50 protein-coding genes (2 of these 50 running past the window's edge) are annotated in these 57,671 nt (G+C 41.5%); 22 read left to right on the forward strand and 28 right to left on the reverse strand.

Annotation, left to right across the window (positions count from 1 at the left end):
* Nucleotides 1–650: the end of a ComEC/Rec2 family competence protein gene (locus NPE20_RS05760; protein ID WP_256537656.1), read on the forward strand. It extends 1,444 nt beyond the left edge of the window; the window shows 650 of its 2,094 coding nt (coding positions 1,445–2,094); its start codon lies off the left edge, out of view; the stop codon is at nt 648–650.
* Nucleotides 651–723: 73 nt separating this feature from the next.
* Nucleotides 724–1,371, forward strand: coding sequence for a DUF4412 domain-containing protein (locus NPE20_RS05765; protein WP_256537657.1), 648 nt, complete (start codon nt 724–726; stop codon nt 1,369–1,371).
* A gap of 57 nt (nt 1,372–1,428) precedes the next feature.
* Here the strand turns inward: NPE20_RS05765 and NPE20_RS05770 are convergent, their stop codons facing one another.
* From NPE20_RS05770 to NPE20_RS05785, 4 genes are read right to left on the reverse strand one after another with little or no spacing between them, the layout of a single operon-like run.
* On the reverse strand, nt 1,429–2,034 hold the full coding sequence (locus tag NPE20_RS05770) for a hypothetical protein (protein WP_256537658.1): 606 nt from the start codon (nt 2,032–2,034) through the stop codon (nt 1,429–1,431).
* A gap of 3 nt (nt 2,035–2,037) precedes the next feature.
* Nucleotides 2,038–3,303 carry an adenosylmethionine--8-amino-7-oxononanoate transaminase gene (gene bioA, locus NPE20_RS05775; protein ID WP_256537659.1) on the reverse strand — a complete coding sequence of 422 codons (1,266 nt, stop codon included), beginning with the start codon at nt 3,301–3,303 and terminating at the stop codon, nt 2,038–2,040.
* Nucleotides 3,300–3,746: an NUDIX domain-containing protein gene (locus NPE20_RS05780; RefSeq protein WP_256537660.1), complete on the reverse strand. Its 447-nt coding sequence runs from the start codon at nt 3,744–3,746 to the stop codon at nt 3,300–3,302. The genes bioA and NPE20_RS05780 overlap by 4 nt, the downstream gene beginning before the upstream one ends.
* Nucleotides 3,739–4,713 (reverse strand): cation diffusion facilitator family transporter, encoded by a 975-nt coding sequence (locus NPE20_RS05785; RefSeq protein ID WP_256537661.1) that lies wholly within the window; start codon nt 4,711–4,713, stop codon nt 3,739–3,741. Before NPE20_RS05785 ends, NPE20_RS05780 begins: the two co-directional genes overlap by 8 nt.
* A 301-nt stretch (nt 4,714–5,014) precedes the next feature.
* Between NPE20_RS05785 and NPE20_RS05790 the strand changes: the two genes are divergently transcribed.
* Nucleotides 5,015–6,208 carry a pyridoxal phosphate-dependent aminotransferase gene (locus NPE20_RS05790; RefSeq protein WP_256537662.1) on the forward strand — a complete coding sequence of 398 codons (1,194 nt, stop codon included), beginning with the start codon at nt 5,015–5,017 and terminating at the stop codon, nt 6,206–6,208.
* Nucleotides 6,209–6,348: 140 nt separating this feature from the next.
* On the opposite strand, the gene NPE20_RS05795 is transcribed toward NPE20_RS05790, so the two are convergent.
* From NPE20_RS05795 to NPE20_RS05810, 4 genes are all read right to left on the reverse strand, one after another.
* Nucleotides 6,349–6,906, reverse strand: a complete 558-nt coding sequence (locus NPE20_RS05795; protein ID WP_256537663.1) for a hypothetical protein — start codon at nt 6,904–6,906, stop codon at nt 6,349–6,351.
* 372 nt (nt 6,907–7,278) lie between these two features.
* The gene (locus NPE20_RS05800; protein WP_256537664.1) at nt 7,279–10,458 is read right to left on the reverse strand and encodes an efflux RND transporter permease subunit; all 3,180 of its coding nucleotides are present in this window, start codon (nt 10,456–10,458) and stop codon (nt 7,279–7,281) included.
* Between the two features lie 81 nt (nt 10,459–10,539).
* Nucleotides 10,540–11,658, reverse strand: a complete 1,119-nt coding sequence (locus tag NPE20_RS05805) for an efflux RND transporter periplasmic adaptor subunit (RefSeq protein ID WP_256537665.1) — start codon at nt 11,656–11,658, stop codon at nt 10,540–10,542.
* Between the two features lie 73 nt (nt 11,659–11,731).
* Nucleotides 11,732–13,087 carry a TolC family protein gene (locus tag NPE20_RS05810; RefSeq protein ID WP_256537666.1) on the reverse strand — a complete coding sequence of 452 codons (1,356 nt, stop codon included), beginning with the start codon at nt 13,085–13,087 and terminating at the stop codon, nt 11,732–11,734.
* A gap of 361 nt (nt 13,088–13,448) precedes the next feature.
* On the opposite strand from NPE20_RS05810, the gene spt reads away from it, so the two are divergent.
* From spt to NPE20_RS05865, 11 genes are all read left to right on the forward strand, one after another.
* Nucleotides 13,449–14,666, forward strand: a complete 1,218-nt coding sequence (spt, locus tag NPE20_RS05815; RefSeq protein ID WP_256537667.1) for a serine palmitoyltransferase — start codon at nt 13,449–13,451, stop codon at nt 14,664–14,666.
* Between the two features lie 53 nt (nt 14,667–14,719).
* On the forward strand, nt 14,720–15,838 hold the full coding sequence (locus tag NPE20_RS05820) for a GNAT family N-acetyltransferase (RefSeq protein ID WP_256537668.1): 1,119 nt from the start codon (nt 14,720–14,722) through the stop codon (nt 15,836–15,838).
* A 230-nt stretch (nt 15,839–16,068) separates the two neighbouring features.
* Nucleotides 16,069–17,391: an inositol-3-phosphate synthase gene (locus NPE20_RS05825; RefSeq protein ID WP_256537669.1), complete on the forward strand. Its 1,323-nt coding sequence runs from the start codon at nt 16,069–16,071 to the stop codon at nt 17,389–17,391.
* 274 nt (nt 17,392–17,665) lie between these two features.
* The gene (locus NPE20_RS05830) at nt 17,666–18,037 is read left to right on the forward strand and encodes a GtrA family protein (RefSeq protein WP_256537670.1); all 372 of its coding nucleotides are present in this window, start codon (nt 17,666–17,668) and stop codon (nt 18,035–18,037) included.
* Between the two features lie 13 nt (nt 18,038–18,050).
* Complete coding sequence (locus tag NPE20_RS05835; RefSeq protein ID WP_256537671.1) at nt 18,051–20,600, forward strand: DUF5686 and carboxypeptidase-like regulatory domain-containing protein; 2,550 nt, start codon at nt 18,051–18,053, stop codon at nt 20,598–20,600.
* A 27-nt stretch (nt 20,601–20,627) separates the two neighbouring features.
* The gene (locus NPE20_RS05840) at nt 20,628–21,341 is read left to right on the forward strand and encodes a CDP-alcohol phosphatidyltransferase family protein (protein WP_256537672.1); all 714 of its coding nucleotides are present in this window, start codon (nt 20,628–20,630) and stop codon (nt 21,339–21,341) included.
* A gap of 14 nt (nt 21,342–21,355) precedes the next feature.
* A complete protein-coding gene (locus NPE20_RS05845; protein ID WP_256537673.1) occupies nt 21,356–21,940 on the forward strand; it encodes a DUF4833 domain-containing protein in 585 nt (194 codons plus the stop codon).
* Between the two features lie 5 nt (nt 21,941–21,945).
* Nucleotides 21,946–22,572 carry a sterol desaturase family protein gene (locus NPE20_RS05850; protein ID WP_256537674.1) on the forward strand — a complete coding sequence of 209 codons (627 nt, stop codon included), beginning with the start codon at nt 21,946–21,948 and terminating at the stop codon, nt 22,570–22,572.
* On the forward strand, nt 22,565–23,503 hold the full coding sequence (locus NPE20_RS05855) for a phosphatase PAP2 family protein (protein ID WP_256537675.1): 939 nt from the start codon (nt 22,565–22,567) through the stop codon (nt 23,501–23,503). Before NPE20_RS05850 ends, NPE20_RS05855 begins: the two co-directional genes overlap by 8 nt.
* A gap of 231 nt (nt 23,504–23,734) precedes the next feature.
* Complete coding sequence (locus NPE20_RS05860; RefSeq protein ID WP_256537676.1) at nt 23,735–24,511, forward strand: hypothetical protein; 777 nt, start codon at nt 23,735–23,737, stop codon at nt 24,509–24,511.
* A gap of 83 nt (nt 24,512–24,594) precedes the next feature.
* On the forward strand, nt 24,595–25,167 hold the full coding sequence (locus NPE20_RS05865; RefSeq protein WP_256537677.1) for a CAP domain-containing protein: 573 nt from the start codon (nt 24,595–24,597) through the stop codon (nt 25,165–25,167).
* On the opposite strand, the gene NPE20_RS05870 is transcribed toward NPE20_RS05865, so the two are convergent.
* From NPE20_RS05870 to NPE20_RS05880, 3 genes are all read right to left on the reverse strand, one after another.
* Nucleotides 25,168–25,410 carry a DUF1456 family protein gene (locus NPE20_RS05870; protein WP_256537678.1) on the reverse strand — a complete coding sequence of 81 codons (243 nt, stop codon included), beginning with the start codon at nt 25,408–25,410 and terminating at the stop codon, nt 25,168–25,170.
* Nucleotides 25,411–25,653: 243 nt separating this feature from the next.
* Entirely contained in the window at nt 25,654–26,340 is a 687-nt protein-coding gene (locus tag NPE20_RS05875; protein WP_256537679.1) for a pseudouridine synthase, read from the reverse strand.
* A gap of 4 nt (nt 26,341–26,344) precedes the next feature.
* A complete protein-coding gene (locus NPE20_RS05880) occupies nt 26,345–27,178 on the reverse strand; it encodes an MBL fold metallo-hydrolase (RefSeq protein ID WP_256537680.1) in 834 nt (277 codons plus the stop codon).
* A 234-nt stretch (nt 27,179–27,412) separates the two neighbouring features.
* Here NPE20_RS05880 and NPE20_RS05885 point away from each other — a divergent pair, with 234 nt between their 5' ends.
* Nucleotides 27,413–28,555: a putative sensor domain DACNV-containing protein gene (locus tag NPE20_RS05885; protein WP_256537681.1), complete on the forward strand. Its 1,143-nt coding sequence runs from the start codon at nt 27,413–27,415 to the stop codon at nt 28,553–28,555.
* Here the strand turns inward: NPE20_RS05885 and NPE20_RS05890 are convergent.
* The 7 genes from NPE20_RS05890 to fabF all read right to left on the reverse strand — a co-directional run bounded on the left by NPE20_RS05890 (nt 28,552) and on the right by fabF (nt 33,731).
* Nucleotides 28,552–28,905, reverse strand: coding sequence for a cupin domain-containing protein (locus NPE20_RS05890; protein WP_256537682.1), 354 nt, complete (start codon nt 28,903–28,905; stop codon nt 28,552–28,554). The genes NPE20_RS05885 and NPE20_RS05890 overlap by 4 nt on opposite strands.
* A 2-nt stretch (nt 28,906–28,907) precedes the next feature.
* A complete protein-coding gene (locus NPE20_RS05895) occupies nt 28,908–29,192 on the reverse strand; it encodes a GNAT family N-acetyltransferase (protein ID WP_256537683.1) in 285 nt (94 codons plus the stop codon).
* 61 nt (nt 29,193–29,253) lie between these two features.
* Complete coding sequence (locus NPE20_RS05900; RefSeq protein WP_256537684.1) at nt 29,254–29,877, reverse strand: alpha/beta hydrolase; 624 nt, start codon at nt 29,875–29,877, stop codon at nt 29,254–29,256.
* A gap of 3 nt (nt 29,878–29,880) precedes the next feature.
* Entirely contained in the window at nt 29,881–30,816 is a 936-nt protein-coding gene (locus NPE20_RS05905) for a ring-cleaving dioxygenase (RefSeq protein WP_256537685.1), read from the reverse strand.
* Between the two features lie 34 nt (nt 30,817–30,850).
* Nucleotides 30,851–31,705, reverse strand: coding sequence for a pirin family protein (locus tag NPE20_RS05910; RefSeq protein WP_256537686.1), 855 nt, complete (start codon nt 31,703–31,705; stop codon nt 30,851–30,853).
* 160 nt (nt 31,706–31,865) lie between these two features.
* The gene (locus NPE20_RS05915; protein WP_256537687.1) at nt 31,866–32,447 is read right to left on the reverse strand and encodes a Crp/Fnr family transcriptional regulator; all 582 of its coding nucleotides are present in this window, start codon (nt 32,445–32,447) and stop codon (nt 31,866–31,868) included.
* Between the two features lie 45 nt (nt 32,448–32,492).
* Complete coding sequence (gene fabF / locus NPE20_RS05920; protein ID WP_256537688.1) at nt 32,493–33,731, reverse strand: beta-ketoacyl-ACP synthase II; 1,239 nt, start codon at nt 33,729–33,731, stop codon at nt 32,493–32,495.
* Between the two features lie 180 nt (nt 33,732–33,911).
* Here fabF and NPE20_RS05925 point away from each other — a divergent pair, with 180 nt between their 5' ends.
* The 3 genes from NPE20_RS05925 to NPE20_RS05935 are packed head-to-tail and all read left to right on the forward strand — an operon-like array spanning nt 33,912 to nt 36,029.
* Nucleotides 33,912–34,169 carry a hypothetical protein gene (locus NPE20_RS05925; protein ID WP_256537689.1) on the forward strand — a complete coding sequence of 86 codons (258 nt, stop codon included), beginning with the start codon at nt 33,912–33,914 and terminating at the stop codon, nt 34,167–34,169.
* Between the two features lie 37 nt (nt 34,170–34,206).
* Nucleotides 34,207–34,998 (forward strand): NIPSNAP family protein, encoded by a 792-nt coding sequence (locus tag NPE20_RS05930; protein WP_256537690.1) that lies wholly within the window; start codon nt 34,207–34,209, stop codon nt 34,996–34,998.
* A gap of 50 nt (nt 34,999–35,048) precedes the next feature.
* Nucleotides 35,049–36,029: an SDR family oxidoreductase gene (locus NPE20_RS05935; protein WP_256537691.1), complete on the forward strand. Its 981-nt coding sequence runs from the start codon at nt 35,049–35,051 to the stop codon at nt 36,027–36,029.
* Here NPE20_RS05935 and NPE20_RS05940 read toward each other — a convergent pair whose 3' ends face one another.
* Nucleotides 36,030–36,218 carry a DUF2188 domain-containing protein gene (locus tag NPE20_RS05940; RefSeq protein ID WP_256537692.1) on the reverse strand — a complete coding sequence of 63 codons (189 nt, stop codon included), beginning with the start codon at nt 36,216–36,218 and terminating at the stop codon, nt 36,030–36,032.
* Nucleotides 36,219–36,410: 192 nt separating this feature from the next.
* Here NPE20_RS05940 and NPE20_RS05945 point away from each other — a divergent pair, with 192 nt between their 5' ends.
* A complete protein-coding gene (locus tag NPE20_RS05945) occupies nt 36,411–40,073 on the forward strand; it encodes a CheR family methyltransferase (protein WP_256537693.1) in 3,663 nt (1,220 codons plus the stop codon).
* Nucleotides 40,074–40,455: 382 nt separating this feature from the next.
* Here NPE20_RS05945 and NPE20_RS05950 read toward each other — a convergent pair whose 3' ends face one another.
* Nucleotides 40,456–41,508, reverse strand: a complete 1,053-nt coding sequence (locus NPE20_RS05950) for a UDP-glucose--hexose-1-phosphate uridylyltransferase (RefSeq protein WP_256537694.1) — start codon at nt 41,506–41,508, stop codon at nt 40,456–40,458.
* Nucleotides 41,509–41,697: 189 nt separating this feature from the next.
* On the opposite strand from NPE20_RS05950, the gene NPE20_RS05955 reads away from it, so the two are divergent.
* Complete coding sequence (locus NPE20_RS05955; RefSeq protein WP_256537695.1) at nt 41,698–42,618, forward strand: heme-binding protein; 921 nt, start codon at nt 41,698–41,700, stop codon at nt 42,616–42,618.
* Nucleotides 42,619–42,667: 49 nt separating this feature from the next.
* On the opposite strand, the gene NPE20_RS05960 is transcribed toward NPE20_RS05955, so the two are convergent.
* A complete protein-coding gene (locus NPE20_RS05960; protein ID WP_256537696.1) occupies nt 42,668–43,318 on the reverse strand; it encodes an HD domain-containing protein in 651 nt (216 codons plus the stop codon).
* A gap of 63 nt (nt 43,319–43,381) precedes the next feature.
* Nucleotides 43,382–44,236 (reverse strand): helix-turn-helix domain-containing protein, encoded by an 855-nt coding sequence (locus NPE20_RS05965; RefSeq protein WP_256537697.1) that lies wholly within the window; start codon nt 44,234–44,236, stop codon nt 43,382–43,384.
* Nucleotides 44,237–44,282: 46 nt separating this feature from the next.
* Here NPE20_RS05965 and NPE20_RS05970 point away from each other — a divergent pair, with 46 nt between their 5' ends.
* Both NPE20_RS05970 and NPE20_RS05975 read left to right on the forward strand, forming a co-directional pair.
* Nucleotides 44,283–45,962: a Na+/H+ antiporter gene (locus tag NPE20_RS05970; RefSeq protein WP_354003219.1), complete on the forward strand. Its 1,680-nt coding sequence runs from the start codon at nt 44,283–44,285 to the stop codon at nt 45,960–45,962.
* A gap of 82 nt (nt 45,963–46,044) precedes the next feature.
* Nucleotides 46,045–46,248: a KTSC domain-containing protein gene (locus NPE20_RS05975; RefSeq protein ID WP_256537698.1), complete on the forward strand. Its 204-nt coding sequence runs from the start codon at nt 46,045–46,047 to the stop codon at nt 46,246–46,248.
* 56 nt (nt 46,249–46,304) lie between these two features.
* On the opposite strand, the gene NPE20_RS05980 is transcribed toward NPE20_RS05975, so the two are convergent.
* The 6 genes from NPE20_RS05980 to NPE20_RS06005 all read right to left on the reverse strand — a co-directional run.
* On the reverse strand, nt 46,305–47,426 hold the full coding sequence (locus NPE20_RS05980; protein WP_256537699.1) for a glycoside hydrolase family 76 protein: 1,122 nt from the start codon (nt 47,424–47,426) through the stop codon (nt 46,305–46,307).
* Between the two features lie 14 nt (nt 47,427–47,440).
* Nucleotides 47,441–49,717: a GH92 family glycosyl hydrolase gene (locus tag NPE20_RS05985; RefSeq protein ID WP_256537700.1), complete on the reverse strand. Its 2,277-nt coding sequence runs from the start codon at nt 49,715–49,717 to the stop codon at nt 47,441–47,443.
* A gap of 105 nt (nt 49,718–49,822) precedes the next feature.
* Nucleotides 49,823–52,003 (reverse strand): type 1 glutamine amidotransferase family protein, encoded by a 2,181-nt coding sequence (locus tag NPE20_RS05990; RefSeq protein WP_256537701.1) that lies wholly within the window; start codon nt 52,001–52,003, stop codon nt 49,823–49,825.
* Nucleotides 52,004–52,068: 65 nt separating this feature from the next.
* Nucleotides 52,069–52,827 (reverse strand): DUF3823 domain-containing protein, encoded by a 759-nt coding sequence (locus tag NPE20_RS05995; protein WP_256537702.1) that lies wholly within the window; start codon nt 52,825–52,827, stop codon nt 52,069–52,071.
* A gap of 10 nt (nt 52,828–52,837) precedes the next feature.
* A complete protein-coding gene (locus NPE20_RS06000; RefSeq protein ID WP_256537703.1) occupies nt 52,838–54,751 on the reverse strand; it encodes a RagB/SusD family nutrient uptake outer membrane protein in 1,914 nt (637 codons plus the stop codon).
* Nucleotides 54,752–54,762: 11 nt separating this feature from the next.
* Nucleotides 54,763–57,671 carry the 3' portion of a SusC/RagA family TonB-linked outer membrane protein gene (locus tag NPE20_RS06005; protein WP_256537704.1) on the reverse strand. 133 nt of this gene lie beyond the right edge of the window, so 2,909 of the gene's 3,042 nt are visible here — the last part of the coding sequence; its start codon lies off the right edge, out of view; the stop codon is at nt 54,763–54,765.

Genomic DNA, 57,671 nt, shown 5'->3' on the forward strand with positions numbered 1-57,671 from the left:
TCGGCAAAATATGGCTTAACACTGTTGAGTATTTATTGCTTTACGCGATCATCATCCTGCTTTTTTATTTTCTGTACGACAAAAAGAAATGGCTGATCAGCGCTACCCTTGCTTGCATGTTAGTATTCAGCGTTAGCATCAGCCTGAAACAATACAGGGTAAACGATACCCAATCCCTAACTTTTTTAAATCTGCGTAAACACGCCGGCATTGTTTTTAAAGATGGCAACCAGGGCGTTGTGTTAACTGATTTGCCCGAAACCGATAAGAACTTCAAATACTCCATACAACCGGGTTTGGATAGTAGTATGATAACTGATTATAAGGTATATTCATTAAATAAAAACATACATCTACCCTACCTGTTGAAGCAGGGTAACCTGGTGGCTTTTCAAAATAAAAAGTTGTTACTGTTAAACGATAGCTCGCAAATACAGTCTATTCCGCAGCAAGCAGCTATTAATTATTTGTATATAAGTGATGATGCTTTTGTTGATACAAACATTATTAAAAACAAAACGCTTATTATTGCCGCCAGTAATTCTGATAAATATATTGCCGGATTTAAAGAAAACATTAAAAATACACCGGTAAATTACAAAATATTAAAACGTAACAAATCGTTCATTATAACATCTAATCGGTACTAACAATTAAAAATATCTTAAAAAAACTTGCACACGAGTTAATTACACACTAAATTGTATCCATCAAATTAAAACTATGAAGAACAAATTGTTTACTGTTGCCCTGGGTATGGCCCTTACCGCAACAGCTATTAGTGCAAGTGCACAAAAAGCTTACAAAGAGGGCGTTATTACTATTGGCACTACAATGCAGGGCCAGGCAGTAGAAACCAAAAGTTATTTCAGGGCTGATTCTGCTGCTCTTGTATTTTCGGCAGGCCCGGCAAATATTAAGATCTTAACTGATGCAAAAGGCCAGTCGCTTGCTATTTTGGTTGATGTAGCCGTTGCTTCCATTAAAAAGGCAGCTATAGCTTCGCCTGCCGAAGTTGAAGAAGCTATGGCAAAACTGCCAACTTTCACTTTCACACCCGGCACCGAAACCAAAGTAATATCTGGTTTTAATTGCAAAAAGGTGGTAGCGAAAGATGCCAAGAGCGGCAAAAGCTATGATATATGGATCACCAACGATGTTTCGATCCCACAAACAGGTATAGCAAAATATTATGCTACAATTGGTGGTTTCCCTGTACAATACTATAATTTCCAGGACACCCAGTCGGTAGAGGTTACTGTTAAAAGTATAGCTGAGCAAAAAGCACCTGCAGGTACCTTTGGCATACCATCTGATTTTGAGAAGATCAGTTTAGATGATTTAAAAGCAATGAGCGGCGGCGGTAACTAAGCCAATCCGTTTTATAGTATTAAAGCCCGGTAGTTATTAATTACCGGGCTTTGTTTTTTAGTTTAATTCTGCGGATAAACTGTTTACCCAGTCCTTAAATAGCCGCGTTTCCATATCAACAGATTTTTGCGCGTGGCTTTCCCAATCGGGCGAAAATTGTTTTAACTGGTTTATCATTTCTTCCAGGTGGCCCTCTTCTTCTAATATGATAGATTTTACATTCACCTTGCTTCCCGCCTCGTCAAGCGCGTCCTGGTAAATCGGGTACAATTCATCGGCACGAACTTCTATTGCATAGGTTACCAGCAGGTAAGCCGCAAAGCGCAGTTCGGCACCTGTTAAATGCAATTCTTTTTTTAGGTAACGGCAAACATCGATATCTAACTGATTCAAATAATATTTGCTAAACGCCGGTGCTATCAGGTATTGCGAAGAATACGTTGGCAATTCCTTTCCTGTTTTTTCTATTTGTTTTTTAAGATAGAAAGCATGGCGATGCTCTTCGGCAGCATGCTTTAAAATAATATAGGTAACTGTTGCCGGGTCTTCACTGGCCGATATCTTGCGGGCGCCCGTATTTTCCATTAACGATAGCGTATTTAACCAGCGCGCGTGCAGCTGGTTATCGGCAATTATTTTAGGTAATATTGTGTTTAGTTCCATAGTTCAGATCTCATTGAGGGCTTGCTCAATAGTAGCGTAAATGTAGTCGAGTTCGTGGTCAGTAATGCAATATGGGGGTAAAATGTAAATAATGTTACCCAAAGGCCTTAAAATGATGCCGGCATTTAAAAAGTAATGGTAAAGTTTATCGCGTAAGCAGCTAAAATAGGAAGTATTGTTACCCGTTTCCCATTCCAGGGCCAGTATAGTTCCGGTTTGGCGGGTTGCTTTTAAGGATCTGTGCCCTTTAACTTTCTTTGCAAATGCTGCATGTTTGGCAACAATACGATCTATATTTTGTTGGGTAGATGCTTCCAGGAACAAGTCCAGACTTGCCAATGCTGCAGCGCAGGCTACCGGGTTAGCGGTATAAGAGTGGCCATGGAACAGGGTCTTCATTTTATCGTCAGATAAAAAAGCATCGTAAATATCCTGGGTACAGGTAGTAAGCCCGAAGGCCATGGTGCCACCTGTTAAGCCTTTAGAGAAGCACATAATATCCGGCTGGGTTTCTACATGGTTGCAGGCAAATGCTTTACCTGTACGCCCGAAACCGGTAAATACTTCATCGGCAATAAGTAGTACCCCCTCGGTACGGCAATGTGCCATAAGCTCGTCTAAATATCTGGCTTCGTACATGATCATCCCTGCCGAACCCTGAACCAAAGGCTCAAATATAAATGACGAGATCTGAGATTTGAGACCTGAGATCTGAGACTTTAATGCCTCTATATTATTAGCATTAGGCAGATCAATAAACTCAACCTCAAATAATAAACTATCAAAAGCCGCTGTAAAAGCACTTCTGCCGCTTACCGACATGGCCCCGAAAGTATCACCGTGATAGGCGTTCTTAAATGCTATTATTTTGGTACGCTGCTCACCTTTGTTATGCCAGTATTGCAGGCACATTTTTATAGCAACCTCTACCGCGGTTGAACCATTGTCGGAATAAAAGGCTTTGGCTTGATTAGACGGAAGTATAGCCAATAAACGTTCGGCCAGCTCAACGGCGCCAGGATGCGTAAAACCCGCGAATATGGCATGCTCTAATTGTAATAGCTGTTCCGCAATTTTTTTAGCAATGTATGGATGCGAGTGCCCGTGGATATTAACCCACCATGAAGAAATGGCATCTATATATTTTTTTCCATCCTCAGCATATAAACAAGTGCCTTCGCCCCTAACTATAGGTATTGGCGGCTGGGCCGTTTTCATTTGTGTGTAAGGGTGCCATATTACCTGTAAATCGCGTTCAACTAAGCTCATATTGTTTTAAGTAAAAGGTCAGCAACATATTGGTCTGTAGGAAAGGTAAAAGCATCTACAGTAAGTTCACTTAAGTTTACCCAACGGAAAGATTGTAAAACATTACCCTCGCCATCAAAATCAAACACAATGGTTTTGGTAGTGAACCGCAGATCAGATACCGCTTTTACCAGGTAATAAACGCTGATGATCTGCGAATCGTTAAAGGCCGATTTAACAAAGAAATCTGTGGTGTAAAAATGGCTTATTACTTCAACTTCGGTATTGCATTCCTCTACAAACTCGCGCTTAAGCCCTTCAATTAATCCTTCGCCATATTCTAAACCACCACCGGGGAACTTAGTGAATTGAATACCATACTCTTGCTCATCGCTGATCAACACTTCATTTTTATCGTTTATCAGCAAGCCATAAACACGTACGTTGAAAAACTTTTTACTCATAATGTTTTTTATTGCGCATTACCTTATCCATCGTCCACGGAATATCCTCTCTTTTTGCCTCACTCCTGATGGGGCAGTTAGGCATGCTGCAGTAGTGGCAGCAATACGGCAGGCATGGGTCTGTATGGATAAAAAATTCGGTTACTATTCCCGCGTTTTTATTTACCAGTTTTTCAACCAGTTTTACTTCTTCATGTACCCGGTTAAGATCGAAATAGTTGGGCAGCGTAAGGTGGCAATCAATATGTAATTCGTTACCATACTTTTGCGCGCGCAGGTTATGAATATCTATCCATTCGTCGCGGCGTTGTTCCCCTAAAACTTTTACCACGTTACTAATAATGATAAAATCGGTTTCATCCATTAATCCGGCCACCGAACGGCGGATCAGCTTGTAACCGGTATATAAAATGTACAAACCTACCAATATAGATAGTGCGCTATCCAGCCATAATATTTTGGTGAAATGTATGAGCAGCAAACCAATAACCAGCCCGCAGCTGGTAATCATATCGGTGAGCAAATGCCTGCCATCGGCTTCAATGGTGATAGATGGCAATATTTTGCCTTTATTGATCATGTAAAAGCCCAGCAATCCGTTTATTACACCCGTTGTACCAATAATAACCGCTCCCAGCAGCAGGTCATGAATAACCTCGGGATAGAAAATGCTGTAGGTTGATTTAATGATGATAATAAAACCGGCAATCCCTATCAGCGCCCCTTCTATAAACACCGAGAAATACTCTACCTTACCGTGCCCATACGGATGGTTCTCATCCCGCGGTTGCGATGCCAGATAGATGCTAAAGAACGCAAAGGAGCTGGCAACCACGTTAACAATACTTTCGGCAGCATCGGTCAGTACAAAATTGGAGTTGGTTAAAAAATAGGCGCCAAATTTCATTACCATCAGCACAGCGCCGGTAATTAGCGATATCAGTATTATCCTTTTTTGTTCCTTCAAAACCAACCCTTTTAGAGAGGCCAAACTTACGGAAATTTAGCTTTGGCATTTTGTAAAAAGTATAACATATCGCTCTGGGTATAGTTGTAAACCCGCGTTAGGAATTGAAGCGGATACCGGCCTGTGATTAATGCCTGCGCAGTATGAGCGTAAAGCCCGGCCGCAGGCAACGCCCATTGCAACACTTTTATTAATCTATTGTCAATTATTAAGCATTGATTTATAGATTCTTCCTTTTCAACATAATGACCAAATCTGTGCAAACAAATTTTCTATATTTGCCGCAATAAGACAACAATATATGAGCGCATTAAGTAACAGGATAAATAACCTGTCAGAATCCCAGACCATTAAGATGGCTAAAATGGGCCGCGAATTGGCTGCTAAAGGTGTAGATGTAATAAGCCTTAGCTTTGGCGAGCCCGATTTTCATACCCCTGAACATATTAAGGAGGCCGCTAAAACGGCCATGGATAAAAACTTTACTTACTATACCCCTGTTGCCGGCTACCCAGACCTGCGCAAGGCTGTTGTAGGTAAACTAAAGACAGAAAACAACCTGGATTATACTGATAGCCAAATTGTGGTTTCTACCGGCGCTAAACAAGCTATTGCTAACGCGGTATTATGTTTGGTAAATCCGGGCGAAGAAGTTATTATCCCTACCCCTTACTGGGTTTCGTACTCTGAAGTGGTGAAGCTTGCCGAAGGCGTAAGTGTTTTCATCGACACTACTGTTGAAAATAACTTTAAAATTACTGCCGAACAATTAGAAGCAGCCATTACGCCTAAAACTAAATTGTTCATGTTCTCATCGCCGTGTAACCCTACAGGCAGTGTTTACAGCAAAGAAGAATTGGAAAGCCTGGCTAAGGTTTTTGAAAAATATCCAAATATTTATATCCTGAGCGATGAGATCTATGAACACATTAACTTTATAGGCGGACACGAATCTATCGCTCAGTTTGACAGCATTAAGGACCGTGTGGTTATCATCAACGGATGGTCGAAGGCTTTTGCCATGACCGGCTGGAGAATTGGTTACACCGCATCTAACAGCGAAATTGCCGCTGCTTGCGATAAAATGCAGGGACAAATAACTTCCGGTACTTGCTCTATTACCCAAAAAGCGGGTGTTGCCGCTTATACGGGTGGTTTAGAAACGGTATTGCAAATGCGCGACCAGTTCCAGAAACGCCGCGACCTTGTTTACGGCTTATTAAAAGATATCCCGGGCATTACAGTGAATCTTCCTGATGGCGCGTTCTATTTCTTCCCTAATGTTACTTCGTTCTTCGGTAAAAGCTATAATGGTAAAACCATTAACGACTCTGACGAGCTAAGCATTTTCTTACTGGAAGAAGCGCATGTTGCCACGGTTGGCGGTGATTCTTTCGGTGATAAAAAATCAATTCGCATATCATATGCTGCTGCCGAAGATAAATTGGTAGAAGCTATGAAAAGGATCAAAGCTGCGCTTGGCAAATTAGTATAATACCAAGTAGTCATCCTGAGCCTGTCGAAGGGTAGTTCGCTAATGGTTCGACAAGCTCACCATGACAGCATAAAACATAAAAAAGCCCCTTGTCAAAATTGACAAGGGGCTTTTTGTTAAGTAAAATTTTGGTCTATAAATTACAATCCGAAACCGTAAGCTAAACGTAAACCTACTGCACCAAAGTTATTGCTTTGACCTGAGTAGTTTTCATAACGCACACCTACATCCCATGATTGATTAGCCCAACCTATACCTGGTGATGCCAATAGTTTGGTGTTAGTATGGAAATCTGGTCCGTCTTTTACTTCACCAAAGCCTGAAGTTTCGAAAGCAGCACCTATTTCACCACTTACATAAACGTTTTGGCCCAGGAAAGCTTTAATACCTGCTTTAACCGGAACCATACCATAAGATTTGGTTTTTACACCTGAGTTACCTAATTCTTTACCAAAATAATTTAAGTAACCCGATGTTAAAGTAAGGCCAATGTTATCTGCTACACCAAACTGTAACCGTGGTGTGATACCCACGCCTACATTAGATATGTCGTGCAGGTTACCTGTTGGTAACAAACCTTCTACTCCTATTCCAAAGCGTACACCTTTACCACTTATAGTTTGTGCGTTTACATTAGTTCCTACGAATATAGCGGCTGCTGTAAATGCTGCGGCTACTAATTTTGTCATTCTTTTCATTGTTGTGTTTTTAGTAATACAAATATTAATTGTAATACACCCCACTAATCAAATACTTTGCCACAGCGGTGTATTCTGTACAAATAATAGTAACAAAATGAAAAAAAATGTGTGTTTTATAACCGTTAAAGCCATTTATACACTGATAATCAATATGGTCGCTGCATTATTTGTAAATGAGTAATTGGTTTAATTTAATATATCGTTATAATCGGCATCAGCTGATTTACGTGTTTGATTAACTACAAAAGTGTATGGTGTTATATATATAACAGTTGTTGTAACAGTTAAATTTTCATGTGTATTTCATGCCACTATAGCCTGTATAACTGTATTAAAACAAAAAAGCCCCTTAAAAAGGAGCTTTTCATATTATACTTCCGGATCAATTTCCGGGTCGGGTTTATAATTTTTCTCCATTTCGGCAAGTTTAGCTTCACCGAAGGAGTATTTTGTAATTATATAGTAGAGCACCGGCACTATAAATATGGCCAGCGATGTTGCTGCAAGCATACCGCCGAACACTGTCCAGCCAATTGTTTGCCTTGCTTTGGCACCTGCACCCGATGCTATTACCAATGGTAACACACCTAATATAAATGCCATCGACGTCATGATGATTGGCCTTAAACGAAGCCTTACGGCTTCGAGTGTAGCTTTTTCCAGGTTCATACCCCTATCCACACGTTCTTTGGCAAACTCCACTATCAAAATGGCGTTCTTAGCGGCCAAACCGATCAGGGTTATCAAACCAATTTGCGCGTATACGTTATTGGTTAAGCCGGGTTTAAACGTTAGGAACAGTATCGCACCAAATGCACCAAGCGGTACAGCTAACAATACAGAGAACGGCACCGACCAGCTTTCGTATAAAGCTGCCAGGAACAGGAATACAAACCCTATTGATAAAGCAAATATGTAAACCGTTTTCGAACCCGATAACAACTCCTCGCGGCTTAAGCCCGAAAACTCGTAACCATAACCTTGCGGCAGGGTTTCGGCGGCAACCTCTTTTAGGGCGGTTATAGCGTCGCCGCTACTGTAACCCGGTTTGGTGCTACCGTTAATTTCTGCCGAACGGAACAAGTTATAGTGCGATATTAATGGCGCGTTCTCTATAACTTTATAACTGGTAAGCGTACTAAGCGGTACCATGGCACCGGCTTCGTTACGTACAAAATACTGCCCTATGTTTTGGATATTGGTACGGTAGTTTGTATCAGCCTGTGCTACTACCCTAAAGTTACGGCCGTAAACAGTAAAGTCGTTTATATAAGAACTCCCCATATAGGTTTGCAGGGCATTGTTTACATCAGATATTTTCACACCTAATTTTTTTGCCTTTTCCCTATCTATAGTTAGCTGATAAGCCGGGGTATGGGCGGTAAAGAAAGAGAATGCTTTTGCAATTTCGGGGCGTTTGTTAACAGCAGTCACAAAATCATTTAACACTTTTTCAAAATTCTTGATATCGCCACCGGCCTCTTTTTCTTGTAATATGAACGAGAAACCACCTGTGTTACCTAAACCTGGAATAGCCGGCGGAGAAATTACTACTACGCTTGCCTCTTTAAACCTTGCCAGTTTACCCTGTATGGTTTTTATAACACCGTCTAACTGGTCTTTTTCGTCTTCACGTTTATCCCAGGGTTTTAACTGTACAAATATGGTAGCACTGTTAGATTTTGTCGCGAAGTTAACCGCGTTCAATCCGCCCAGCGCCGCGTAATGATTTATGGCCGGTACGCTATCTAACACCGCCATCATCTCGTGTAATACAGCAACGGTACGTTCTGTTGATGAGCCTTCCGGCAAATCGTAGGTTACGTATACACGGCCTTCATCTTCCAACGGAATAAAGCCTGATGGTTTTCCCTTAAATAACAGGATAGTACCAATTACTATACAAACCAATATGATAACTATAAACTTAGAATGCTTAATGCCCCTGTCTACCGCGTTACGGTAGCGGCCGGTTATTCTTTCAAACCATTGATTAAACTTAAAGAAGAGCCTGTTTAATCCGGTTGATTTTTCATCAATTTTATGCGGGCGTAATAATATGGTACACAATGCCGGCGTAAGCGATAGCGCCACAAATGCCGATATCAATACAGATATAGCTATGGTTATAGCAAACTGCTGGTATAAACGGCCAACTATGCCCGGCACAAACCCCACCGGTACAAATACCGCGGCAAGGATCAATGCTATCGCGATAACCGGTGCGGATATATCACGCATGGCATGTTCAGTGGCCTCTTTTGGCGACATCCCCTTCTCGTCCATATAATGCTGTACGGCCTCTACTACCACAATGGCATCATCCACCACAATACCAATAGCCAGTACAAAACCAAACAGCGTTAAGGTATTGATGGTAAACCCAAGCGGTATAAAGAAAATGAAAGTACCAATAATAGATACAGGGATGGCCAACACAGGGATAAGTGTTGTACGCCAGTTTTGCAGGAATAAAAACACCACTATAATTACCAGTGCAAGGGCAATTACAAGAGTTTCGATCACCTCATGTAAAGATACCTTTACCACAGTAACAGACTCGAACGGTACCACAAAATCAATATCCTTAGGGAATGATTTTTTTAGCTCGTTCATTGTAGCGGTAACATTATCAGCAGTTTCGATAGCGTTACTACCGGGCGCCTGGTATATCAACAGGTACGATGCCCTTTTACCATCAACATACGAATTACCCGCATAGTTAAACTTACCCAGCTCAACGCGTGCTACATCTTTTAAATGCACTACCGCGCCGTTATTAGGCTGTGTTTTAACTACAATATTCTCAAATTCAGATTTATCGGTAAGGCGGCCTTTTACAAGCACGGTATACTCAAAGGTTTGCCCCTTCATTTGCGGGGTTGCGCCTACTGTACCTGCTGCAACCTGCGCGTTTTGTTCCTGTAAGGCGGCAGTAACATCGGCGGCAGTCATATTCAGGGCGGCCATTTTATCCGGCTTAAGCCAGATACGCATACTAAAATCATCAGCACGGGTAAACACGTCGCCCACACCTTTGGTACGCAGCAAAGCATCTTTTATAAATACGTTGGTATAGTTATCTGTAAAGGTAACGTCGTGTGTGCCGTTTGGCGAGAACATGGCCACAAGCATTAATATACTTGGGTTACGTTTACGTACTATCATACCCAAACGCTGTACTTCTTGCGGCAAGGTTGGCAGGGCTATACCTACACGGTTCTGCACATCAAGCGCGGCATTATTAATATCGGTACCAACTTCAAAGTTAACGGTCATGCTCATTTGGCCGTTGCTGGTACTGTTACTTTGCAAATAGGTCATGCCGGGGGTACCGTTCACCTGTACCTCTACCGGTGTGGCAACAGTTTGCTCTACTGTTAAAGCATCAGCACCTGTATAGTTACCGGTTACCTGTACTGTAGGCGGGGTAATTTCCGGGTACTGCCCAATAGGCAGGCTCATTATAGCCAAAATTCCAACGATCAGGATAACCAGGGAGATAACAATAGCGGTTACCGGGCGTCGTATAAAAGTATCTGCGATCATTCTTTTGTATTTTGCTTAAAATTCTTCGGGACAAACAATCCCATTAATAGCTTCTCTTTATAAGGATATATTATGCCGGTATTATTTAGCCGGGGCAGCACCTGCCGGTGGGCCAAGCGTTATTTTGCCCTTATCGCGCAAGCGCTGGAAACCTTCGGTAATTATTTTTTCGCCCGGTTTAATACCATCCATAACTATTACATTACTTTGAATACGCTGGCCTATGGTTACTTTACGTTGCTCGGCAATGGTATCCTGTGCTACAAACACAAAAAACTCACCCATTTGCTCGGTTATAGCTTTGTAAGGTATCTGCACCCGGTTGCCCGAGTTATCATTTAATACCTGCAATACACAGCTCATTCCATCTTTCAATTCATCCTGTGCGTTAGGGAATTGTATCCTTACCTTTATAGTACCTGTTTGGCCGCTTACGCCGCGGTCAATAGCAAATACTTTTCCGGGTTTATTAAAAGTTGTACCATCAGAAGTTTGCAGCCTGAAGGTAGTATCGGTGCTTGCTTTTTGCAGTTTATAAAAGCGGTTTATATCTTGTTCGTTTACCACAACATCAACCCCAATTGGGTTTCCTGTTGATATGGTATTTAATAAGGTTGTACCCGGCGAAACCTGGGCACCCAGCTTAACCTGCGATATCCCTATCCTGCCTGTAAACGGCGCCCTTATAGTAGCGTATGAAAGATCGGTAGCTGCCGATTGAACACCTGCCTGTGCAACAGCAACCTGGCTTTGGCTGGTTTCAAAGCTGGCGGTAGCCTGATCAACCGTTTGGCGGGCAACCGCATCATTTTTTAACAGCATATTATAACGGTCAATATCCTTTTGTGCCTTGCTCAGGTTAGCTTTTGCACTAAGCAAGTTTGCTTTGGCCTGCTCGTAAGCCGCTACGTATTTACGGCGATCTATCTCATATAAGGGTGCGCCTTTTTTTACCACATCGCCCTCTTTAAAAAATATACCGGTTATAAACCCACTAACCTGGCTGCGCAGCTCAACAGAATTTAAGGCAACAACAGTTCCCTGGTATCTATCATAATATAAAGCGTCGGCCTTTTTAGCCTCAATGACATTTACAGGTGTTGGTGGTAGTGCTGCATCTTGCTTTTTGGCTTTATTACCGCAGGACGAAATTGTTAGTAAAGCTATAGCGGCAATACAGTAGGTATATTTATTTTTCATTATTGTAAGTTGTCGTTTTTTCAATGTTGATAAAGTTTTCATCAGTTAAAACACTGATACTAATTATATACTATTACTCGGGTTGCAGTGTACCCAAAGCCCTTTGCAGGTCTATTTTACTTGATAATAATTGGAACAGCGCATTATAATAGTTTAGTTCGGCTGTGCGCAGGTCTGCTTGCGATACAATCACATCCAGATAGGTTTTTATCCCTTCGCGATATTGCAGATCTACTACCTTATATACATCCTTGGCCAGCGCTACATTATCGTTTAGTATTACCCAGTTATTATAATTGCTTTTGTAATTGGCCAGCGCCTGTGCATATTCTGTATTAATAGCATTACGGCTGTTCTCCAGATCAAGATCGGTGCGCTGTACCTGTAAACGGGCTTTTGCTAAATTTTGCAAACGCTTCCCTCCCGTAAAAATGGGGATAGATAAAGATAAGCCTGCGAATGATGTAGGGTACGCATTATTATACATCTTAGAAAAACTGTCGTTAAAATAGGCCAAACTGTACCCTCCAATTGCCGATAATGATGGCAGGTAATTCCATTTAAAATAAGATACATTTAAATTAAGCAGGTTTTTTTGTGTTTGCAATAAACGGTACTCAATCCGGTTGGTATAATTTAATATCTGGTTGGTATCAATAACGGCTTCGCCTTGTAAGCGGGCCGAGTCATATGATAATACCAATGCCTTATCGGGGTTAAAACCCATGATCTGTTTTAATAAAGCCGTTTTGCTTTTGATAGCCTCTTGCGTTTGTTTTTGTGATGCAAGCGAATTATTCAGCGCTATGGTGGCCTGTTTGTAGTCTGTTTTATCAACTACACCGGCCTGGTAGCGGGAGTAAGCATCCTTTAAGCTCCTGCGCAACCTTACAATATCCTCCTTAATAATATCCAACTGGCGTTGTGATAACAGTACATCGTAAAATGCCTTGCTTACATCAGTTACCACATCTATTTTGCTGCTTTCGGTATTTTGTTTGTAGTACTGCCTTGAGTATTTTGAAGCACGCGACGCCTGCAATACATCATTATTATATAGAACCTGGCTGGCCTGTACCCCTAAAGTAGATACATTATGTGCTATGGCTAAATTTGGCTGTGTTCCGCCCCCTGTACCGCCCGTACCACCACCGGCCGCAATTTGCGCTGGCCTTTGAAAATAATGCTGGTACTGGCCGGTAGTACCTATTTGAGGCAACCAGGCCGATAAACTTATTTTAATATCGCGTTCGTTTATTTGCTCATCAATATTTGCCTGTTTTAATTGCGGCTGATTGCGCAAGGCAAAATCAATGCTTTGCTTTAAGGTTATTACCGATGTTGCTGTATCGGCAGGTGTTTGGGCAAATAATGCAACCGGCAAAAAAAGTAATATATTAGAAATAAATAAGTAGTGTAGTTTTTTCATAAGGACTTAAATGCGACATTAGCGAAAATTAGTCAGAAAATTTTCTGGATTTTCGTGTTACTAACAGGGAGCACGAATATCACGTTATTCTATTTCAATTGAAAACTAAACAACAAAAATTTTACCTAATTAGGAGAATTGAATGATAATTGGCACGGTTTTTCAACTTTTTCCAATAAAATGTAAAATAGTGGTAGCGAATAAATAAAAAATTTAATTAATTTGCCTGATGGAAGTAGTTTAACATACTACGCAGTGTATTAACACATTATTAAGGTAGTGTGTAAAAATTTTACATTCTCCATGCAAGTTATAAGCTTATTCATGGTATTTTTACAAAAAATTTAAGCAGTGTTTATAAATGGTTAAAAAGTTACACGAGAAGATTGCTCAGTTCCAGGATGCAAATATGATCAGGGCACAGGGCCTATATCCTTTTTTTAGGCCAATAGAATCGGGCCAGGATACTGAGGTTATCATTAATGGCAAGCGTGTTTTAATGTTTGGTTCAAATTCCTATTTAGGTTTAACAAACCATCCCAAAATAAAAGAAGCTACAAAGAAAGCAATTGACAAATACGGATCTGGTTGTGCAGGTTCAAGGTTCTTGAACGGTACACTTGATATTCACATCGAACTGGAAAACCGCCTTGCCAAATATGTTGGTAAAGAAGCCGCGGTATTATTCAGTACCGGTTTCCAGGTAAACCTGGGCGTATTATCATGCATAACCGGCCGCAACGATTATTTGATACTTGACGAATACGACCACGCCTCTATTATTGATGGTACGCGTTTATCGTTTTCAAAGGTTATTAAATATGCCCACAATGACATGGTTGACCTGGAGCGCAAGCTAAGCATGCTGCCCGAAGAAGCCGTTAAAGTTATTGTTGTTGATGGTATCTTCAGCATGGAAGGCGATATTGTTAAGTTGCCAGCAATTGTTGAGCTTGCCGATAAATATGGTGTTAATATTATGGTTGATGATGCGCACAGTTTAGGCGTAATTGGCCATAACGGTTCAGGTACCGCATCGCACTTTGGTTTAACCGATCAGGTTGACCTTATTATGAGCACCTTTAGTAAATCGCTTGCATCATTAGGTGGTTTTATCGCCAGCGATTACGATACTATTGATTATATAAAACACCGCGCACGTTCATTAATGTTCAGCGCAAGTATGACTCCGGGTTCTGTTGCCAGCGTAATTGCTGCCCTTGATATTATTGAGGCCGAACCAGAGCGTATCCAAAAACTTTGGGACAACACTAACTACGCCGTTAAATTATTATCTGATGAAGGTTTTGATATCGGCGCATCAGAAAGCCCTATCCTACCTATATATATACGCGATAATGCAAAAACTTTCCAGGTAACCAATTACCTGCAAAACGCGGGCGTATTTGTTAATCCGGTTGTATCCCCGGCTGTTCCGTCTGATTCATCATTGTTAAGGTTCTCATTAATGGCAACCCACACATTTGCACAGATAGATGAAGCTGTAGAAAAATTGATACAAGCTTTTAAAGTTGTAGGCGTAACTAATAGTAATAGTACTATTAAAGAAAATATATAATCTTATATACCGGTATCACGCCTGCATGGTACCGGTATTAACCTAACTTTCCAATGAAAAAAATTGTACCGGTACAGTCAAAAAAAGAACTTGCATCTTTTATTGACTTCCCGCATGACCTGTATAAGAACGATCCGCTTTACGTACCCGAATTATTTATAGCGCAAAAGGACTTGCTAACCACGCATCCTTTTCACAAGCACTCGTCGCTACAAACCTTTTTGGCTTACGATGGGGATAAGATAGTTGGGCGTATTGCAGCTATTTACAACACAAACCACAACAAGTTCAATAATGTTAACGATGGTTTCTTTGGTTTTTTTGATGTTATCAATGACCAGGAAACCGCCAACCTGCTTTTTGATACCGCTATAAAGTGGTTAAAGGAAAAAGGTGCCGAAAAAATTGCGGGCCCGGTAAACCCATCAACTAACGAAACCTGCGGCTTGCTTGTTAAAGGCTTTGATAAACCGCCGGTGGTAATGATGACCTATAACCCGGAATATTATGTTACCCTGCTGGAGAATGCCGGTTTCAAAAAACAAACCGACCTGTTAGCCTGGTATTGGGATGGCCAGAATTACAACGATAAATCGTTAAAAATGCTGGATATGCTGCAGGAGCGTTTAAAACGCAACAGCAACGTTGTTATCCGCAAAATAAATTTGAAGAACTTTAAGCAGGAGGCCGACGCCCTGCGCGATGTATATAACAAGGCATGGGATAAAAACCTTGGCTTTTTCCCGATGACCAACGAGGAATTTGACTATACCGCTAAAGACCTTAAAATGATACTTGATCCTGATTTTGCTTTAGTAGCAGAGCAGGATGGTAAAATTGTTGGTTTTGGTGTGGCTATACCAGATATTAACCAGATCCTTAAAACTATTAAAAAAGGCCGCTTACTGCCTACTGGTATCTTTAAATTGTTACTCAACAAAAAGAAGATAACCGGTATACGTATTATGCTACTGGGTGTTATTGATGGTTACCGCAAATTAGGTATAGAAGCATCTTTATATGGCAGTATTATTAAAGAGTACAGGCGCAAGGGCTTAAAATATGCCGAAGCATCGTGGACGCTTGAAAATAATGATATGGTTAACCGTGCTATTGAAGCTATTGGTGGCGACCAGTATAAAACATACAGGATCTACGAAAAGCCGATATAATACACCCAATATTCATCTGCCTGTAAACTTTATAGAATTATAGCTTTTTCAATCAAAATTTATATTCTTTTGCCCCACAATTAAAGTTACCCCTATCTACTTTAATTGCACTAAAATAATAGTAACAGTGATTAGTCACTACTATATATGCAAACAGTAAACTAAACAACTATCATTAACCAAATAATTGGTTTTGATAGTTGCATTATCCTTAAAACAAACAACAAGTAATGAAAATTAACATTAAACCTGCTGAAGGTAAGCTTGGTATATTGATTCCGGGTTTAGGCGCAGTAGCTACTACATTAATTGCCGGCGTTGAAGCCGTGAAGAAAGGTATATCACAACCTATAGGTTCGTTAACCCAGATGGGAAGCATCCGTTTAGGCAAACGTACCGAAGCCCGTCATCCAAAAATTAAAGATTTTGTACCATTGGCTAACTTAAACGATATCGTTTTTGGTGGTTGGGATGTGTACGAAGATAACGTTTACCAGGCTGCGGTAAATGCCAAAGTACTTGAGCGCGATCTGTTAGATTCAGTTAGAGAAGGTTTAGAATCAATCAAACCAATGAAGGCTGCATTTGATAAAAACTATGCTAAAAACCTTGATGGCACTTACATTAAAACCGGTACCCGTCATGAACTTGCACAACAAGTTATGGAAGACATTAAAAACTTCCAGAAAGATAACGGTTTAGACCGCGTAGTATTAGTATGGTGTGGTTCAACCGAGGTTTACTTCGAAGGTTCTGAAATTCACGAAACACTTGCTGCATTTGAGCAGGCTTTGTTAGATGATGATAAACGCATCGCCCCAAGTATGATCTACGCATACGCGGCTTTAAAATTAGGTGTACCTTTTGCTAACGGCGCCCCTAACTTAACCGTTGATATCCCTGCAATGATAGAATTGGCTAAATTAACCAAAACTCCTATCGCAGGTAAAGATTTTAAAACAGGCCAAACTTTAATGAAAACTGTTTTAGCACCAGGTTTAGCAGCACGTTCACTGGGTGTACACGGATGGTTCTCTACCAACATTTTGGGTAACCGCGATGGTTTGGTTCTTGATGATCCGGATAACTTTAAAACTAAAGAAGTTTCAAAACTTGGTGTATTAGAAGATATATTACGCCCTGAGGATAATCCTGAGCTTTACGGCGAGATCTTCCACAAGATCCGTATCAACTACTACCCTCCGCATGGCGATAACAAAGAAAGCTGGGATAACATCGACATTTTTGGCTGGTTAGGCTACAAAATGCAGATCAAAATCAACTTCCTTTGCCGCGACTCTATCTTAGCAGCGCCTATCGCGTTAGACTTAGCTTTATTTTGCGATATGGCTAAACGTGCTAACATGAGCGGTATACAGGAGTGGTTATCATTCTACCTTAAATCGCCGCAAACTGCGCCAGGTTTACATGCCGAGAATGATATCTTCAAACAATTGATCAAATTGGAGAACACCTTACGTTATTTAATGGGCGAAGACCTGATCACGCATCTGGGCCTAGACTATTATGACGATATGTTTGCTGGTCAGTAAACATACTATAACTCTTAAAAACTGGTTATTGCCTTAGGTGGCGGTAACCAGTTTTTTTATTTACAAATTATTTAGGTTTAAAATAACGATATTCGCGACCGAAAACTTACCCCTTCAAAGGGTATTTTTGTTTTGTATTATACTGATTTAGTATTTTTTACGTAGATAGTAACAATAGTTATATTATAATGTCTACTTAGCTGATATTAAAATTAACATAAAGATCTTACGGCTGGATCAAGAACATAGTAAGCCGGGCATTTTTAATACGTGAATGGCAACATTTGTTAGGGCACAGGCGTCATCCTTTATAGCGTCCTTATTTGACTTTTTGACCACAATAGTCTGTAAGGAATTTTTTTACCTTTGGTACGTTAAAGCAAGCTTGATCGGAACCATTGTTGGGGGCGTTGCAAACTTTGCATTAGGCAGGGTTTGGGTATTTAAAAAGCGTAAAAAAACTATCCCTCTACAAGCTGTTAAATACATGGTAGTATGGGGTGGCAATGTAGCCCTTAACACAGGTGGCGTATTTTTGATTACACATTATGTGGGGTTAGATTACAAAATTTCAAAGGTTTTAGTCTCGTTTTCAGTTGGGGTAACTTATAACTACTTCCTTCAAAAAAAGTTTGTTTTTGCATAATTGAATAAGGTTAATGAATTTTAAATACACGTATAAGTATATATTTCTTGTACTATTTTTATTAATAAGTGTTGCTGCCTGGTCGCAAACCACTGTTGTAACCGGCAAGGTTACCGATGGTAGCAATAAAAATGGCCTTTCTTATGTGTCTGTTTCTTTTGTAGGCAGTACAATTGGTGCCACTACCGATGCCAACGGCGATTATACCCTTCGCACAACCCAACCCTATACACAAATTAAAGTAAGCTACATAGGTTATAAAGATGCTACCTATAATGTATTGCCCGGTAAAGAACAGGTAATTAATATAAGGATGATCCCTTTATCAACGCAGTTGAAAGAGGTTAGTATTAAAACAACCAAAAAAGCAAAATACAATAACGATAATCCCGCAGTTGCATTGATCCGTAAGGTTATCGAGAATAAAGATAAAAATCGCCCCGAAAGCTATCCGTTTGTTGAGTATAAAGAGTACGACAAAATGCAGTTCTCGCTCAGCAATATAGCTGATAAGGTTAAAGAAAAAAGGCTATTCAGAAAATACAAGTTCATTTTTGAGAATAAAGATAGCTTAAGCTACCCGGGTAAAACCTTGTTGCCTATCTATCTGAAAGAAAGGCTATCGCAGGTTTATTACCGTAAATCTCCCGAAGCTACACGTACCGTAGTACTTGGGGAAAAATCGGTTGATTTTGGGCCGGGTTTTGATAGTGAAGGTGTTGGCCAGTACTTTAAGCATCTTTACGAAAAGGTGGATATTTACGATAACAGCATTATGCTTTTAGGCAGGCAGTTTTTAAGCCCTATAGCCAACAGCGCCCCTACCTTTTACAAATTTTTTATCACAGATACCATTACACTTAATACGGGCAAAAAGCTTGTTAAGCTAAACTTTACACCGCGTAATACAAACGATATACTTTTTGAAGGTGAAATATACATCACCCTTGATGGCAACTATGCTGTGCAAAAAGCAGGCTTGGAGATCAATAAAAACATCAACGTTAACTTTGTGCGCAGCATGCACGTTGACCAAGATTTTGAACTGAACCCTGATGGCCGTTATCACCTGAGCAGAAGCAACACCTTTGCCGATTTTGGAATAACCGCCAAGCGCAAAAGCGGGATGTTTGGTACCCGTACCTTAACACTCAAAAACTATGAGGTAAACAAACCACACCCCGATACCCTTTATAAAGCAAGACCCGAGCTTCAAGATGAGGAAGTAAAGAACCGCCCGGAAAGTTTTTGGACCGAAAACCGCTTAGATACACTTTCAACAGCCGAAGCAAAAACTTATAAAAATATTGACAGCCTGGTGCACATGCCATCGTTCAGGCGAACGGCGGACATCATCAACCTTTTGTTTGCCGGTTTTAAAAACTTTGGCAAATTTGAAATTGGCCCCGCAAGTACATTCTACAGCTTTAACCCTATTGAGGGTTTCAGGCTGCGTGTAGGCGGCCGTACCACAGCCGATTTTAGTAAACGCATTTTCTTTGAATCGTACGGGGCCTATGGTTTTAAGGATGATAAATGGAAATACCTTTTCGCCACAACCTACTCGTTAAACAACAAGAGTATTTACAGGTTTCCGCAGAATTACATCCGCGCAAGCTTTCAGCGCGATACTAAAATACCCGGCCAGGAACTGGCGTTTACCCAGGAAGATAACTTCCTGCTATCGTTTAAACGTGGCAAAAACGACAAGTACCTATACAATGATTCGTACCGGATAGATTACATAAAAGAATACGAGAACCATTTTTCTTATACCCTGGGCTTCAGAAAACTTATGCAAACGCCTGCAGGTAGTTTATATCCTTTTATTAACACAGAAGGCACCGCTACTTTCCAGACTTTAACTACCTCAGAACTTACCGCCGGGATACGTTATGCGCCAAACGAACAGTTTTACCAGGGCAAGCTTTTCCGTGCGCCTATTATTAACCAATACCCTATCCTATCATTAGATTTTACATTGGGGGTTAAAAACCTACTTGGCGGCGAATACGGTTACCGTAAATTTGATTTCCGTGGCGATAAACGTTTTTATATTGCGCCGTTCGGTTTTGCCAATGTTATAGTTGAGGCATCGAAAACTTTTGGCCAGGTGCCATACCCCTTACTAAATATACACCGGGCCAACCAAACATTTGCTTACGTTTTGGCCTCGTACAACCTAATGAACTTTTTGGAGTTTGTGAGCGATCACTCGGTAGCAGTAACCATCGATCAGCACTTTGGGGGTTTCTTTTTTAATAAGATCCCGTTGTTTAAAAAATTAAAATGGCGCGAAACCGCTTCGTTTAAAATGCTTTACGGTGGTTTAAGTGCGCAGAGCACGCCATCAATACATCCAAACCTGTATCAGTTCCCTGTTGATGAGAACGGCGTACCTATTACTTATGCCTTAGGCAAAACCCCTTATATGGAAGGAAGTGTGGGCGTCGAAAACATTTTTAAATTTATACGGGTTGATATGGTGAAGAGGTTTACGTATCTGGACCATCCGGGCATTGCCGATTGGGGAATACGTGTGAAGATTAAGTTTGATTTTTAATATTAATTTTATTTATTTTTATAGCTAATGGAACCACAAACATCAGTACGCACAAGTTTGCAACTGGGGATATATAAAATTATCGATCCTTTTGTTAAGCTCCTGATAAAAGTAGGGTTAACACCTAACGCAGTAACATCTATAGGTTTTATTTTAAATGTTGGTGTTGCAGCCATATTTATTATAGGGGCCGAGGATGGCAACCGTGGCGATTTCACCTATGTAGGCTGGGCAGGCGGCTTAATATTGTTTGCAGGATTGTTTGATATGCTCGACGGGCAGGTAGCCCGCCTGGGTAATATGAAATCTGTTTTTGGCGCATTGTATGATTCAGTACTTGACCGTTACAGCGAGCTCATCATGTTCCTGGGGATATGCTATTACCTTGTAGCTCATCACTATTTTTTAAGCTCGATATTCGCGTTTATAGCGCTTATTGGCTCCATGATGGTAAGTTATGTTCGTGCACGTGCCGAAGGCCTTGGGGTTGACTCTAAAGGCGGCTTGATGCAACGCCCCGAACGCGTTATTACCATCGGGGTTTGCGCTATTGCATGTGGTGTGGCATCGTCATACCTTGGCGGCGATTATAAAATGTATATCCCGGGTATTAAATGGCATGTGTTCGAAACCATGTCTATCTTTACCTTTCCCATTACAATACTTGCTGTATTAACAAATTTAACAGCTTTTAAAAGGCTGGTGAATGCCAAAAAAGCATTGTCTGAAAAAGAAGAATGATCAAAGCCCCGTTAATGTTACTAATAACTGTTGTTGCCGTATTGAGCTTCAATAACGCAACTACGGTTATAAAACCTTATCGGGTATTACAAACAGATACAATTAAAGTACGTACGGATCAGAATGGCAAGGTTTATCCTGCGCCACCTCCAAACGCAAAACGCCTGTTTTATTTACAGCGATCGCCCAATACTAACGCGTTATCTTACGACGTTAATATTGATCCAAAGACAGGCAAGCCCAACCAGGACTCACCTGTTAGGGTTTATTGGTTAAGATATGCGGAAGGAAACGGAGAGCCTGCGGAATTAAGCTACATACAACGTAAATTTGCATACGGGGTAACATCAGATCCATTGGGTAATGATAAGTATGATATCAGAATTATGTCATACAAAAAAATTCCGCTTACTTTAATGGCGTCAGCGGACGGAAAATATCATATCTTCGCAACAGTGTCCAAAAAACAGATTTTGCTTCAAAATATTTTTATTCAAATTGAAGGAGGTTCGATGTGGTCACCAAATATTATTTTTGTAGAAATGAAGGGTACAGACCCTGTTACAGGAAAAGAGGTTGTAGAACGTTTTAAACCTTAAGTGTTATGGCTAAGAATTTTGTTTCAAATTCACAGGAATCTGTGAGAATGTTTAAAAGTAGTTTTTTAGAAAGCTTATCAAAAGTGCACTACTTTGTGCCTATTATAATTTTTGTACCGGTAATTTTGGTTACAAGTTACTTTGCTTACGATAAGCAAATTGGTGTATTAAACTACATCTGGCTGTTTTTAGGCGGCCTGTTTGTATGGACGCTTACCGAATATATTATGCACCGTTTTGTATTCCACTTTGTACCAAAGCAAAAGTGGGCATTACGCCTGCACTTTATTTTCCACGGTGTACATCACGATTATCCAAGCGATGCAAAACGCCTGGTGATGCCGCCATCGGCAAGTATCCCGCTGGCTACCGGCTTTTACTTTTTGTTTGATGCATTGCTGCCTGCAAACTATATTTTTGGTTTCTTCCCCGGCTTTATTTTAGGCTACCTGGTTTATGATATATCGCATTATGCCATACACCACTTTAACTTTAAAGGCGCATTCTGGAAAACCATTAAACAACACCACATGCTACACCACTACCAGGACCCTACCAAAGGTTACGGTGTAAGCTCCCCGCTATGGGACAAGATATTTAATTCAGATTTCATTAAAAAGCAGAATGGCTAATGCTATTGGCGATGATATACATATCAATACAAAAAGTGTAAGTATTGTTACCGGTATATCCATCGCGTACCTCCTTCTATCGTATATTCTGGTTGGCTTTAAAACCGACCAGTTAATTTTACTGGGCATATTTAACGTATTGTTTTATGCATCAGCTATAACCCGCAAGTTTATATTAGGCTTTTCCATCTTTATTGTCTACTGGATCATTTTTGATTACATGAAGGCATTCCCTAATTATAATTACAATGATGTAGCCGTTGGCGGCCTTTATAACGCCGAAAAAAGCTTGTTCGGCATACAGTTTCATGACAATATCCTTACCCCTAACGAATACCTGCGCCTTAAAAGCACCAACCTTGTAGATGTAATGGCGGGCCTCTTCTATCTTTGCTGGATACCCGTACCCCTTGCCTTTGCCGCTTTCTTATTCTTTAAAAATAAACGCCAGTTCCTGTACTTCTCCTTAACCTTTGTACTGGTGAACATGCTGGGTTTTATTGTTTATTATGCATATCCGGCTGCACCGCCCTGGTATATCCAGTTCCACGGTTTTAATTTTCATCCGCTAACACAGGGTAATACCGCCGGTTTGGCACGTTTCGATAAATATTTCAATATCAATTTATTCAAATCTATCTATTCAAAAGGCTCTAATGTATTTGCGGCCATGCCATCGCTGCACTCATCTTACCCGGTTATTGTGTTGTATTACGGTATAAAGAACCGCTTAGGGCTTATTAACTGGTTTTTTGGGGTGGTAATGCTGGGCATTTGGTTTACTGCGGTATACGCAAGCCACCATTACGTGCTTGATGTTTTAGCCGGTATTGTTTGTGCCGGCCTGGGTATTATTCTCTTCAACTGGGCGCAATCTGCATCTGTTTACTTTAACAGGTTCCTTAATCGTTACGAAAGCGTAATACAATAATTGTAGCAAATTGTTTACTATGTACATTATATTGTACTACTTTTTTTTAACTGTTAACAAAATCAGCAGTGTTAATATCTATTTATTTACGCTGTAAGTAGCTATAAATCAAAGTTATTATACTATTAGGGTTCTTTATTGTAACTTGCATACCCCCGCGATAAAGTATTAGCAATAACGGGCATAAAATTTGAATACAGTGTAGCATACTTATTTGAAATCTGTAAACAGATGAAAAAACTTTTTATACTTATTACATTTTTATTAGCCTTTACCACATTTATCGCGCATGCGCATGTCGATGAGAACAGTAGCATTGACAGCCTTAAGCAAAAACTTCAGCTTACTACTAACGATACTTTAAAGGGTGCCATCTACACTCAAATTGCTGCCGAATACCTAAAATTTGATAGACAACCCAACCGTAATTTAAAAGCTTACTACCAAACAGAAGCTATACATTATAGCTTGCTGGCCCTGCATAATTATAGCTATTATGAAGACACTACCGGTATGCGAGGTAGTTTTGACGATCTTGCACGGGTTTATGTAGCACAGCGTAAATTCAGCGAGGCCAAGTGGTTTACGCTGCAATCAAATAAAATATCCCGCCAGGTAAAAGATATCCCTAACATCATTAGCTCATTGGTGAAACTTTCGGCCATTAAAATGGAGTTAAAAGAGTACAAAATGGCCATGCGCGATCTGAACGAAGCTTTAAAATGGTCGACCGCTAATAAGCTGCCTGCTTTAGAAGCTGTTGTACAACAGAACTACGCCTACCTGTATAACCGGCTAAAGGACTATGATAAAGGTGATGCAGCCGAAAAACGCGCGACCGAAATAGCGCAGCAAATGCAACGCGACGAAACAAAACCTGTTATCATCACCTTTGATAACACAACCGTAAAAGATAAAAAGCCTGTTGTAAGTAAAAAGAAAAAGGCGTTAGTTGCAACAAAAAAACCGGCAAAGGTCATTCCTGTTAAAAAACTGGCTTCGTTATAATAACTCATAGTATCCTCATTAAAAATTTCAGATGGTTTATACCTATTTAAACCCTAACACGTTAGTAGTGTCTTAATACTAACATGAAAAAATACTTTTTAGGTGCTTTACTTGCTATATCGGTTTTTGCTTTCAGTTCGTTTGTTTTGGCAAATCGCGCCGATGATTACGCCTCTTTTAAACAGGATTTTTTAGACCTGATAAACGAAACCCGTGCAAAAGGGTGCAAATGCGGCAATACTTATATGCCCCCTGCCCCGCCCCTAACCTGGAACAATGACCTGGAAGAGGCTGCTAAAGGCCATGCCAGGGATATGGCTAAGCGAAAATACTTTAGCCATGAAAGTAAGGACGGCCGTACCATGAACACCCGCATTATTACCGCAGGCTATATTTATAAAGGATGGAAAAGTTTTATGATTGGCGAGAACATTGCCTTTGGACAAACCAGCATCCCCGAAGTAATGGCCGGATGGTTTAAAAGCGAAGGTCATTGCCGTAACCTGATGAACCCGGGCTTTAAAGAAGTGGGCGTTGCCGAGCATGACAAATACTGGGTCCAGGATTTTGGCGGCCGCGAAGCTTTCAGCGCAGAACAGCAGAAACTAATTAAAAGCGGCAAATACCGTTTGATACAAAGAGGGCCCGAACATTAACTATTCAGGCTTTTCGGTTTTCTCTACCTTAGGGCCGCGCAGGTGCAATACCAACCCATTTAAAAAATTGCGTAGCAACTGATCTTTACAAGGCTGAAAGTTGGGGTGGTCTTCATTACGGAAAATAGCGCTTAATTCAGTTTTTGTAGTGCGGAAATTAGCCAGTTTCAGTATCTCGATGATCTGGTCGTCACGCAGCTGCAAAGCCACGCGAAGCTTTTTCATGATATCGTTATTGCTCATAATGCAAATATAAATATAGTTTTTGAGTTAGGGTGCAAATCAAATTTCCCACTTCACCGCCGCTCCGGATGGAACGCATCTGAACATCGTTCATTATTTTAAAAACCAACAATTCCGTCGGGACGGCCGTTTTTTCACAAAAGTCACCCGTTGAAAGAATAGTATATAATAAGGGCGTTTTCAAGTCGTTTCAAGGGCGTTTTAGGACGTTTATTTGACGCCAAAAAATCTAATTTAATCCCTTTATTTATCCACCCAGCCCATTAAATGCATCACGCGTTTAAACTCGTCGTGCAATGGCGCCTGTATGCTTATTTCCTGGTTGGTAACAGGGTGGATGAATGTTAATTGTGATGCATGCAGCAGCATGGTTTCCATTTCCCAGGTTTCTTTAAAAAACTTATTCTGCTTGTTGCAGCCGTGTGTGCGGTCGCCAATAATAGGATGAAATATGTGTGCGAAATGCTTACGGAGCTGGTGCATCCGCCCTGTCTCTGGCGCAGCCTCCACCAACGAATATCTTGAGGTGGGATGCAACCCAAATGGTACGTCTAACTCAGCCCTTTGCAAGGTAATATATCGCGTTAGCGCATCCTGCAAAGTACCGTTCTCCTTGCGAAGCGGATAATCTATTTCTTCAGAATCCGGTGTATAACCGCGCAATACAGCCAGATATTTCTTCTTTACCCGGTTTTCCATAAAGGCCTGCTGCATGGCAATTTCGGTGGGCTTATCAAAGGCGAAGAGCAATACGCCGCTTGTCTTCCTATCAATACGGTGCGCTGGATTAACCTTTTTGCCTACCTGATCACGCAGTAACTGCAGCGCAAACTCCTCCGCATCGGCAGCAATTGATGAACGGTGCACCAGCAAACCGTGTGGTTTGTTAATGGCTATTAAATTTTCGTCTTGGTAAAGGATATCCAGCATCTGATCAGCTTATGGCAAACTGAAACTGCCCGGTAATTTGATTAAGCACATTACTTTCGCCCGGTGCAACAGGTAGCGGGTCTATCACATAAACCTGGCTTTCCTCGTATCGTGAAGCAACGGTAACATGCGTTTCCCCAGCGTGTTCTGCAAACATTTTCAGCGCCAGATCTGGGCAATTATTATCTTTTGATAAATGCGCCAGCAAAACGTGGCTCATGTAACTTGGTTTATGTTCAATAAACATATCCAAGGCCTGCTTATTTGATAAGTGGCCCTTACCGCCGCGGATACGCTTCTTCAGGAAGAACGGGTACCTGCCCTGCTCCATCATATCCTCGTCGTAATTAGCTTCCAGGAAAGCGGCATGGCATTGCGCAAAGTGGCGGATCAAATGTTCGCAGGGCGCGCCAATATCTGTAAATACACCTATACGGGTATCGCCATTGCTTATCATAAAGCTATGCGGTTCAACAGCGTCGTGGTGTTTAGGAAAGGGCATTACTTCCAGGTTGCCTATCTTAACCGACTCATATGACCTTAAGCTGATGCACAGTTCTTTTGGCACATCGCCGCAATGGTGAACCGTACCATCGGTAACATAAACCGGCAGGCGGTATTTTTTAGCCAGTACGGCTAATCCTCTAATGTGGTCGGAATGTTCGTGAGATATAAAAATGGCCTTTACCTTTTGCATAGAAAGCCCAAGGCGGGCCATTCGTTTTTCGGTTTCACGGCAGGATATGCCAGCATCAACCAATACTGCTTCCCGCTCGTTACCAACGTAATAGCAATTGCCATTACTCCCCGAATTTAATGACGCTATAAACACCGGCATACCCTACAAAGTAAAACATTTTAGACAGATACTAAAAGTTTTAGCGCACATAATTTTCAACATAAGAAATTGTCATGGTGAGCTTGTCGAACCATTAACAACCGTACAAGTCTTCGGCAGGCTCAGACTGACATACTTCTTAATCACCTAATGTGCAAACAATATTTACTTACATAACATTAACATAAAGGCTTAGGATATTAACTATTATTGTATTGAAAAACTTTTGTATCCATGCTATCTGAACCCACTTACCTCCCGGCCCGTATGGTTGCGCCCGAAATTGAGGCCCACTTTAAAAAGCATCAGTTAGCTGCGCAAAATATTCCCGATAGTAATGTTGCTACCGCACCTGATAGCCACATTATTGAGGCAGTTATTGATATCGCATTTTGGTCGAGCATGCGACGCGAGGAAGGACGTTCTCCAAATATTTCTTTAGCGTTATTACAGCCTTCACAATCGGATAAGCCACTTATTTTTGGAGAGAAACTACGGTTAACTACACAAAACTTGATCAAACTGGCGCCTGCTGTTGAACAGCCGGGCATACACTTGGGTGTTTGGCCAGAGGGTGACGACCTGTTTATTTGGGGAACTACTCACAGTGTACCCGCCATTTGTTTTGTATTAGAAGTGGTAGAACCGGGCCTGCTGGTTATAAAACACCGACGGGTTGATGGTTTTGGTAAGTTTGTGAATGTTGCCGTTTTACAGGGCGACCAGATAAAAGTATTGGACGAAGCTACTATGGGTATAGCCGATTGCCCGCAATTATTAAAGTCACTTGCCAGCATGCCCCTGCCCTCTTATATGGGCGAGTCTTTTAATGTGCTGGTGCAACTGGCAGCATCTATGCGTTTGCACAAACGCGGAGGCTTGGTATTAATGGTACCTGCCGGGACAAACAAGTGGAAGGAATCTATTGTCCAGCCTGTTAAATACCCTGTAATACCTGCCTATGGCTCTATAGATGAGTTGATGAAACTTACAGATCAGGAACGTAAAAAACTGGAGTGGAAGGAGTCACTTTTAGAGGCCATTGATCTGATTGGCGGCTTTACCGCGGTAGACGGTGCTACCATTATAACCGATAAATACGATCTGCTTGCTTTTGGTGCTAAGGCCGCGCGCTCAGCGCACAGCGTCCCGGTTGGCCAGATCATCATGACCGAACCTGTTGCAGGTGGTAAAGCAGTGAGGATGCATCCTGCCCAAAGTGGTGGGAGCCGCCATTTGGCAGCCGCCCAGTTTGTGAGCGACCAGCATGATTCAGTTGCTTTAGTGGCTTCGCAGGATGGCCAGTTTACGGTATTTGCGTGGTCGGTAGAGTTAAACATGGTACACGCCCACCGGATAGATGTATTGTTACTTTAAACAATAATGAACAGGGAGCTGCGCTCTTTTTGCTGAACGTTGCTGCTTCGATGGCCTTTGCCGGTGGTATCTTCCATCAGCAAGATCTCGCCGGGGTTAAATACCCTTTTTTCGCCGGTTGATGTTTCTATCTCTACGCCGCCATCAAGTAAAACAACATACTGCCTTTGCGGCGCATTATGCAGATCGTTATACCCTGGGGACACTTTTCTGAATAACAATTCCTTAACTTCTACCTTTTCCGACAGATGCCCTATTGGCCCGCCATCCGTTAGAGGATAAAAGACTTCATCGAACCGGCTTTCGCCATCCTGATCTGCATAAACCCGGGTTACTTTAAATGTTTCCATAATTAAGCCAGCAGGCGGTTCCACTCAGGGTGGCGTTTTAAAAAGAACTGAACATAAACACATAAAGGCACCAGCTTTAAGCCTTTTTGTTCGATGTATGTTAATGCCTTTTCTACTATTGCTGCGGCAACACCCTTGCCTTCTAATTCTTTGGGGACATCAGTATGTATCAGGTAGATCTTATCATCCTTTATTTTATAATCGATAAAAGCGCGGTGTCCATCAACCACCAACTCAAAGTTGTGAATAGCTTCGTTATTAACCAGTTCTATATCAGGGTAGTTCATTTTTTTACTTTTTTAAACTGGCGCGATGTCCAAAACGCCAACAGGTAGTCAATTATCTTTTTCATATAAACACATGCTGATTAGCAAGACCAATCTCGTCAAAACTAATGGTATGTGCACGCCCTTTATAAACTTTTAGGGTAACATTGGCATTCATGCTCTTTAGTATCTCAACAGTTTCCTCTACACGGCTCAATGGCACATGTGGGTCGGGGTCGCCGGTGGTGATCAATACCGGGGTATTCGCAAAATCACCTTTGTAATTATTCAGTTTCAGCTCTTCGCCTATCAATCCACCGGTAAAAGCTACCGCGCCGCCATATTGTTTAGCATTGCGGGTTATATATTCCAGCGTTAAACAAGCGCCTTGAGAGAAACCCATAAAGTAGATCTTATCAGTACTAAAACCATCTGTAATTGCCTGTGCTACCACTTCATCAACCAATGCCAGGGCCGAGCTTAAAGCAGGTTCGTTTTGTTCTACAGGCGCTAAAAAGCTATATGGATACCAGCTATTGTTTGTTGCTTGTGGTGCATAAATGGCCATATCTTTAGCATTAAACTCGCCGGCAAGCCGCATAATGTCTGTTGCCGAAGCGCCCCTGCCATGTAACATGATCAGGGCAGCTTTTGCATTGGCGGCTGCTGCGCCGCCAATGCTTATCTGTTTATTGTGTGTGTACATTGCTTAGTCTAATTTTGGTAATGATTTTTCTAAAGCGCTGCGGAATCTTTCGTGTTGTGCAGGCAATTTCAAATGTGTACCTAATTCTTCAACGGGTTCATCAACGCTAAAGCCGGGGTTATCGGTAGCTATTTCGAACAATACGCCTCCCGGTTCGCGGAAGTATAAGGAATAGAAATAGTTACGATCTATTTTATCTGTGATATTTAAGCCTAAAGCAGCTATTTTATCACGGTATTGCATCAACACTTCCTCATTTTTAACCCTAAAGGCCACATGGTGAACCGAACCACCAGCTACATGACCGGCAACCTCACCTGCAACTTCTACCAGGTCAACTATGTTCGCATTATCTACCGCATCGGTTATAAACCGGAAACGGTTTACATGCTGTTCTAATAATCGATAACCAAATACATTGGTAAGGATATCCGCAGTTGGCTGCATTTTATTGGTGGTGATGGTAATGTTATGAAAACCTTTGGTAGCGTTATCAGTCTTGATCTCATCAGTTTCCCATGGTAAACGGGTATCTGCAGATTTTGAAGCTATCAGTTCCAGTTTCAACCCATCAGGATCTAAAAAGGTAAGATATTGCTCACCAAATTTTTCGGCTACCTTGTTATAGGTAACGTTGTGTTTCTCGAAATGCTTTAACCAAAAATCAAAGCTGTTTTCTGGCACAGAATAACCTATCTCGGTTGCCTGCCTTGCACCTCTCCTGCCAGCTGTAATGCCTTCCCATGGGAAAAAAGTTAGGATAGTACCGGGTGTACCTTGTTTATCACCATAATATAAATGGTATGTTTCGGGGTCGTCAAAGTTGACGGTTTTTTTAACCATCCTTTGGCCCAATACCTTTGTATAAAAATCGTGATTGCGTTTTGCATTGCCGGCTATTGCTGTGATGTGATGTATGCCGTTTATTGTATTTTCCATGATCTGTGTATGTTTTATGTCTAGTTTTGTTTGTTTAAAATTCAAGTGTGCCGAATAAACCGCTCTTATAGTCTTCAATAGCCTGGTTGATTTCTTCGGCGGTATTCATTACAAAGTTGTCTTTAGCAGCTACCGGCTCGTCAATAGGCTCGGCGCTTAAGAACAGGATCTGGGCGTCTTCTTCGGCGGTCAGGATTATCTCTTCATTATCTTTTTCAAAAACCACTAAGTTATATTGCCCAACAGTTTCCTGATTTACATTTACGCTGCCTTTAGCTATATAAAGCAATGTCCAGTATCCCGGGGTTGCTATAAATTGTACCTGTTTGCCTTGCGCTATTTCCCCAACAACAGATATAACTGGCGTTAAACTTTTTATCGGACCGGCTTTACCATCGTAACTACCGCTTGCCAATCTTAGGTTTACACCCTCCTGCTGTAACACATTTGGTTGCTGTGCTTTGGTAGCTGATTGATAGGTTGGTTCATCCCATTTATTAGCCTTTGGTACGTTTATCCAAAGCTGGATCAGTTCCTGCACGCCTCCGGTTTTCAATAGCTCTGCTGTTGGGCCTTCGCTGTGCAGTACGCCTTTACCTGCAAACATCCATTGTACATCACCTGCTTTAATGATACCATTATGCCCTGCGCTATCTTTATGATATCCTTCGCCCTGTAGCTGAAAGGTAACCGGTGCAAAGCCACGGTGTGGGTGTGGATGGATGCGCAACTCCTGACCTGGCGCAATGTCCTTAGGCCCCATATGATGCACAACTATGAACGGGTTAGCAAACCTAAAATCCATGTGAGGCAATGGTTGCCTAACGGTGTCCTCTTTGGTTATTTGCTTTTCCCTGCCTGCAAGGATGTGTTGGATCTTCTTTTTCATATCTTTCGATTTTGATATAACAAAGATACCTTCAAAGCCAGCCCAGCCCAATAACATAGGTTAAGGCCAACACTTATGGCAGATTAAGAAGAAAACTTAATGTAGATTAAGAATGAATTGTAATTGCTTTATTGTATGATTGTTGTATTGTTTGGCAATACTATTTAACGATTTGCGTATTCAGCATTTTGCTCAAAAACTCCGGCGTAACACCTATATACGATGCCACCTGTTTTTGTGGAAGGGTTTTGATAAGGGAAGGATACAACTGGCAAAAATTGGCGTAGCGTTCCATTGCCGCGAAGATGGCGTTATCTATTTGTCTGTGTTGATAGGTGGCAATAGCATTTTGCCCAAGGATGCGATTGAAGCGCTCAAATTTGGGCACTTTGAGGTTCAGTTCCTCAAAATCGATTTTATTAAAGAAGATGTATTCGCTGTCGTCAATGGCGTCGATGTTTAGTCGCGCAGGCTCACCGGTTATATAGCTGCGCATATCAACTATCCACCAACCGGGCGGGGCAAACTGCAGCACATGTTCGGTACCATTTTTATCAACCGCGTAACTGCGCAGGCAGCCGGCGGTAACAAAAATTACTTTAGAACTAATGTCACCCTCTTCTAATACCAGTTGCTTGCGCTTAGCCTTTTTATAATGCAATAAAGATAACAGATACTGCTCCTCCTGCTCATCAAGAGTAACGTATTTGGCAATACTGCTAAGCAAAAGGCTATTATCCATTGGTATAAATAAAATACAAGTATATTAAAAAGAACCTGTAAGCAATTACACCTTTTTAAACAGTGCGATACCATTATGGCCACCAAAACCAAAAGTGTTGCTTAAAGCCACATTAACCTTTTTATTGATAGCCTCTTTTATAACAATGTGCAGCCTTGCAGGCACTTCCGGGTCAATAGTATGCGTGTTAATTGTTGGGGGGATAATACCATCCGTAATTGCTTTTACAGCAATGATAGATTCTATAGCACCTGCAGCGCCTAGTAAGTGCCCCGTCATTGATTTGGTAGCACTTACCGAAAGGTTATCGTTATCGCCAAATACAGCATTTATTGCCCTGGCCTCGCTCAAATCACCTACAGATGTTGAGGTGGCATGAGCATTCACGTAATTCACCTCGTCGGCATTAAGGCCTGCATCATGCAAAGCAAATTTCATTCCCTGTATAGCACCCTTACCTTCGGGATGAGTAGCGGTAATATGGTATGCATCAGAGGTCATAGCTGCACCGGCAACTTCGGCGTAAATTTTAGCGCCGCGTGCAACAGCATGCTCGTACTCTTCAAATACTAAAACACCTGCACCCTCGCCCATCAAAAAGCCATCACGCTCCACATCAAACGGGCGCGAAGCAGTTTCAGGCGAGTCGTTACGGGTTGATAATGCCTTTAAAGCGTTATAACCACCTATGGAAGCTTCGCTGATAGGCGCATCGGCACCACCGGTTACAATAATTTTTGCTTTACCCCAACGGATGTAGTTGAGCGCATCCATAATAGCAGTATTTGCCGAAGCGCAGGCAGAAACGGCAGAAAAGTTTATCCCCATAAAACCATATTTGATAGAAACAAGGCCCGAGGCCATGTTTACCAGCGTTTTAGGAATAAAAAACGGATTAAAGTGAGGCATAAACCCATTGGCAGCATACTCTCTTACTTGTTGTTCAAAGGTTTCCATACCACCCTGTGCCGAGCCCAATATAACGCCTATATCAAATGGCGACATTTTATCCACTTCAAAGCCCGAATCTTCAATAGCTTCTTTAGCAGCTACCAAAGCGTATTGACTGTACAAGTCGCCGCGTTTAATGTCATTACGATCAAGATGATCGGCCGGGTTAAAGCCTTTTATCTCGGCGGCAAAATGCGTTTTGAAGTGTTCTGCATTAAAACGGGTAATATTGGCGGCGTTACTGCGGCCTGCTACAATGTTTGTCCAAAAACTATTAATATCGTTCCCGGCCGGCGATATAACACCCAGGCCTGTAATAACAACTCTCTTCATGCTAATGATACTGCTAAAAACAGGCCAAAAGTTTTAATACTTAAAACCGCTGCAATAATGGGCGCAAAGGTAAATAAGTATGCGCTTAAAAAAGCAATAGCCGCGTAAACTTTCTTCAAGTATTAAAAGCTGTAATGGTAAATTGGTAAATTGCGCCCTTTATTAATCATCTACAACAACATGCAAGACCCATTTGACATATTAGTGAGTGGAATAGTTTATTCTGTTTTCCCCGAAGAAAATAACGTTTACACCATATTTAAAGCAGGCGCCGAGTTTGGTAAAATAGAAAAAGACACCGATAACGTTTGGTTAAAACTTAACGCCGAAACCGAAACCCCAATGTTTGATAATGATGCCGAGGTAGATGCCATTGGCCAGGCCATTACCAATTATGTGCCCGAAGAAGAGGATGAAGACGACGAAAATTTTGAATAGGATAAATCCATATATTAGCCTAACCAATTTCTAAATAATGAAAAGACGCTCATTTGTAAAAGGATCATTAATAAGTGGCGCCGCTGCTGCTGTAGCCCCCACAATTGCCATGGCCCAACCCGATAAACCGCCGTATGTTGAACACTATGATTTAAGGGTTTATACCTTTAAAGACGAGCGGCAGCAAAAAATTACCGAAGATTTCTTCCGGGATGTTTATGTGCCTATGATCAAAAAGCAAATTTACGAACCTGTAGGCGTGTTCACCGAGCTTAACCCCGTTGGGCAAACCAAGCTATATGTGCTGGTGCCCTACAACACTTATGTAAATTATGAGGTCTTAAACTTTAGGCTGGAAACTGATAAAGAATATTGGGCAAACGGTGCCGCTTTCCTGAATGCCCCTGCTTCCGACCCTGCATTTGAGCGCATGGATACTTCTTTATTGAGGGCTTTTATGCATATGCGAATGAAACAACTTCCACCGCGCGAACAGCGCATCTTCGAGCTCCGTCAATATAAAAGCGCTACCGAAGCCGCCGGAAAAAAGAAAATTGAGATGTTTAATGATAAAGGCGAGATAGATATTTTTAAGCGCCTGGGTTTTAATCCGGTATTTTTTGGCGAAACAATTTTTGGTAACGACAGGCCAAACCTAACCTACATGGTTACCTTTAAGGATATGGAAGACAAAGCCGCCCACTGGAAAGCTTTTGTTGATGACCCGGAATGGAAAAAGATAAGCGCAGTGCCTGAATATGCCGATGCGTTGCTGGTATCCAAAATAACATCTACCATGTTGGTGCCTACTTCTTATTCGGGAATATAAGCCTGCCGAAAACACTTATTCATTAATACAGTTATTATACAAATAACTGTATGATGAAAGAGATTAGATTAACCGGGAAAACCATAGTTATTACAGGTGCATCAAGCGGTGCGGGCTACGCTGCCGCGATAGAATTTGCACAATATCACACCAACCTTGTACTAGCTGCCAGGAACGAAGCGGCGCTTGAAGAAGTAGCTGCAGAATGCCGCGAACTGGGTGCTGATGTACTTACTGTTGTTACCGATGTTACCGACGCAAAGGCGGTTATTAACCTGGCCAATACCGCAAACGACTGGCATAATAAAATTGACATCTGGATAAATAATGCAGGTGTGCTTGCAGCCGGCGATTTTGATGTAACACCAATAGAGGTGCATGAACAGGTTATTAAAATTAACTTGTTGGGTTACATGAACGGCGCACACGCCGTATTGCCTTTTTTTAAAACGCAAAAACATGGTATTCTCATCAATAATATTTCTATCGGCGGCTTTTTGCCTGTTCCGTACGGAGCCGGGTATTCGGCCAGTAAGTTTGGCATAACGGGTTTCTCCGCGGCTTTAAAAGGCGAGTTAACAAACTGGCCCGAAATTTATATCTGCGACATGTTCCCGGCATTTTTAGATACGCCGGGCATTAGCCATTCAGGCAACTATACAGGTAAACAACTAAAACCCGCCCCTCCTGTTTATGATCCTAAAAGGCTTGCCCAGGCTATGGTTAAAGTAGCTAACAACCCCAGGTCGGGTACATTTGTGGGTAGCGCATCACTAATTTTAAAACTAACATATGCACTATTCCCGGGGCTTACTACCAGGTTAACAGGTGCTGTTATGCGCAAATATTTAAAAATGGCGTCGCCCATTGCACCTACAAGCGGCAACTTATTCAATACCGTAAATTATGGCATGAGCCCGTACGGCGGCTTCGGTTTAGCGGGCAAACCAAGGGCGCACCGTAAATACATAGCAGCGGCACTGGCAGTAGGTTTAGTAACTGGGGTTTGGCTTACCTTATTGAAAAGATAGTTATTTCCGATCATCTTTTTGTTGCTTGCGATACCATTCCTTTGCGTTTTTTACACCAATAGCAATGGCCGCGCCCTCGTCCATATGCTTATCAATAAGCAAGGCGTTAGCTATTTCTACCGCCTTTTCCCTAATAGGTTTTGGCAGGTTTTTGTACGATGGCGGGTAATCTCCATTACTCCAGGGCATAATATTAGTTTTAAGGATAACATTTATGTCGATATGTGGTTTGCAAAAGCTATAGGGCTAATTAATATTTAATATTCTTAATTTAATTAACATTACCTTTAATCTGTTGCTAACTGACTTATCTGTTTTTCTACAATAATTATTGTAGTCATAATACCCTAATACCCCTAATTATAATATTACGCCGATACGATGACTAAAATAAAAGGGACATCCGATGAACCTATTTCCTCTAATCAATTTCCGGTAGTTGGCATAGGAGCATCTGCAGGGGGGTTAAATGCTGTAAAACAGTTTTTGCATGCAGTACCGGCAAAATCGGGTATAGCTTATGTATTTGTGCAACATTTAAGCCCAACACATGAAAGCTTGTTGCCCGGCATCCTTAAAAAGCTGGCCAATATCCCTGTTCATCAAATTACAGATAATATACACCTGGAGCCAGATAACCTGTACATCATCCCCAACAATAAAATAGTTACCGCAACAGATGGGGTACTTAAACTGGCTCCCTTAGATGAAAAGCATCACAGAGTTAAAATAATCGATCTGTTTTTTTCCTCTCTTGCCGCAGTGCATCAGGGTTATGCCATTGGTGTTGTACTATCGGGTTTGTTAGATGATGGTACACTTGGGCTACAAGCCATAAAGGCTTATGGTGGTATCACCTTTGCACAAGATAAAGTTTCGGCGGCTTTTGATGATATGCCTACCAACGCTATAAACACAGGCACGGTAGATTTTGTACTCTCCCCAGAAAAAATTGCGGAACATATTATCGCGATAAACTATCCCTTTAATCTTAATAACCAGCAAACAGAATTATTGGATAAAACCGCGCAAAAAGACGAGGATGTTTTTAAGCATCTGCTTAAGGTATTACTTACCCGCCGTGGTGTCGATTTTACGTACTATAAAAAAAGCACTTTAAAGCGCCGTATAATAAGGCGCATGGCGCTTAATAATATTGATAAGCCAGAGCATTACCTGTCTTATACAAGCGAAAATAAAAGTGAGCAGGACGCTTTATATAATGATATGCTGATATCGGTTACCAATTTTTTCCGCGACCCTGAAAGCTTTGAATTGCTCTGCACAACGATTTTCCCCGACCTGCTAAAACAGAAAGCAGATAATGGGTCGTTAAGGATTTGGGTAGCCGGCTGCGCAACAGGCGAGGAAGCTTACTCTATGGCTATTTGCCTGCAGGAGCTTATGGGCGATAAAGCATCGGCCATAAAAATACAAGTGTTTGCCAGTGATATTTCTGAAACTGCCATAAAAAAGGCGCGTGTAGGCGTATACCGCCCAACCGACCTTGATGGATTATCCCCCTTACGTTTGCAGCAGTTTTTCACAAAGCAAAACAGCAACTACCGGGTAAATAAAGAGATACGTGATATGTGTGTATTTGCGCATCACAACCTGCTTAAAGATCCGCCCTTTTCAAAAATGGACCTGGTTAGCTGCCGTAATGTACTTATATATCTCGAACCTGTTTTGCAAAAAAAGGCACTTACTACCTTTCACTATGCGTTAAACGATCAGGGTTATTTGATGCTTGGTAAATCAGAAAGCATAAATAACAATCCCGAGTTATTTGCCGCATATAATCACCAGGAAAAACTATTTCAAAAAAAGGGTGCAAGTGGGCGCTTTATGCCCGTAACAAGCCGGGGCAGCGAGCAAAGTTTTAAAGACATTGATGTAAACACGCGCAACGAAAGCGGCAAACAGGATGTTTTTAAAACTGCTGATGATATTATACTTGCAAAATATTCACCATCGGGCGTGTTGATAAACGATGAATTTGATATTATACAATTTCGTGGCAAAACGGATACCTGGTTAGCATTACCAAGTGGTAAGGCAAGCCTGAATCTGTTAAAAATGGCACGTGAAGGTTTGGCTTTTGAGCTTAGAAACTTGTTGCAACAGGCTAAAAAAACAAACACGGCAGTTAGTAAAAGCAGTGTATTGTTTAAATTGGGAAACGAACAGGCATATGTAAATATGGACGTTGCCCCATTACCGAGTACAGAAAACCAGCATTATCTTGTTCTATTTAAGGAAGATCTTACACACGCTATCCATATATCCGGCACTGAGACAACAGAACAAGCCGGTAACCATTTAAGCCATTTGAGAATAGAACAACTGGAAAGCGAACTGATGCAAACCCGCGCAGATATGCGTGCGGTAACTGATGAGCAGGAAGCTGTTTATGAAGAGTTGCAAAGCGCCAATCAGGAATTATTATCTGGCAGTGAAGAAATGCAAACTATTAACGAGGAACTGGAAACCTCCAGGGAAGAACTGCAAAGCACAAACGAAGAAATAAATATTGTAAATAACGAGCTAACTGATCGTAATGAGGAATTAAACAATGCCCGTACTTATACCGAAGGCATCATTAATACCATTGGCGACCCACTTATTATATTGGATAAAGACTTGCGTGTAAAACGTGCTACTAATGGCTTTTACACCAAATTTAAGGTAACCGAGAAAGAAACAGAGGGCCGATATATTTACGATTTAGGCAACCTGCAATGGGATATACCTGCGCTAAGGGAAATGCTTGAAATGATATTACCCGAAAAAAAGGTGGTAAGCGATTACCAGGTAACACACGTATTCCCTACCATTGGCCGCAAAGTAATGTGCCTGAATGCACGTCAACTTGAAAAGATAAACGGCGACCAACTGATACTACTGGCTATTGAAGACATTACCGATAAGCGTAAGGTTGAAGAGGGTTTGGCCGAAGTAGAAAAACTATTTAAGGAAAGTAAGGAGCGTTTAAAGCTTGCTGTTGATGCCGCCGGCCTGGGTACCTGGGATTATAACTCGTTAACCGGCGAACTGATTTGGGACCATCGCTGTAAAGAAATGTTTAATCTTTCATTAAATGATTCTATTACCTATAACCGTTTTATTGACCTGATACATACCGAAGACCGCAAAAAGGTAGATAAGGCACTTAAACAGGCTTTAGCAGGCCATGAGGATGGAGAATATGATGAGGAATTTCGCACGGCAGAAACTTCAGGAAAAAAATTTAAATGGCTAAAATTTAAGGGCAAAGCATATTTTGACACCGATGGCCTTGCCTATCGATTTGTGGGTACTTCGCTGGATATTACCGTACAAAAAATGCTGGACGAGGCAACCATAGAGTTGTTAAAACAGAAAGACGATTTTATGAGCATTGCCAGCCATGAATTAAAAACACCCATAACCAGCTTAAAAGCATCATTGCAATTATTAGATAAGTTGAAGGATAACCCTACATCGGTAATGCTATCCAAATTAATAGCTGTTGCCAACAAAAGCATGAAAAAGGTAAACAGCCTTGTAGAAGACCTGCTGAATGTAAGCAAGCTAAACCAGGGCCAACTTCATTTACACAAAACCCATTTTGTAATTGATGATGTTATTGAAGGGTGTTGCCATGACGTGCGGGCGGCCGGAATATTTAATATAAAAACTGTGGGTAATAAAACATTGGAAGTGTTTGCCGATGCCGGTAGAATTGAACAAATACTGGTCAATTTTGTAAACAATGCTATCAAATATGCTCCGCAATCAAAAGAGATCCTTATCAATATCGAAAAGGCAGATAAAATGGTAAAGGTATCAGTTAATGATAAAGGACCGGGTATTGCGCCAGATATGATACCTCATTTATTTGATAGGTATTACCGCGTTGATAAAAGCGGCACCCAGTATTCAGGCCTGGGCTTAGGCTTGTACATTTGTGCCGAGATCATCAAAAAACTCGACGGACAAATTGGGGTAGATAGCGAAATTAATAAAGGAAGTAGCTTTTGGTTCACACTCCCTTTATCATAAAGCAAAAAGCCCTGTAAACATTGTTTAGGAGGCTAACCAAATATAAATTAAACCAAAACTTACTACGTTAACAACATATGCTGATAGGGTTGCAAATACAACTGGCGGTTTAAAGCCATGGTTGCATTACTAAAAACGTTTTCCAACCTGCGCCTGCAAGGCTGATGGTATGGGTATGGTATGAGTTGCGTTGTTACTACGTATTGGCTATAACCAATACTTTTTGCTTATCGTTTGATTTTGTGAACACAGACAGCTACATCATCGCTGCTATAAACACTAAGGTCGCGTGTTTTAACGGTAAGCGAAATAGTAGTTTTAAGGGGTAATATTAGTAAGGATTTTAAGCCGGCTTAGGGCCGGTTTAAAATCCTCCTGTTAATTAGGCCTGTGTTTTGTAATGTATATCTGACTGCTGCCTTAATTGCGCTGCAGCAAACTCGGGGGTAATATCGCGCTGAGCGTTAGCTAAAAGCTCATATCCCACCATGAATTTTTTTACTGTTGCAGATCGTAACAAAGGCGGATAAAAGTGCATATGCCAGTGCCATTCCGGGTGCTCACCATCGTTTACCGGTGCCTGGTGCATCCCTGCCGAGTAAGGGAAAGACGTTTTAAAAAGATTATCATAAAGTGTAGTCAGCTTTTTAAGTGCTTCGGCAAGTGATGCTTTTTCGTGATTGGTAAACTCTGTTACATCTTTAACATGTCTTTTACTTATCAGCATAGTTTCATAAGGCCATATTGCCCAAAAAGGCACCAGAGCAACAAAATCATTATTTTCAAAAACAATACGTTCCCGCTGCTCCAATTCGATCTTCAGGTAGTCGGCCAATAAACCCGATCTATTTTTAAGGTAATGTTCTTTTTGTTTAAGCGTTTCCTTCTCTACTTCAACCGGTACACTGCTTTGCGCCCAGATCTGCCCATGCGGATGCGGATTGCTGCATCCCATTATATCACCCTTATTTTCAAATATTTGTATGTATTTGATAAATGAATGCTGAGAAAGTTCCCGGTATTCTGCTATCCATATATCAATTACACCCGCTAATTCTTCCAGGCTTAATTCGGGTAATGTAAGGTCATGCCTTGGCGAAAAGCTGATCACTTTACATATCCCACTTTGGCTTTCGGCTTTTAGCAACCCGCCAATATCCGTTTTGCCAACAGGTGTATCCTGTAGCAACGATGAAAAATCGTTAATAAAACTATAGCTCTTTGTATATGCAGGGTTCTGGCTTCCATCAGACCGTTTATTACCGGGGCATAAATAACAGGCTGGATCATACTCAGGTCGGTTATTAGCGGCTTCGGCTTCAACTTTACCTTGCCATGGCCTTTTTGTGCGATGGGGCGCTACCAATACCCACTCTCCGGTTAAAATATTGTATCGTTTATGCGGATGTTCGCTTAGTTTAAAGGTGTCTTCCATAATAAAATTCATATTGCCACCAAGTATCGGTAAATAAAAGTAGCCACACAAAAAATAGATCAATTACTAATCATGAATTTATTTATGTTTTAGCTGATGTCAACCATAAAAAAGGGTATAAATAGCTTTAATTTATATGCTTCATTAATTGTAGCTTAGGCTACTAAAACAACCTTAATACTTATCACAATGATGACAGACAATTCGCAGGCCCTGCCCAAGGGTTTTGTACGACTTAGCGGCTCCCAACAAGAAATAGCCGATAAACTTGGCCCCCTTGCCGGCCTTGTTGGCACCTGGCGTGGCAACAAGGGGTGGAATATGATAGCAGTACCATCAAATTTAGGTGAGATCAAAAGCTTTAAACTGCTCATACAAAATTACTCGGAAACAATAACCTTTACCCCTATTGGTGCACCTGTACCTAACCGTGGCGGCGAAGACATGCAGTTTATAACCGGATTAATGTATGACCTTACTATCACCGATAATGCTACCGAAGGTGTTCTGCACCTGGAAAATGGCATGTGGTTATACATGGCCGATGTACAAAAACAGCCAGATAGAAGAGATGACCTTTTTGAAGTGGTAACACCCGAACATTTTTATACAATTGCCCGCCAGGCAAGTATTCCGCATGGCGATGTTGTTGTAGCTTTAGGCGATGCGGTAACATCTACCGGGACACCGGTTATCCCGCCAGTAGAGGGGCACCCTATTGACTTTGGCACACCGCCACTTAGGGGTTATCTGGATCAATACACCCATACCGCATTCCCTCCGGCACAATTTGATACCAGAGACCCAAATGCTGCTCTGCGTAGTGCTATTGAAGGCCAAAATATTGGAAATGTAACTACCATTACTGTTGATACACTTGTTAAAGGCGGCGCTATAGTAAACATCCCTTTTGTACAGCAAACCGTTGACCCAACGCGTTTTGTATCAACCTATTGGATAGAGGATGTTACGCTGGCTGATGGCACTAAGTTTAAACAATTGCAGTACTCACAACAGGCCGATCTGAATTTTATTCCGAAATTTAGCGGACTGCCCGGCACCATTATGTGGCCGCACATTAATGTAAACACCTTGCGTAAGCAAAACTAATTTGCTAACCATACAAAAAGCGACGGGATTATCTCCCGTCGCTTTTTTTCTACTCACTCCATGGGGAATGTAAAATACAATCACAAAAGTTTTTGCGATGAAAATTGGGGATCATAAATGCACATACATCTGCTTTAATATTACCAAAGGTAGTTTCTGTTTTATGCTCAAAGCCCGAGAAGAATGTGGGGATGATCTTATTCTTAAAATCATTTCTTGGAAAGGCAGCTATGATCTCTTCGCGATTTTCCTCGCTAAGGTTTTCATAACCCTCGCCCATAACATCAAGCCCTACCCCGCTGTACATTAGAGCCACTTCGGCCTCTTTATGTTCGGCAATGCCAATGGTAGTATGCAGGGCAATAGTATCCCACACCAACCTTATCGATTCCTGGGCTATGCCATGGCTTTTCAGAAAATCCCGGGCGGCATTTGCGCCATCCACTTCAAAACGTTTATCGGGACTACTGTACTTTGGCGTTAATCCAAGGTCGTGAAATATAGAGCTTACATACAATAACTCAGGGTCGTATACCATGTTATTGCGTTTGCCATTGAGTGATGAGAACAGAAATACCCTTAACGAGTGATTATAAATAAATTCCGTTCCATGTTCCAGTAAAAGCTCCGTGGCCTGGCTGGCTATGGTACTATCGGGGATAACTATCCCGGCTACCGATTTTAATTTGCTAACAGACATTTGATTGTTTTTTTATCAAAAGTAGGTTCGCAAGGCGACCGATGGAATGTTAAAACAGGTTAATCACATGCCAATATTTACAAATTGGGTGCGAAAATCCTGGGGTGATACCTGCGAATTCTTTTTAAAGAAATGACTGAATTGCTCGGGCGTGGAAAAGTTGAGCATAAAAGCAATCTCTTTTACCGGTTGCGAAGAAAATTGTAATGCTCTTTTAGCTTCTGCAATCAGCTGGCCATTGATCAGTTCTTTGGCACCATGCCCGCTACATCTTTTAGATAGCTCTGTTAATTTACGCGCCGAAATACCTAACTGGCGTGCATAGTCTGCAACCTCGTGCGACTTTTTATATTGCTGACTTATAAGTTCTAAAAACTGCCCGTATAGCTGATTTTCAAAACTATCATATCCCCTGGCAAGGGATGCATTAACATTTGCCACCTTTATCATTATTATTTTAAGGTAGGCAGCAAGTGCATCTAATTTATTGCTGAAGTCTGTCTTAAGATATTCCGTGTATAACATTCCAAAAAGCAAACTAAGCTCTTTGTAATCTTCACCATTTAAAGGTAATTGCTGGTTTACAGAAGCATTGTTAAATAATACCGCTTTGCAATTACTCGCGCTTGCCGGTGCCCTTTCCCAAAAACAATCTCCAAACGAAATTTCATACCCAGTAATATACGTTCCTGTTTGAAATTGATAGATCTGCCCTTTAGCGATCAGAAGCAATTGGTTATCTGATATAGGGAAACTCAGATCATCTACCAGTAAATTTCCTTTTCCAAACTGAACAAGAATCATGCGGTGATAAATTAACCGGCAGGCTACAGATTCAAATTTCTTATCCAGATAATCCACAGAAAAGGAATCTTTCAATTCTTTCTCGAAAACCGCTTTGGATATTGACGATAACATAAACTTACCAGTAAATTAAAAATGCAATTTACACTAAATACCTAATTTGGCATCTAAAAACCCAACATCCATTGCGCCTAACCTATTTAATTTGCTTGTAATTATTGTATTTTCGTTTATGCACTACCTTATAGTTCAGTTAACCTGCCTCCTCGGCATCATTTTATTAGTTGTGATGATAGCCGAAAAAATTAAAATAGCTTATCCTATTTTATTACTACTGGTTGGTTTGCCATTGGGTTTTGTGCCGGCCTTAAGGGGTATCGAAATAAATCCCGAACTTATTTTTGTGATATTTTTACCGCCATTATTATATGAGGCCGCATGGAATACGTCATGGAAAGATTTTTGGAAATGGCGCAGGGTTATCTCCAGTTTTGCATTTCCAATTGTTATTCTTACTTCCTGCGTTATCGCTTTTGTTTCGCAGGCAATTTTCCCCGGCTTTACATGGGCTACAGGTTTTTTATTAGGAGGCATCATCTCGCCCCCTGATGCAGTTTCGGCCAGCGCTATATTAAAGCATATTAAAGTACCCAAAAGATTAGTAACTATTGTTGAGGGTGAAAGCCTGTTGAACGATGCATCCAGTTTGGTGGTATTTCGTTTTGCACTTGCGGCTGTTGCTACCGGTAGTTTCATTTTCAGCCATGCTGCGGTAAATTTTGTGTTGGTTATTATTATGGGTATTGCCATAGGTATTGCTATGGCCCTGGTATTTTATACTATACACCGCTGGCTGCCAACAACCACAAATATTGATATCATTCTTACGTTTATTACGCCCTACGCCATGTATATGGTAGCCGAAGAATTTCACTTTTCGGGCGTATTGGCCGTTGTTAGTGGCGGGCTGTTCCTTTCTGTTAGGCGACATAAATTCCTCACGTATCGTAGCCGCCTGCAGGGAGTTAACGTTTGGGAAGCAGTAGCATTTGTGCTGAATGGTTTTGTTTTTATACTGATAGGATTGGAATTTCCGGTTATTATTAAGGGCCTTGGGCCCGATGGTTTAAAGCCTGCTATTACCTACAGTTTGATAATTACAGGAGTATTGATAGTAACCCGTTTTGCAAGCACTTATGGGGCCACTGTTTTCACCGTATTTATAAGCCGATATATCACAGTTGCTGATAACCGGCCGGGTTGGAAAGGGCCAACGCTTCTTGGATGGGTGGGGATGCGCGGAGTGGTGTCACTGGCGGCAGCGCTTAGTATTCCGCTTACATTATCTTCTGGCCAGGCTTTTCCAAATAGAAACCTAATACTGTTCATTACCTTTTCAGTCATCATTGTAACGCTGGTACTGCAGGGATTAACCTTACCGTTATTGGTTAAATGGCTAAACATGGCCGACCGCGATAACGATATTCCTCTACCAAAACAAAGGCAATTGATCAGGAAAAAACTTTCTCACCTTTCTCTAAGTATCCTTAATGACAAATACGCCAAAGAAATGGATGGTAATGGCATACTCAGATCATTAAGCCTGAGATATAATACCGATGTGGAACTGCTGAAAAACTGGGAAACAGAAGATTGCAATGACCGGAATGAAGCTTTTTATAAAGAATACCGTACCATTATGGCCGATCTTATGCAGCAACAACGTGAATTATTACAAACACTCAATAAAAAGGAAAATATCAGCGAAGACCTTATAAGGCATCAATTGGAACTTATTGATCTTGAAGAGGAAAAATTAAGACAATACTTTGGCTTGTAAAAGCATCATGCGGGTAACCGCGATCATTATAATAAACAATTGACCGACCAATGTGTTACTAACAGGAAAATGTAAAAAGCCTATGCCCTCTGCAGTTATTGCCGCTTATGATTATGATGCTGATACGGAAACGCTCACTGTGCGCTATCGGTCTGGCAAGGTTTATAACTACCTGCAGGTACCGGAAAAGGTGTATAAAGAGATGCGGGCTACTATGGCCAAAGGCATTTTCCTAAACAAGAACATTAAAGGGAAATACCCATTTGTTGATGTAACACCTACGTAGCTATTATAATTACCGCATCTTCTTTACCGCCCAAAAGTAAAAGTTAACCCCCTTAATTATTTTGGAGGGCATAGCTGCATGAATGTAACTAGGCTGCTTGCCTCGTAAGATTGTATATCGCCGGTTGGGCAATGAATATTGTAATTTCTGAATGTAAGGTTCCTTTCGGTGTCCCTATTCTTCCACCCGGTATTAATATTTGTTTGCACCCAATCTAAATACTGGCTTTGCCCACCATCATTTATTAGCTGCATAATGTATTGCGCAAATATTGCCTTTAAAACACCCTGTTCGTTAAAATCTCCTTCGGCCGGTAGGATACTGTTGGTACTCATCTTGTTTTTTGTATAATCGGCAGCTAACTTGGCATCATTGAGATAGGCAACGTCTTTTGTTTCTTTATATAACATTACAGCTGCACCTATAGCAGTACCTTGGTTGTAAGTATAATCTTCATATCCCGGCGGGTTATTACCTATTTTATGATCGGCTATCCGGCCATTGGTTGTATCAAACAAATTGGCCTTTGCCCAGCCATAAATTGATTTTGCTTTATCAAGGTAACTTGCATCACCGGTTATTTTATAAAGACGCATGGCCGCGATAACCGTTGGATAATTTATGCATGCATTTTTACCGCTGTGTTTAAAATCCCAAAACATACCGCCATTTACACTATCATACGATCCGTTCCACACCCGGTTAAACCCTGAAATAGCCTTTTGCAAGTACTCAGGCTTCCCGGTTATTTGATTTGCACGGGCAAGCGCTATAACCCACCACATCATATCATCATAAATAAACCAGGTAGTGGTATTGTCCCAGTTATATCCATCATATTGATTAAAACCACCCTGATAAATATCATTAACCCTTGTTAATTGCGCCGGGTCCTTAGTGCGTTCATAAACGTTCATGGCCATATCCCAGTATATAGCTTGTGTCCATATAGCAGCTAAACCATCTTGCCGGGTAGTATTGTAATATAGTTTGGCTGATGAATTGTAAAAGTATTTATTGAACGCTGTGTATGCAGTTGTTGCGTCAGCAGATGTGAAATTATTGTTTGTTTCGGGTTTACCCGGTTTTTCGATAGGCGCCGCCCCTTCTTTGCCTTTACTGCAGCTTGCTACAGTAATAAACAAGCTTGTTAACAGGATATAAGATATTTTTTTCATAGTTAGATGTATAATTACTTTTCGTTAGATAATGAATAAGGGGCGTCGGCCGGTTTAGTCCCTTTTAACTTATTGGGTTGTGCCGACATATTAAAGTTGAGCGTAGCACCTTTTAATAATGCTGAATGACTTAACCAATTGAAAGTATAAGGTTTGCCATTAACATTTAAGCTGGTTACATACTTATTTTGTGAACTGTTATTAGCTGCATTAATGCTGATGGTTTTGCCGTTCTCCAGTTTAACTGTTACGTTTTTAAACAGTGGGGCACCTAATACATACTGGTCGCTGGCTGGTGTTACCGGATAAAAGCCCATTGATGAAAATACATACCAGGCAGATGTTTGCCCGTTATCTTCATCACCGCAATAACCATCGGGTGTGGGTTTGTACATTTTATCTATTACATCGCGTACATGTTGCTGCGTTTTCCAGGGCTGGCCTGCGTAATTGTATAGGTAGGTCATGTGTTGTATTGGCTGGTTGCCATGTGCATACTGGCCCATTCCCGCAATTTGCATCTCTCTTATCTCGTGGATAACGCTCCTGTAGTAACTATCATCAAATACCGGCGGAAGCATAAACACAGAGTCCAGTTTGGTAACGAACTTTTGTTTGCCACCCATCAGGTCAATTAGCCCTTGCACATCATGAAATACACTCCAGGTATAATGCCAGCTGTTACCCTCGGTAAACGCATCACCCCATTTAAAGGGATTAAAAGGCGATTGGAACTGGCCATCCTTATTTTTGCCGCGCATTAAACCTGTGAAAGGATCGAATAGGTTTTTATAATTCAGGCTACGTTTTCTATAAACATCTGTTTCTGCTGCGGGGCGACCTAAAGCTTTACCCAGTTTGTATATCGCAAAATCGTCATAGGCATATTCAAGCGTGCGGGCAGCGTTCTCGTTTATTTTAACATCATAAGGTACATAGCCTAATGTATTATAATAATCTACTCCCCGCCTGCCGGTTGCATTAGGGCCGGTATTGTTGGCCCCGTGTAACAAGGCCTGGTAAAGGGTTTGAATATCATAGCCGCGCCCTCCCTTAAGGTAAGCCTCGGCAACAACCGATGCGGAGTTATTACCCACCATAACATCGGCATAACCCGGGCTGCTCCATTCAGGTAGCCAGCCACCTTCTTTATAATCGTTCACTAACCCCGCCTGCATCTCTTTGTTTATAGATGGATATACCAGGTTCAGGAAAGGATATAATGCCCTGAAGGTATCCCAAAAGCCCGTGCCTGCAAACATGTAGCCCGGTAAAATCTTGCCGTTATATGGACTATAATGTACTATCTGATTCTTAGCATCCAACTCATATAGTTTATTGGGAAAGAAAAGCATGCGGTAAAGGCACGAGTAAAATGTGCGGGTTTGATCTATCGAACCACCATTTACAGTAAGGCGGTTTAAGGTGTTATTCCAGATGGCTTTAGCCTTTTGTTTTGTGTTTGCAAAGCTTTCTTTACCCAACTCTCGTTTTAGGTTAAGCTCTGCCTGTTCAATACTTATAAATGACGATGCTACGCGCAAGTTTACCGCTTCGCCCTTTGTTGTTTTAAAGCTGACTACCGCACCTGCATGGTCGCCGGTGTATTCCAGCTTGCCGTCTTCAAGATCTTTGTTGTGCCATGTTGATGCATTTTTAAACGCTTTATCAATGTAGATAACAAAGTAATTTTTAAAATTGGCAGGGACCGCGCCACTGTTACGGGTGCTATAACCTACTATTTTATTTTCGCCCGGGATGATCTTTATGTATGATCCTTTATCAAAAGCATCAATTACAATATGCGAGCTATCACTTTTTGGGAAAGTAAACTTAAAGCTTGCTGCCCGTTCGGTTGGCGTTATTTCTGTTGTAATATCATAATCAGCCAAATAAACGCTGTAATAATAAGGTTTGGCTATTTCGGCCTTATGCGAAAACCAGCTGGCGCGATCGGTTTCATCAACCTTTATTTTTCCTGTTTCTGGGAAGATAGAAAATTGCCCATAGTCATTCATCCATGGTGATGGCTGATGAGTTTGTTTAAAGCCAACTATCTTATCGGCATTATAGGTATACTGCCAGCCGCTACCCATTTTACCGGTTTGCGGTGTCCAAAAGTTCATGCCCCATGGCAATGCTATTGCCGGGTATGTATTTCCGTTTGAAAGTAACGGCTTTGAATCGGCACCCATCAGAGGGTTTACCAGATCGGCCAGATTTGACTTGTCAATTTGTGCCGAAGCAACTATTGGTAAAAGAGAGAGGGCAATTAAAAATATTTTTTTCATTTAAAAATAGGTGATGAGTAACAGCAGCTGAGATATCAGCTATACTACACATACACGGATACCCGTGTATGGTAGCAATAGCCTTCTTAAACCAACCCCAATAGTTTACCAACTTAAACTAACTTTAATTCCGTCGGGGCTATTTGCAAAACCCAGATATAATGTATTTGAAGACGCGTCCCATGATGTTTTAGCATCGGTTATTTCCTGCCCATTGCTATCGGTAACTTTAGTTACCTTAGGTTTGGCAGGCAGCAAAACGCGCATACTATTTAATGTTTTAATAGGGCTTTTTGCTACAAATGAATAGCTTGCCCCTTGTACTTTTTCGTTATAAACCCGCGCGGCACCAGCCAAAACCTGTGGTTTGGCTTTGTTGGCTACCCGGTTTACATTGTATAATAAAGCCTGCTCGCCCGGGTTGATCGTTTTTTTGGCGAGTACTGGTAATTGCGGATCAAAAAGATCAATTACTGGGCCTTTAATAGTGTAAGGTTTGCTATCGGCGTTTTCATCCATTACCGAAACAACATCATAAGGCCCACGCTCCAGATAAAGGCTGTTTTTAAACACCAGCTTACCGGCTTTAGCATCGCTTTCGTAACCCTGTTTTACCATGTCAATAAACTTAGTATCAGCATTCGCTTCTAATACAAACTCTTTGGGGTTTTGCCTAATCACATAAACCGTTCCTTTGCCAACATTATATTTCTGTTTATCTGCCGATGGGTTGATGTTGAGCGATTTAAACAGATGCTGTGAAGGGGCTGTAAATTTATTTCCTTTGGTGTTCCACCACTCCATTACTGATTGGTATGGGTCATCATCCCTACCGCAATAAATTAAAACACCGCCTTGTTTAACCCAAGCCGTTAACGAAGCGTGCACAGCAGGCGAAACCGGTTTCATATTAGAATAACTCACTACCAATACCTTAATATTTTTTAACGAAGCAGCATATGACAGGTTTTCCATATGAACAGTTTGCACCGGTACACCACGCTTTAACAAAGGCAATGTTTGCCCGTAGAAGTTAGAGAACTGAGGATCTTCGAACCCGTTATGTGTAGGGAACCGCTGAAACATTAATGAATTACTCATTAACACGCCTACGCCGTTAACACCTGTTACTTTATTGGTTGATGCCGGCATACTGTTCAATGCATTTACCATAATTTGCATTTGGGTTGAATAGTATTGTGGTATAAGCACCTTCTCGTTACTGTTGGCCACTTTGTATGGGTGGGTATAGATCCGCTCCGGCCATGGCATTACTTCATAATCGGCAACCATTGGATACAAAAGTTTGGCGGTGAAAGTGGCCTGGTAATTCTTTTTATAATCGCTCCAGTCTCGTGGCCAATCCTCAATAGGGTCTGTCAGGAAAAACATTTTGCGTTTGGTTGGCGCGGTCATTGATACCATTGAGCCATACTCCAGAAAGGCATTTTCAAACACTCTTTCCTTTTTCTGCCCGTCAAAATATGTTGGCTCGCGGGAAGTGCCTGTCCATACCTGGGCTATATAACCGTCTATCCCGGGCAATGATGCAAGGCTGGCTTCGGGACTAACAATTTGCCATGACGAATAGTTAACAAGCGAGTGTGTGGCAATGAACACTTTAATGCTTTTGCCTTTACTTTTGCCATATGCTTTAGCGTAGCTCGAAACTTCTTTAATAGCCTCGTAGTACAGGTGGTATTTGAGTTTGCTCGACAGGTAGGTGTTCTCGGCCGACTCATGCTGTGGTTTCCATGGGAAGCCGTAGTATTTTTGCCATTCTTCTTTAAATGGCGCGCTATAACCTGCTCTTGCCCAAAACTCGGGTTCTTCTAAAAAAATGTTAGTTATCCCTACATCTATCACCCGTTTTATAACAGCGGTTTTCATGTATTCGATAAATGATTTAACCGGCACAACATAGGGCATATCTTTACCATGGAATATGGTATCGCCTTTTTGTGTTACCTGGCCCACGCCAAGGTGATTAATGCCATCCCACTTACCTAAAAAGTAGTCTTTGTAATCGCCCCAGGCTATACCTGTCATAAAATTTGTTTGGTAGCCATGGTCTCGCCATGATTGTACACGCTGTTCAAAGGTCATCCCTTTACGATCGTTAACACCGTAAACGATGGCAATATCAGATCGCACATCAATTTCTGGCATCCATGGGCTGCTGGTTTGAAAAGCAGTTTTTTCTTTTAGAGGGACCGGCTTGGTTGTTTGCGCATTTACACTAATAGAAAGTGCAATTAAGCAACAAGAGGATAAAAGTTTTTTCATAGAGACTATTTATATAATCCTGCTTAAGAACATTAATGTTCTTAAGCAGGTGGTAATAGGGTATCCTAAGGAACAGTTACAGTTTTAACATCTGTATAATTGTAATATTTGAGCCCATAATTAGTTCTGGCTCCAACTCTTAAAAAGTATTCTCTTTTCGTGGGCAGTGGGCCACCCTTTGTGGTTAATGTTATGGTTTGCCCTACTTGCGCGTTCGCGTCTGAGCCATTGTAATCAATTTGCGGCGAGTAACGATTATCGAAATTGTTATTGCCAACAAACTTGTTTGAATTTACAAACAGGTGTACGTCAGTTATGTCCTGCTGAAAGTTTGGATCAGTTGTACCACGGGTAAATTTAAATGATGCGGTTATGGTACCATCTGCATTCAACACCGGCTCACCGATCCATTCGATCCTTAAAAAGGGGTCTACAGAAAAATTAACGTTTGTTGTACCCTTAATATCAACTGTTTGGCTTTTATCAACAATGGTCGCCCCGCTTGCATCTGTTTGCACCAGGGGCACAAACGCGCCCTCGGCACTTATAACATTTTTCCCGGCAAATAACTTGGTGTAGTTAAATGTACCATCTTGCATAGAACTGATATAAAAAGGTGTGGGGTTATCGCTCCAGCTAATTTCTATCAGCTTTATTCTTGTTCCACCTCCCCCATTTTCGGTTTGTAAGGTTTTATTTGTACCCGCGTCAATAACGCTGCCGGTAAGGGTTTCGGTAGGGTCCGGGTAATTATCTAATTTACTGCAAGAGCTGCCGGCCACGGCAACTATGCAGATCGCTATCATATAGAATATCTTTTTCATTCTCGTAATATTAATAACCTGGGTTTTGTATTAATTTTTGACTTTTTTGGATCTCGCCGTTAGGGATTTGCTCATAATACCAGCGCACATCAAATGTGTAGCGCGAGTTCCTTTCATCGGTACGTGCATCAAAGAAGTACTTTTTATCGTTTGCAGAGTAGAATGGCATTAAAACCCTGTAAATGGTCGAATTTTGTTCTTTATCGGCAACTCTCCACCTTCTCATATCCCACCAGGTTTTATTCTCAAAACCTAATTCTTTCCTTCTTTCGATACGGATTACGTTAACGCTTGTCAGATCTGCCGCGCTGGCCAACATGGTTGCGCCTGCCCTTTCACGGATCTGATTTGTTGCCGTAAAGGCATCTTGCAGATAAGGTTTATCATTTTGGCCAAGTGCGTTCAGTTCATAAGCTGCCTCGGCGCGGTTTAACAGTACTTCCGCATAGCGCATCTCGATCCAGGTTTGATCTGAACGATTTTCCAGAACCTCTGAAGTGGGTTTATCTGGCACCAGGAGTTTACGGACCGAAAAGCCTGATATAGCGGCTGTTCCATCGCCGGTAAACACGCCGCTTAAACCTGCGGGGTTCATTGTTCCGCCACCAGGTAGGTTGTATGGTGTTTGGCTTGCGTTTGATGATTGCACAATATTGGCGGTTGGATAGTTAGCGGTTGAACCGGCCGGCAGCAGCGGGCTTATACCACCTGCAGAGCTACCTGTGTAAATTCCCCGGCGGATCTCGATGCTTTGACCTTTAAATACATCGCCCGGCAAAATAACAGTTGCCCTTAACCTTGGTTCGGCATTAGCAAACAGATCAACAGTGTTTGTATACAGATCATACTTGCCTGCTGTTGTTGTTTTAATAGTTCCGTCGGCATTTTTAGGGATGCCATCGAACATTTCAACAAAGTTTAAGGTAGGGTTAACCTCGGCAGAGTAGCCGTTAGCACCCATTAACTGCCTTGGAACATTGTATGCATCGTACCCATGTACAGACTCGGGATAATGATATTGCCTTACAAAGATGTTCTCGGGGCTGGTCTCATCAAAAAACAGGTTAACATAGTTTTGATATTGAGCGTCCTTGTCACCTGCTGCCCAGGCTTTTTTGTACAGGCTGTACTTATTTTCTAATAACAAAGCAGCATCATAAGCAGCTTTAAAATAAGTTACAGCCTTGGTTGAAGGTATACCGCATACCCTTTTACCACCAGCATCTACCAGAGATATCTGGTTATATTTAGCAATAGAACCCGCATAAAGCATTGCCCTTGATTTAAAACCGGCTGCTACGTATTTATTAGCACGGCCCACTTGGTTAGATTCGCTTAAATTTGCGTAAGCGTAATCAAGGTCGGTAGCTATAAAATCGTAAACTTCTTCTTCTGATGAACGGGCTATATTTAAATCATCAACATTTGATGTAGGGAATTGCAATACCTTATCAACAATAGGTACACCGCCATAGCGTTTCACTAATGCAAAATAGGTTGCCGCACGTATAAATCGGGCCTCGCCCATCCACGAATTAACTTCGGCAGGTGTGTAAGTGGCGGCATATTTAGGCATGTTTTCTAAAAAATAATTAACATCCCTTATTAATTTATAGCAATCACCCCATGGCGATTCATCTACATTTTCCTGCATCGCGCTTGACTGATCCCTGCTTAAAGCTTCGCCGCTAACGGCACTGAACGGGCTTATTATCCAAAAGAAATTTAACCCTCTTTGTGGCGAATATCTAAAGTCTTCAATTGGCAATTCGCTGTAAATACGGGCCATATAAGCCTGTATACCACCCGGACTTGTAAAGACGTCTTTATCCTGAACTATATTAATTGGAGGTACATCGAGCTTTTTACATGCTGTTGTCCAGCAAACCAAAAAGCATAATACTGTATATGTAATTTTTTTCATGATCTTAAATTTTATAACTTAACATTTACGCCTAATGAAAACGTTTTGTTGAGTGGATACAAGTAACCATAGGTGCTTGACGGGTGCTCCGGATCAAGGTATTTTAAACCTGTGAAGGTTACGATGTTATAACCGTTCACAAATATCCTGGCTCCTTTTATACCTATCCTTTTTGCAAAATTTGATGGTATGCTGTAACCCAGTTCTGCAGATTTTAACCTTACGTATGAGGCATCCTGTATGTTGAACATGGAATTAACATCGGCAGTAGTACCTGTAAGGGCATATGCACCCGGCACCCATACGGTATTTGGATTGTAAGGGTCGGCATTAGGGTCGGCTGGGTGGTACCTGTCCATAAACTGACTCAACGCGCTGCCTCCGCCCCAAAGCGGTATGTTCAATTGCTCAATATATGACACGGTTACATTTGTTGCACCTTGCCATAATGTATTAAAATCAAACCCTTTGTACGAACCGCCAAGCGTTAAGCCAAACGTGGTTAAAGGCGCGCTGTTATAAGCTATAGGGTGTACATCATCGCCGGTTATTTGTCCGTCGCCGTTCCAATCCTCATACCTGTAATCGCCTACTACCGCGTTGCGGGATGTAAACTGTGTATTGTTTAATATATCCTGATAGTTTTGATACTGGCCGGCAGCCCCATAGCCCCAATAAATATTATTCCATCGGTCGCTCTGGTTATTATGCCAGTTAAGTTGCGAGTTACCTGCGCGGGCCTGTACAACTGTGCGGTTTTTGGTACGGCTGAAAGCAAGGTTTCCTTTTACAAAGTAATTAAAGGCACCAATATGATTGCGGTGATTCAGTTCTATCTCAAAACCCTGGGTCCTGTCGCTGTTTAAATTCTCTTGCGGAAGATCTGCACCGACAACGCTTGGCAAGCTTAATGCCTGGGTACCTAATAACCCAGACCTATCGCGCCTGAAAACGTTAAAAGTTGCGCCTAACAATCCTTTCCATGCTTCAAGATCGAAACCAACGTTATATGTTTCGGCATTAAACCAGGTTAAGTTAGAGTTGGCTATGCCTAAGCTCTGCGCGCCATTTACAAATGTGCCATCGAAAACAGAACCCGGAGGCAATTGATTATTTGAGCCATTAGCCGGATAACGATAACCTGTTAAAAACTGATAAGCTAAAGCTGAGTCATCACCAACTTTTCCGTAAGATGCCCTAAACTTCAGGTCGTCAATAAATGATAGGGCTGATGAGTTTTTCCAGAATTCTTCCTGCGAAATTCTCCAACCTATAGATCCGGCCGGGAAAAAGCCCCATTGTTTAGTTGGCGAAAACCTTGAAGAACCATCATTCCTGAAGCTAAACTCAGCAAGATATTTTGATTTGTAATTATAATTAACACGGCCTACAATAGATTTATTTACATAATTATAAATATCGCCCGAGTTAGCTGAACCTATCTGATTTGTACTGCTGCCAGAAAACAATTGATCAACCGCTAAAGCAAGTTCGCGCTGGGCATAAAAGTTGTCCTGCTGGCGATTGCTCTCTTCATATAACAACAAGCCGGTTATATTATGATTGCCAAAAGAATGATCATAGTTAAGAGAGAACTGTGTTAAAGTACTTGGCCTTTCAAAAAATTCCCGCCTAAACGTAGCAGGTGTTTGATTAGGCACTGCCCCGTAACTGTCTGTATTAGCATCATAATTATATTGATTATATGATTTCTGATAGATCCTGTTACTTGAGTTGTAATAGTCGTAACTGAATAAACCTTTAGCACTTAATCCCGGTACAAAGGGTACATTATAGGTGGCAGACACCTGCGATTGGAACCACTTATTATTATATACCCTGTAGCCGTTAACATCGGCATCTGCAAGGGCAACGGGGTTTGTACCATCAACTTGCCCGTTATTAAAATAATCGGGGTTGTTATTGGCATAGATAGATTGTGTTGGCACCTGCCTCCAGAATGATCTGATTATCCACCATGCATCCTGGTATGGCTGGTTCTTTTGATCCATAGTACCATTGATGTTAAGATCTACAGTAAGGTTTTTATTTATCCTGGTAGATATGTTCGACCGCAGGTTATATCTTTTGTAATTAAGATCATCACTGCGTAAAAAGCCCGCCTGGTTAGTAATACCCATACTAATAAAGTAATTGGTATTCTCGTTACCACCAGTGGCATTTAAGTTATGTTGTGATTGCGGTACGCGGTCTTTAATTACAGGTGTGTACCAATCAGTGCTTACTCTGCTGCCATTTCGGTAAGCTTCAAAATCAGCGTCAGAATATTTCACCTGGCCGCCATTTACATTATGCAGCAATTGCTCATTAACCAATGTCATAAAATCAATTGCGCCTACTGCTTTTGGCAAGCCGGAAGGAACCTGGTAGCCATATGTACCCGAGTAATTAAGCTCAAGCGATCCTTTCTTACCTTTTTTGGTGGTAACTAATATTACACCGTTGGCGGCACGTACACCATATATAGCTGCAGATGCATCTTTTAGTACTGATACACTTTCTATATCATTAGGATCAAGGCGGGTAATATTATCCCGCGGAACGCCGTCAATAACTACCAACGGATCGCCAAAACCGCGAATGCTAAATGAGTTATTAAATGAACCGGGCTCTGCCGAGTTTTGAACCACACGCAAACCCGCTACTTTACCGGTAAGCGAGTTTAAAACGTTCTCGTTTTTGGTTGTGACAATTTCGCTATTGTTAACCGAAGCGATAGAGCCCGTAACCGTAACTTTCTTTTGCGTACCATAACCTACAACTACAACTTCGTTTAATGAAGAAGAGCTTTGTGCCAGCTTTATGTTTAAGGTCTCCTGAGTATTAACTACTACCTCTTGTGGGGTGTACCCTAAAAACGAAAATAAAAGTGTTTGGCCCGAGGCTACATTTAACGAAA

This window comes from Mucilaginibacter aquariorum, assembly GCF_024498135.1.
Lineage (GTDB): Bacteria > Bacteroidota > Bacteroidia > Sphingobacteriales > Sphingobacteriaceae > Mucilaginibacter > Mucilaginibacter aquariorum.

Coding starts and splice junctions, on each gene's coding strand:
- NPE20_RS05765 (WP_256537657.1), top strand. CDS start 724: ATGAAGAACAAATTGTTTACTGTTGCCCTGGGTATGGCCCTTACCGCA.
- NPE20_RS05770 (WP_256537658.1), bottom strand. CDS start 2,034: ATGGAACTAAACACAATATTACCTAAAATAATTGCCGATAACCAGCTG.
- bioA (WP_256537659.1), bottom strand. CDS start 3,303: ATGAGCTTAGTTGAACGCGATTTACAGGTAATATGGCACCCTTACACA.
- NPE20_RS05780 (WP_256537660.1), bottom strand. CDS start 3,746: ATGAGTAAAAAGTTTTTCAACGTACGTGTTTATGGCTTGCTGATAAAC.
- NPE20_RS05790 (WP_256537662.1), top strand. CDS start 5,015: ATGAGCGCATTAAGTAACAGGATAAATAACCTGTCAGAATCCCAGACC.
- NPE20_RS05795 (WP_256537663.1), bottom strand. CDS start 6,906: ATGAAAAGAATGACAAAATTAGTAGCCGCAGCATTTACAGCAGCCGCT.
- NPE20_RS05800 (WP_256537664.1), bottom strand. CDS start 10,458: ATGATCGCAGATACTTTTATACGACGCCCGGTAACCGCTATTGTTATC.
- NPE20_RS05805 (WP_256537665.1), bottom strand. CDS start 11,658: ATGAAAAATAAATATACCTACTGTATTGCCGCTATAGCTTTACTAACA.
- NPE20_RS05810 (WP_256537666.1), bottom strand. CDS start 13,087: ATGAAAAAACTACACTACTTATTTATTTCTAATATATTACTTTTTTTG.
- spt (WP_256537667.1), top strand. CDS start 13,449: ATGGTTAAAAAGTTACACGAGAAGATTGCTCAGTTCCAGGATGCAAAT.
- NPE20_RS05820 (WP_256537668.1), top strand. CDS start 14,720: ATGAAAAAAATTGTACCGGTACAGTCAAAAAAAGAACTTGCATCTTTT.
- NPE20_RS05825 (WP_256537669.1), top strand. CDS start 16,069: ATGAAAATTAACATTAAACCTGCTGAAGGTAAGCTTGGTATATTGATT.
- NPE20_RS05830 (WP_256537670.1), top strand. CDS start 17,666: ATGGCAACATTTGTTAGGGCACAGGCGTCATCCTTTATAGCGTCCTTA.
- NPE20_RS05835 (WP_256537671.1), top strand. CDS start 18,051: ATGAATTTTAAATACACGTATAAGTATATATTTCTTGTACTATTTTTA.
- NPE20_RS05840 (WP_256537672.1), top strand. CDS start 20,628: ATGGAACCACAAACATCAGTACGCACAAGTTTGCAACTGGGGATATAT.
- NPE20_RS05845 (WP_256537673.1), top strand. CDS start 21,356: ATGTTACTAATAACTGTTGTTGCCGTATTGAGCTTCAATAACGCAACT.
- NPE20_RS05850 (WP_256537674.1), top strand. CDS start 21,946: ATGGCTAAGAATTTTGTTTCAAATTCACAGGAATCTGTGAGAATGTTT.
- NPE20_RS05855 (WP_256537675.1), top strand. CDS start 22,565: ATGGCTAATGCTATTGGCGATGATATACATATCAATACAAAAAGTGTA.
- NPE20_RS05860 (WP_256537676.1), top strand. CDS start 23,735: ATGAAAAAACTTTTTATACTTATTACATTTTTATTAGCCTTTACCACA.
- NPE20_RS05865 (WP_256537677.1), top strand. CDS start 24,595: ATGAAAAAATACTTTTTAGGTGCTTTACTTGCTATATCGGTTTTTGCT.
- NPE20_RS05870 (WP_256537678.1), bottom strand. CDS start 25,410: ATGAGCAATAACGATATCATGAAAAAGCTTCGCGTGGCTTTGCAGCTG.
- NPE20_RS05875 (WP_256537679.1), bottom strand. CDS start 26,340: ATGCTGGATATCCTTTACCAAGACGAAAATTTAATAGCCATTAACAAA.
- NPE20_RS05880 (WP_256537680.1), bottom strand. CDS start 27,178: ATGCCGGTGTTTATAGCGTCATTAAATTCGGGGAGTAATGGCAATTGC.
- NPE20_RS05885 (WP_256537681.1), top strand. CDS start 27,413: ATGCTATCTGAACCCACTTACCTCCCGGCCCGTATGGTTGCGCCCGAA.
- NPE20_RS05890 (WP_256537682.1), bottom strand. CDS start 28,905: ATGGAAACATTTAAAGTAACCCGGGTTTATGCAGATCAGGATGGCGAA.
- NPE20_RS05895 (WP_256537683.1), bottom strand. CDS start 29,192: ATGAACTACCCTGATATAGAACTGGTTAATAACGAAGCTATTCACAAC.
- NPE20_RS05900 (WP_256537684.1), bottom strand. CDS start 29,877: ATGTACACACACAATAAACAGATAAGCATTGGCGGCGCAGCAGCCGCC.
- NPE20_RS05905 (WP_256537685.1), bottom strand. CDS start 30,816: ATGGAAAATACAATAAACGGCATACATCACATCACAGCAATAGCCGGC.
- NPE20_RS05910 (WP_256537686.1), bottom strand. CDS start 31,705: ATGAAAAAGAAGATCCAACACATCCTTGCAGGCAGGGAAAAGCAAATA.
- NPE20_RS05915 (WP_256537687.1), bottom strand. CDS start 32,447: ATGGATAATAGCCTTTTGCTTAGCAGTATTGCCAAATACGTTACTCTT.
- fabF (WP_256537688.1), bottom strand. CDS start 33,731: ATGAAGAGAGTTGTTATTACAGGCCTGGGTGTTATATCGCCGGCCGGG.
- NPE20_RS05925 (WP_256537689.1), top strand. CDS start 33,912: ATGCAAGACCCATTTGACATATTAGTGAGTGGAATAGTTTATTCTGTT.
- NPE20_RS05930 (WP_256537690.1), top strand. CDS start 34,207: ATGAAAAGACGCTCATTTGTAAAAGGATCATTAATAAGTGGCGCCGCT.
- NPE20_RS05935 (WP_256537691.1), top strand. CDS start 35,049: ATGATGAAAGAGATTAGATTAACCGGGAAAACCATAGTTATTACAGGT.
- NPE20_RS05940 (WP_256537692.1), bottom strand. CDS start 36,218: ATGCCCTGGAGTAATGGAGATTACCCGCCATCGTACAAAAACCTGCCA.
- NPE20_RS05945 (WP_256537693.1), top strand. CDS start 36,411: ATGACTAAAATAAAAGGGACATCCGATGAACCTATTTCCTCTAATCAA.
- NPE20_RS05950 (WP_256537694.1), bottom strand. CDS start 41,508: ATGGAAGACACCTTTAAACTAAGCGAACATCCGCATAAACGATACAAT.
- NPE20_RS05955 (WP_256537695.1), top strand. CDS start 41,698: ATGATGACAGACAATTCGCAGGCCCTGCCCAAGGGTTTTGTACGACTT.
- NPE20_RS05960 (WP_256537696.1), bottom strand. CDS start 43,318: ATGTCTGTTAGCAAATTAAAATCGGTAGCCGGGATAGTTATCCCCGAT.
- NPE20_RS05965 (WP_256537697.1), bottom strand. CDS start 44,236: ATGTTATCGTCAATATCCAAAGCGGTTTTCGAGAAAGAATTGAAAGAT.
- NPE20_RS05975 (WP_256537698.1), top strand. CDS start 46,045: ATGCCCTCTGCAGTTATTGCCGCTTATGATTATGATGCTGATACGGAA.
- NPE20_RS05980 (WP_256537699.1), bottom strand. CDS start 47,426: ATGAAAAAAATATCTTATATCCTGTTAACAAGCTTGTTTATTACTGTA.
- NPE20_RS05985 (WP_256537700.1), bottom strand. CDS start 49,717: ATGAAAAAAATATTTTTAATTGCCCTCTCTCTTTTACCAATAGTTGCT.
- NPE20_RS05990 (WP_256537701.1), bottom strand. CDS start 52,003: ATGAAAAAACTTTTATCCTCTTGTTGCTTAATTGCACTTTCTATTAGT.
- NPE20_RS05995 (WP_256537702.1), bottom strand. CDS start 52,827: ATGAAAAAGATATTCTATATGATAGCGATCTGCATAGTTGCCGTGGCC.
- NPE20_RS06000 (WP_256537703.1), bottom strand. CDS start 54,751: ATGAAAAAAATTACATATACAGTATTATGCTTTTTGGTTTGCTGGACA.